We start from the raw sequence: 44518 nt of genomic DNA on the forward strand, positions 1-44518 counted from the left end.
CATAGCGTTGAAATCGCTGGAAGGGGATCGTCAGAATCTTTGCGTAAAGACGGTGACGAATACTCTCGCTGATCTGATGGCTTACGGTGCTTGCGATGATGTCGTTGACGAAGCCCAGAATGATCCTCAGGATGATCGCGCAGATCAGCACGGCGACTAGCATCGACTTCGTGATGGAAGATTCCAATCCGCCAAAGTATGCCGGTAGCCAGGCGACGGACCCGGAAGCAGGGCTTTGTTGGCTGAGGGCAAAAACGAGGCTGACCAGCAAGGTTATCCCCACCATTTCCGATAGCCCGGTCAGGATACCGATGACGATCAGGACGGAGGTTTTCAACCGGAGCGAGGGAACGAGCTCCAGAAGTTCGCGGAAACGCGCTGCGACAATAACGTTGAAGGCGCCCCACGACCTGCGGAGAACGGGTTTCCGTAGCGTCATCATAAATGATCCATCCGGGAATTGATGAGCTCGCCTGTCCGTATCGTTGGAGTGGCTGCGACAAGGTCGTAAAACGACGTGCCGATGATGGGGAGCGCCACGCTTTTCGGAGCCGCCCCTTTCGGCCACGCGTGCGACCTACGACGTATCCGTTTCAACAGTTTCCTGCGCTGCCGCTTCGCTTGGCGCCACAGATGCCTGACAGCCTGGCCGACAAGCCTTGACGGGAATCTCCTGACAAGGAGAGACGCCACTTTCCTGACCTGCCCGTAGTTGCCGCCGGCAAACGCCTTCTTGAAATACCAGCACGCCGTATGGAATTCCGCCCGGGTGGCGGCGGCGGCAAGATCGGGATGGCGCCGCTTCACGTCTGCCATCACCAGAGCGTGGGATTTCAGCATGCGCGAGGCGTTGCTCGACATGTTGCCTGCGGTAAAACGATAACCGGTCAGGAAATCGGGAGCCACTGCAAAGGGTAGTCTTTCAGCCAATGCGAGATAGAGCTTCAGGTCCTCGCATCCCTCGGCTCCCTGATCACGCAGGGCAGAATCATAACCCCCGCATGCCAGGACTTCCGCCCGCGGCATGAGGGGGGTGCTGCCGTTGCCGATGAAATTTTCCCCGACCAATATTTCGAAGACGTCGCCCTCATAGAGCACGGGACCCGAGTGGCTGAAAATCACGTCGTTCCCGTCGATTGCTGCGTACCAGTTGTAGGCGACGCCGTGGCCTGTCGACAATTTCCCGAGCGCGCGGACTTGCATCTCGATTTTTAGAGGGTGCCAGAGGTCATCGGCATCGATCGGTGCGATGTAGCTGCCGCGGGCCTCTTCTATACCGTAGTTGCGGGCAAGGGCGACGCCGCCGTTTTGCTGGCGAAGGACACGAACGCGCGGGTCAGAAAGGCGATATTGTGTCGCCAGTTCGAATGTTTCGTCCCGCGATCCATCGTCCACGACGAGTATCTCGAGGTGTTCATAGGTTTGGGCCGAGACGCTTCGCAGCGTTTGCACGAGGGTCGCCTCCGCATTGTACGCGGGAATGATGACGGTCACCAAAGGAGGGTCAATGATCATGGCATTATCCGATAAAGGCGTTGGGATGGCCCATCAGTTCGGCAAACGCCGTGATGGGTAAATCGCCGCGTACCTCGAGGCGCGGGAGTGACAGCAGCTTGTCCGAAAAGCCCGCTTTTGCCGGCCTGGTGGTGAAGCCAATTTGATATCCCGCCTCGGCCAGAATTCCGGGAACACGGAAATCGGTGCAGCCGAAGGGGAGAGCGATAGATGTCGTGGCCGCGCCGAGCCGGTTCTCCAGCGTCTTGCGAGAATGAACCGCTTCGGCCAGTAGCGTGGCGTTATCCAGCGCACTCGCCGGCGTGTGGGTTTCCAGATGAGACCCAAATCGGATGCCCTTTCGATGGAGATCCTCAATGTCGTTCCAAGACATCAGAGGGGCTGGCTCACCGTAAGCGGCATCCCAATCCGATCGGCCGCCCACTTTGTCCGTCACGACGAAGACGTCGGCGCTGAAGCCGTTCTCTACAAGGATGGGATAGGCTTCGGTAAAAAAATCGAGATAGGCATCATCGAAGGTCAGGACGACCGGCCGCCCCTGTATCGGCTTTCCCACCTGAAGCAGATGGGCCAGCGCATCGGCCGTCAGCCCATAGTAGCCCTGCCGCCGGAGAAACTGCATCTGCTGGCGGAACATCTCCGGCGCGATCCGGAAACGCCGCAGCCGATCGGGACCTTCGCGCGCGATTCTGTGATACATCAACACCGGGATCGAGGTCGTCACTTCGTTCGACCACGCCGCCACTCGTTCGACACCGGCCGGTCCCCAGATGATGCTCTTGGCCACCTCCGTGTCCAATGGGACACCGTGCCGTTCAATCCGCAGTGTGTGTACGGACGTTTCACGCTTGCGGAACCGATGAATGGCGTAAAGCTCGGTCTCGATCGTTTCTTCCAGGGTAAGGTCCGGCAGGTTCGAAAAGACTTTCCTGATGGTGCCGACACCGAACGGATTGTCCCAATCGAAACCGGTCCTTTCGGGCTCGTCTCGCCGGAGATGGGCGTGAGCGGTAATCAGACAGCCGCCTGGCTTCAGTGCTGCGGCAATCTTTCGGCAGACCCGCTCCAAGACCTGTTCGTCATCCATGTAATAGAGGACTTCCGAGCAGACGATCAGGTCCTGTCCGCCAGGAATGTCGTCGCCTGCGAAGTCCAGGACACGAAACTCGGCATTCCCCCACTCTCGGCATCGCTCGGATGCTCTTTCGATCGCACGACGCGAGATGTCCGTTGCCGTCAGCGTCCCGACCTTTTGCGCAAGCTTGGCGGAGAATATCCCCTCCGCACAGGCAAGTTCCAATGCCTTGCCTATCCCTTCCGGGACAAGGCCCAGCGTCTGCTCGTATTTGACCTGTTCGTAGATCGACACGTAGTTCCATGGGTCGGGATGCTCAAAGACCCGTTCCCAATATTCCTCTTTGGAAGCGGCCTCTGACAAAAGGGCTTCCTTTCCCGTTTTTTTTCCGCGGCGCTCGGCTAACACCGCGCCATGCAAGCGCTCATCTTGCCGATCTGCCTTCGAAAGGCGCTGGTCATCCGTTTCCCCGTCGCCTGCCAGAGATTTTATAAGAGCTGCGTCGCGCGTTGACTGGACAAGGCGGCCGAGGCGTCCCCGCCGTCGTCCTCCCCGACGAAGAATCCCAAGGAAGCCTCTATAGTTACGCAAGGTTTCGAATAACCAGTGGCGCGCATAGGCGAAGGTCCTGGGCGTGGGCAGCCGACCGCCTGCATGCATGTCCCGGACGATCAGGCGAACCAATGCGCCGACCGACAGATCTCCCCATAGCGGCCCCACGTGGGCACCGATATGTTTCTGTCCAGACGAAAGCTGCAGTACCAGCGTATCGGCTTCGACGGCCTTGGTAATCTTCGCGAGCTTGTTGACGTCGACGCCCACAGTCTGGACGCGTCCGAGCTTAAAAGAACGCGAGACGGCTTCTGATGAAAGCCGCCAGGCAAGAAGCTGCTCTGTCTTTCGTGCGGTTCCGGCCAGCGAATGGCTTTCGATGAGGGCGAGGAGCCGCGCGACTGCCGGTGCCCACGAGTCCATCAGGTCGATCAGGGCGGCAGTATTCTCAACCGATTGGCCCGTCTGCAACCCATGAAGGATGGCCACCGCCATCATGTCTTCGTGGCCCGAGCCATCGGGAAATTCCGGCAGAAGCTCGGCCAGGTCCTTGGGATCGGTTTCCGCACAAAGATGCATCGACGCGATCCAAATGAAGACGCGAAGCTGGCTAAGGGCGGGCTTCGGCCAAGCGTCGTCCTCGCCCTGCGTCGGCAAGCTCCGCTCAACTTGCAAGGCCCGCGCCCTTTCCGTCACGACAATCGCGTCCCGCATCATCCTAATCGGATCGGACGATAGAGAGCCGGCCTTCATTCGATAGAAGGCCAGGCATTTGTCCACCCGCTGGAATCGAGCCCCGGCGAACGCCATGCGAAGCCAGAGATCCCAGTCCTCGCAGGTTTGTAATGTGACATCCATGCCGCCCAGTTCCGTAAAAAGGCGCTTGGGAAAGACTGCCGTATGAATGGCCAGAGCGCAAATTGACGAAAATTGTTGGATTGCACGATCTCCGGTAAGATCATGCGCCTGCTCGATCTTTTGCATCCGGCCGTCGGCCGTGACGCGGCGATAGCTGCAATGGGCGATTAGTGGCTGAGACTGGTTGCTGGCGATCGGCAGCATGCTTTCGTTGAAGGCGGGATCCAGCCAGTCGTCGGCATCGAGCATGCAGAGGAGAGGCGCAGCGGCAAGCTGAGCGGCTGCATTGCGTGCGGCGGCGGCACCGGCATTCAGTTGACGGTAAAGCGTAATCCGCCCGTCCGCGTTGGCAAGGCTTTCAAGGACCTCCCAAGTCCCGTCGGTCGAGCCGTCATCCACCACGACCGCCTGCCAGTTCGATATCGTCTGATTTTGCAGGCTGCCCAGACAATCCGACAGCGTACCGGCGGCATTATAGGCCGGGATGAGAAAAGAGATCGCAGGTCTCGACGCCGTCACCATGGCTGCATTTTCCAGCGGCCGAGAAGATAAAATGCGCCCTGCAGGCTCCCCAGAACCTCTTCCTTCAGAAAGAAGTTGTCCGAAGTCGCTCCGCGTTCGAGCCGCTTCGCGAACCTTTTGAGATGATACCAGGGGAGCGACATCAGCATGCGGCGCAGATTGCCCAGCTTGCCGGTGTTCTGGTACTGGATCAGCAGCGCAGCGACATGGCCTTTCATATATTGATGGATCTGTTTTGCCAGCCCTTCCATGTCCTTGCGGTGAAAATGCCACGAAACCGCGGTCGGCTCGTAGCGGCAAGTATGGCCATGATGGAGAAGCCGATCCCAGAATTCGGAGTCGTCGGAACACCCAGCCGCCCCCGCGCCGAGTCGGACGTCGAATAATCCGCATTCATCGAACACTTTGCGACGAAACGCCTGGCTTGCTCCTGCGCCGACCATCGACATGGGATTTTTATGCCGCTTATGCCGGCGGTAGAAGTGCCGATCGAAGTCCCTGCGCCGATAGCCTCGGCCGAACCCCCAGTGTCTTTCGAATATCAGCTGCGCGGGCGTGGAAAGCTCTCCGGGAAGGACGAGGCCGGTGACGCACCCGATTTCGGGCTGGTCGAACCCCTTCATCAGGTTCTCGAGCCATCGTTCGTGAAGCACCACATCGTCGTCCGTGAAGGCGACGAATTCCGTCGTTGCCGCGCGCACGGCAGCGTTTCGGGCATAGTCGAGGCCGATCCTATCCTCACGGACATAGGTGGCGCCGGCTTCTTCCACCACGCGACGGGTTGCATCGCCTGAGGAGGCATTGTCGACCACGATGATGGCGACGGGACGGAGCGATTGTTCGGGGATCGAGGCGAGGCACCGGCGCAGTTCCTCCGGCCGGTCCTTGGTGCAGATCAGAATGCTGACATCGCGATTGCGCAGAGGCGTTTGCGCGACTTGGGCGAAATGCTCGAGCGTATCCGGCCGCACGGCACGCTCGGCCAGTGCCGCCGCCGTCTCCGGCTTTTCGATATATGCCTGTCCGACCGGAAGACCATCCGACAGAAAGACCACCAGCCCGTCGGAGAGCGGCGACGACACGGCGTCGATATGGCCGGAGGCCAGATCGAGATAGTGGATCGGTACGGGGAAATTCACATCCTTCAAATCGGACGGTATTGATTCACGCATTACCATTCTCTCAAATCGTACCGTGAGCATACGCCGCGCCGTCCCAGGCGCGACGCCCGCAAGCCGTGATGATTATTCCGCCGCGCCGAGCTTTATTTTTGCCCGGAACCAGTCGAGCGTCATGGCGACGCCCTGCTCGTAGCTGATCTTGCACGACCATTCCGGCATGACGTAGTTCGCATTGGTCAGGTCGGGCCGCCTGTTGGTGGGATCCTGCGGCGGTGACGGCTCGAAGACGATCGGTACGCCGCCGACTAGCTTGGACACATATTGGGCGACTTCGAGAACCGAAATCTCGCGATCGTTGCCGACGTTCAGAGGTCCCTTGTAGTCGGTTTCATCGATCCAGAAATATCGTGCGAAACCATCGACGACGTCGTCGACATAGCCCCAGCTGCGCGATTGCTTGCCGTCGCCGAACACGGTGATCGGCCGGCCCGCCAGCGCCTGGGTGATGAAATTGGAGACGGCGCGGCCGTCATCGGGCCGTGTGCGCGGACCGTAAATGTTGAAGGGACGGACGACCTTGAGGTCGAGCCCCTGGGTGCGCTGCATTTCGAACAGCAGCGATTCCGTGCAGCGCTTGCTCTCGTCGTAGGACGAGCGCGGTCCGGTGCAATCCACCTGGCCCTTGTAGGATTCCGGCTGCGGCGACACCAGAGGGTCGCCATAAACTTCGGAGGTCGAGGTGAAGCCGAAGCGACCGCCCTTCTTCAAGAGCTCCAGCAGCCGGAATGCCCCGAGAAGATTGGCGGAAATCGTCCTCTTCGGTTCCTTCATATACCATGGCGGCGATGCCGGGGACGCCAGATGGTAGATTTCATCGAACTTCTCCGACGTCTGCAGCGTCTCGACGTCCGATTTCACGAAGTGGAAACGGGGATCTCTGATGTGGGCGATATTGTCGAAAAGTCCGGTCCAGAGGTTGTCAACAACGACCAGTTTCTGGACGTCGGTTCTAAGTAAAAGCCGGTCACACAAATGCGATCCGATAAATCCAGCCCCGCCAGAAATCAATACGCTTTTCATTGCATTGTGCCTTGTGACGTTTGAGGTGAATGTTTATTAGCATCACCTTTAAGGCGTGGCAATTCATTAGAAGTGTTCTGGAAATTACTCGCCTATTAATCTTAATTATTGATGCCTTTTACTTAAGGTAGTGCCGCTGGGTTCGGCAGTGGGGCGCTGCGGCAAGTCACCCACCAATCACAACGGTTTGGCTATCACGAGCGCGCCGGCCAGCGCATCGGGCTAAAGTCCGATCCGATCTTCGCAAGCACCCTGCGGAGTTCGAGCGATGCACACCTGCGTCGGCGAGGCCTGTGTTCGGCTCAGTCGGCCGAAAGCGCCGTCAGGATCTGATAGGCCGCGGCGACGCGGTCCTCGTTGGGATAGTTCTTATTGGCCAGGATGACGATGCCGAGCCGGTCCCTGGGAATGAAGGCGACGTAGGCGCCGAAACCGTTGGTCGAGCCGGTCTTGTTGATCCACACATCGTCGCGCGGTTGCATCGGCGGACGCAGTTCCGAAACCGGCATGGTCTTCAGCATCGCCGGCGAATTGCCCTCCAGCAAGTCGTTCAAGCTTAAGGGATAGGCATATTGCTCCCAGATGAGATCCTGGGTCATCGCCCCTGCTTTGAAATATCCGATATGGGTGTCGGCGATGGCCCGCTGCAGTTTTTCGTCGAGCTTGAGCATGCCCATATTGGCGCCGACGAAGCGGATCATGTCGCCTGCGGTGGATTTGACGCCATAGGCTTCGGCCGAAAGCACGGCCGGCGTCATCCGGGCCGGCTCGCCGCTGCGCTTATAACCTTGAGCATAGTCGGCCTGCCGCGCTTTCGGCACATCGATATAGGTGCTTTTCAAACCGAGCGCGGCAAACAGCTTACCTTCCATCAAACCGGTAAAATCCCCGTGCATGGATTTCGCGACGATATAGCCGAGCATGCCGATGCTGGGATTGGCGTAACTTCTCTGCGTCCCCGCCGCATAGGAGGGCCGCCAGGCTTCGAAATAGCCGAGCAGCTGCTTTTCGGTCTTGACCTCGTCGGGAAGCTGCAGCGGAAATCCGCCTGCCGTGTGGGTGGCCAGATGCATCAGGGCGACATCGCCGAACGGCTTTCCCGTCATTCCAGGCAGATATTTGCCGACCTTGTCCGACAGCGAAAGCTGTCCGCGTGCTTGCGCATAGGATGCCAGCGTCACGGTGAAGGTCTTGCTGATCGATCCGAGTTCGAACAGCGTGGTCGGTGCCACCGGCTTGCCGGTGTCCTTGGACTCGACGCCATAGGTGAAGATGTGGTCCCGGCCGTCGGCGGTGATGGCGACGGCTATGCCGGGGATGGCGTATTTCTCCATGATCGGCTTGATCGCGGCATCCGTGACCGCCTTCACTGTCGTTTCGTCGGCGGCAAAACCGCTTGCGGAGGCGCAGGCCGAGAGCAAAACGGCCGATAAAATTCTTATCCCAACGCTGTTCATAACCATCATCCTCCAAATCGACAGGGCAGCCAAACCGGCGCAAAGCGCATGGGGAGGAGGTTTATCGGCGCTGTTTTGCAATCACAAATGATGATATCTCGCAGCAGCCACAAGAAAATCTAATGCATGTCGCCTGGAAGCGTGCGGCGGTTCCGGCAGAACGACATGCAGCAAAACATAGGCCTTTGATGGTTCGGCAATTCCTCCCCTTGAACGGCCTGCGCGCCTTCGAAGCCTCGGCACGGCATCTGAGCTTCACCCGCGCCGCGATCGAGCTCTGCGTCACCCAGGCGGCGGTCAGCCAGCAGGTCAAAGGCCTGGAGACGCGATTGGGCGTGGCGCTGTTCCAGCGTCTTCCCCGCGGCTTGAAAATCACCGCGGAAGGCGAAGCGCTGCTGCCGACGGTGACGGCCTCCTTCGATCAGATGGCGACGACACTGGACAGGATCGAAGCCGGGCAGGTGCGGGAGCTGCTGTTTCTCGGCGTGGTCGGGACATTCGCCGTCGGCTGGCTGTTGCCGCGGCTTGCGGATTTCCAGCGCCGGCATGCCTTTATCGATCTCCGCATTTCCACCAACAACAACCGCGTCGATCCGGCCGCCGAAGGGCTGGATTTCGCCATCCGCTTCGGCAGCGGCTCCTGGCACGGCACCGAGGCGCAACGGCTGTTCGAAGCGCCGCTTTCGCCGCTCTGCATCCCCAAACTGGCGGAGCATCTGCGATCGCCTGAAGATCTTGCCGGGGCCACGCTGCTGCGCAGTTACCGGACGGATGAATGGAGCAGCTGGTTTCAGGCGGCAGGCGTTGCCCCCACCGCGCAGGTCAATGCCGGCATCGTCTTCGATTCCTCCGTCGGCATGATGGAGGCCGCCCTCCAGGGGCTCGGCGTCGCGCTGGCGCCGCCGTCGATGTTCACAAGGCATCTCGCCTCGGGCGCGATCGTGCAGCCCTTCGCCACTGCCATTTCGCTCGGCAGCTATTGGCTGACGCGCCTGCAGTCGCGGCCGGTCACGGCGGCGATGCAGGCATTTTCGGATTGGATCGGTGCGCAGGTCTGATGTCCGGAGCGCTCTCAGAGGTCCCGAGCTGCCCCTCATCCGCCTGCCGGCACCTTCTCCCCGCTTGCGGGGCGAAGGGGATGTGCCGCGACCGCTCGGTTCCCACGTAACCTCGCGCAGGGCACGTCCCCTCTCCCCGTCAGAACGGGGAGAGGGTTAGGGTGAGGGGCAGCCATTGGCGCAGACCGACAGCCAGGATCACTTCTGAATGCAGGTATCCACCGTATCCTTGGTGCATTCGTCCAGCCCGGTAAACACCGGATCCTCGACCTTCTTTCCAGCAATCAGGTCCATCATCACGGTTGGCGCCTTGTAGCCCATTTCGAACGGCCGCTGGCCGACCAGCGCGGTGACCAGGCCCTCCTTGGCGATCGCCACTTCGTCGCCGATCGTGTCGGCGGCGCCGATGACGAATTCGTTCTTGGCGATCTTGTCGGCCATCGGCTTGAACAGGTCGCGATAGGGCTGCGGGGCGCCGAACAGCGGCCAGCCACCCATGATGCCGAAGGCATCGAGGTCGGTATTGGCGGCAAGGATGTCGGTCATCGCCTGCACGCCCTTGGCGCCGTCGTCATTGGTGAAAACCGGGCAGCCGGCCACCTCAGTCCAGCCGCCTTCACCCTTCAGTGCCGCAAGGCCCTTCTGGCCGCTCAGCGTATCGCGCATGCCCTGGGCGCGGCGCAGGATGTTGTCGGCGCCGGGATTGCCTTCGATGGTGCAGATCTTGCCGCCCTTCGGCTTGGCCTTCTTGATATATTCGCCGATCTTGGCGCCCATCAGATAATTGTCGGTGCCGAGATAGGTCTTGCGTAGCGCCGCATCATCTGCCGCGAGATCGGCATCGAGCGTCATCACCGGAACGCTCGGATTGGCGGTCTTCAGCGTCTGGGCGATCAGCTTGGCGTTCGACGGCGAGATGGCGATGGCGGCGGTATCGGCTTTACCCAGCATATCCTGGACGATCTGCGCCTCGCCGGCCTCATCGGAGGTCGATGCCGGACCCGTGTAGAAGCATTCATATTCGGCGGATGCGTTTTCCTTGTTCCACTTCTGGCAACCCTGGTTGATCGCCTCGAAGAACGGGTTGTCGAGGCCTTTGACGACGATGACCAGCTGCTTCTTGGCGGCGAGCGCCTGTCCGGCCGTCAACGCCAGGACTGCAGCTGTAAGCAATAATGCCTTCCTCATAGCTTCCTCCCATTGAAAAAGACGGGCGCTTCTGCACCCGCCGCGTCATCAACCTGGATACCAGACGACCCGAGGCTCCTCCCTCGAACGCTGGTAGTCCCAAGCCGAATTGATCAGCTTTTCCAGATCGTAGACCGGCTTCCAGTCCAAAAGATATCTGGCCTTGCTGTTGTCCATCCAGTTCGAGTGAAACTGGCTTGCGATATCGACCGAGCCGAGCCCGCGCGTGCGGGCGAGAAAATCGGCGACCTCGCCATAATCGACCGGCCGATCCATCGAGATGTTGAAAAGCTCCCCCTTGGCGCGCGGATTGTCGATTGCCGCCAGGATTGCCGCGACGAGATCGTCGACATGGACGAAATTGCGCTTCAGCGGCCGCCCGTCGGCATCGCGCAGCAGCGGCACCGTGCCATTATGCGCGTAACGCTCGGCATCATCAGCCGGCACCAGCGTCTTCCAGTCCGGCCCGCCGAAGACATCGTCGCCAAAGGACAGCGTGAATTTGAAATCGTCCTTCTCCATGATCCAGGGCGCCCTGAGGCAGCAACTGTTGATGCCGTACTGGATGGTGAACTGCTCGAGCATCACCTCTTCGAGCACCTTGGACAGCGCATAGCACCCGGGATAGGCGCGATGCGGCGTCTTTTCGGTCACCGGCCCGTCATGGCGATAGAAGAAATGGCCGATGCCGGCATCGCCGCCGATCAGGATGAACTGCTTTGCCGTCGGGCTGGCGCGAAACGCCTCGAGCAGCCAGAACAGGCCCTTGACGGTGATGTCCATCACATCTTCAGGGATTTCCTTGCAGGTGGCAAGATGCACGACATGGGTGACGCCGTCCATTGCCGCGGCCACGACATCGCTGTCGGCAATCGAGCCCTTGACGACACTGATGCGGTCGGTTTCCTCGAGCACACGATTATGGCAAAGCGCGCGAATGCGCGCTTCGGAAAATCGCGGCTCGTCAAGCAGCCCAGCAATGAAGCGCCGCCCGACCTTGCCCGTAGCCCCGGTGACAAGGATCAGCATACCTCTCTCCCCAGCAACAGCTAATATGCGCGCGTTTCCGGCGTCAATCTGTATTTATCGTACAAAATAGATTTTTGCGGTGAGGGACTGATTTAGCGGACATTTGATTGACGATTCCGGGCGCTTTTGCATTAATGAAGATAATCGCTTTTCCGGGAGGAGATCGGCCGAGCGAGATCGCAGGCGTCCGACTGGCAGCCGGGTATCGGCAGCCGGCGGTGAGGCAGGCCTGCAGGTTCCGAGGAGGGTAGTCGGCTGGTCGCGGTTCTCGAACTCACCAATATCTCGAAACATTTCGGCGCCATCCAGGCGGTCAACGACGTGTCGTTTACGCTCGAAGCCGGCCAGGTCGTCGGCCTGATGGGCGATAACGGCGCCGGCAAAAGCACGCTGGTGAAGATGATCGCCGGCAACTTCCGGCCGAGCGAAGGCACGATGCGGCTCGAGGGCAAGGAGATCGTCATGCACCGGCCGGTCGAGGCGCGCCAGCACGGCATCGAGATCGTCCATCAGGATCTGGCGCTGTGCAACAATCTGACGGCGGCCGCCAATGTCTTCCTCGGCCGCGAGCTCAGGCGCGGCATCGGCCCCCTGAAGGTTCTCGATTACAAGACAATGTACCGGCGCGCCGGCGAGATCTTCAAGGAGCTGAAATCGGAAACCCGCCCGCGCGACCTCGTCAAGCAGATGTCGGGCGGCCAGCGGCAGGCGGTGGCGATCGGGCGCACCATGCTGTCGGAGGCCAAGATCGTACTGATGGACGAGCCGACGGCGGCCATCTCGGTCCGCCAGGTGGCCGAAGTCCTCAACCTGATCCGCGAGCTGCGCGACCGCGGCATCGCGGTCGTGCTGATCAGCCATCGCATGCCCGATGTTTTCACCGTCGCCGACCGGGTGATCGTCATGCGCCGCGGCCGGAAGGTCGCCGACAAGGCGATTGCCGCGAGTTCACCTGAGGAAGTGACGGGTCTGATCACAGGCGCCATCGAACAGGTGTGAGCGCCGCCGCTTAGGGGAGAAATCCCTGCCGTAAGAAATGCCCTTGGGGAAAAATGCCCTATCTGGAGTGAGAGGTCGAAAATGGCAGTGACATTGGACCAGACGATTGCACAGAAGCAGCGCAGCCGGCTTGCGGAGTTCGTCGGCGGCCAGACCTTCTGGGTGCTGATCGCCGTGCTTCTCGCCTGCCTCTTCCTGTCCTTCGCCACCGATTCCTTTGCGACGGCGAAGAACCTCTACAACATCACCCGCAACGTCACCTTCGTCGCCATCATCGCGCTCGGCATGACGCTCGTCATCATCACCGGCGGCATCGACCTGTCTGTGGGATCGGTGCTCTGCCTCTGCAGCATGGTGCTGGCGGTCACCATGAATGCCGGCTACTCCATCGAGGTCGGCATCACGGCCGCGATCGTCACGGCGCTGGTGATCGGCGCCTTCAACGGCGTGCTGATCGCCTATCTCAATTTTCCGCCCTTCGTGGTGACGCTCGGCATGCTGTCCATTGCGCGCAGCCTGGCGATGGTCGCCTCGAACAACACCGTCGTCTTCCAGTTCGGCCCCGACCATGACAAGCTGCTGGCGCTCGGCGGCGGCGCCTGGTTTTTCGGCATCGCCAACCCGGTGCTCTACATGGTCATCCTGGCGCTGTTGACCGGTTTCGTGCTGCGCTGGACGCGCTTCGGCCGCTATGTCTTCGCCATCGGCGGCAATGAACACGCCGCAACACTGACCGGCGTTCCGGTGCGCAGCATCAAGGTCGCCGTCTACATGATCTCGGCGCTCTCGGCCGGCATTGCCGGCATCGTCCAGACCGGCTGGCTCGGCGCCGTCACCACCAATATCGGCGCCGGCATGGAACTCCAGGTCATCGCCGCCGCCGTCATCGGCGGCGCCAACCTCGCCGGCGGTGTCGGCACCGCTTTCGGCGCCCTGGTCGGCGCGGCGCTGATCGAGGTGATCCGCAACAGCCTCGGCCTGCTCGGCATCAATGCCTTCTGGCAGGGCACGTTTATCGGCGGGGCGATCGTGCTGGCGGTGCTGTTCGACCGGATCCGCAATTTGCGGCAGAGCGAGTAGCTATCCGGTCGTAGCGTTCGTTGAGCAAACTCCGGCCATGCCCTCAGGGGCGCGCATCCTCAAAGCCATCCAACTCGGGGCATCCCCTGATGTTGGCGAAGCCGATCTCGCGCCGGTCGCCCGATTGATCCAGACCTCTGAGCACGATGACATTGTCATCCTGCTGTATGATCTCGCTGCGATAGATGCCAGCCCGCAGCGCCCGGTTTCTTGCCTGGCTGATGTTGCATTGGCCGGGCCGGGGCGTGACGTGCCAGTATCGCGTGCCTTGGCCATCCGTCTGCCATCCGCCAGAGGCGGCGGATCCCGGCACGCCGGATAGCAGGATGGCACACAATACTATCAAGCTGCCCACCAGTTTCATGTGACCTCCGTCAGCCGTCGACGTTTCAGGGCTCGTCGCCACTCTGCTTGCCCCGGTTGCAACGGATAACCAGGCCCTTGGCGTCACGACAGTAGATCATGCGCGCTAACACGGTGCTAACGCGGCTCCAGCATCCGGCCCAAGGCCGCGAAACCCAGGTTTCAAGATAACGCTGCCAGCGGCTTTCATCCTCGGCATGCTCGCGGATCGCGCGTTCCGCTTTATCGGCATAGGAACGCAATACGCTTTCGGCGAAATCGGCAAGGGATGTGCCTTGCCTCTTGGCGAGCACGCCGCGCTATGGACGGCAATCGAGACAAAGTTTGATAATCCCCGCCAGAGCCAAAACCGTGAAGAGCAACATAAAAGAGGTTGCCACCACGGAAAAAGGCATGGCGATCAGGAACTTCGATTTCGGCGTCGCCAACAGGCGATCATCACCCCCACCACCGGACCAGGATATTTTAGGGCCGAAATCCTGGCTGAAATCATAACCGTTTTTGCGGTAGAAGATGATCGACCGGATGCACCAATACCAGCTGTAGGCGCAAAAACCGCCTGCCGCGCAGAACATCACCCACAGTTCAACCCACTCGTCAGTAACCATCCCACTCTCCCCAACATCGGAAGGCTAGCAGCGGCGGCGCAGGTGCATCAAGCCGATATTGAAGATCAACCAGAGATAGCTATGTTGCGTCACATAGTAACAATCTTGGACCCATCGAATGTTGCGCAACGTCATTTCAGTCTTCTCGATGCTTGGCCTATCCGTTCTGATCATTCCCAGCGAACGCGCTCTGGCCACCGACAACGTCCAGTTGATCGCGCCCGGCGATCCGGCCATGGCCAAAGCCCATGAGAAATCCAAAAGCGAGTTGGACGGCTTCCTCGAGAAACTGGGCAACCCACCGGCCGGAACCGAAAATTACAGCATCAAGCTCGGTTTCACGGACAAGGCCAAAGGTGTGGCGCTGACCACTGACCAGATGGCGCCGAATGTGGAATTCATGTGGGTCTATCAGATCAATGCATCAAGTGACCATTTCACCGCTCTTCTCAGCGATACGCCTGAGTACATCCACAACATCAAGCCCGATGATCGCGTCGAATTCGAGAAGTCGGATATCTTCGACTGGATGTATACCGAGAATGGGAAAGTGAAGGGAAACTACACCGCATGCCCGCTGCTGCTGGCCGGCCCGAAAGAACAGTTGGACCAATATCGCGAAATCTACGGCATCGTCTGCGACTGACCGCAAGGTCGCTCGCATGCTCCCGATCACCATGATCTCGATAATATCGATGGGGTTGGGGCGCCTGCTTTTGTCTCAGGCGCAGCGCACAGGCTGACGTTCGAGGTCAGCCCTCCGGGGGCGAAACCGCAAACCGGCTGGCATCGAACGGGCCTCTGGCGGCGACCGGGATGGCATCCTCACTCGACGTCGCGACATTCGCTTCACGATGAACCGCGCGGGGCGAGATACGCGGCGCGCTCAACCCGATCGCCTCGCCGGGAGAATGCAGCGCCCATTTCATCAGCGCCGCGTCGGACGTCGATCCGAGGAAATTTGCTTCTTCCCAGGAAGCGGTCATCGGCAGCGAGGCGATCATATCAGCGCCCTGCCTGGAGGCCTCCGGTGCCACAATGCGGGGATGGAAGCGGGCGTGATCAGGCAATGCCGGCGTCTGCCTCTCCGGCAGTGCGGCAATCGGGCCGATCGATGCCGTCTCCAGTTCGTCGTCCACATCCGCGTCGTGCGCAAGGGCGGCCGGCCGCATCGCCGGTATTGGAATCGGCAAGGACGAAAGATCCGGAGCGGCGCCTTTGTCATCCCGCTCGGCCGCGCCGGTCTGCAGCGCGAGCGCATTCAATGCCCGGCTTTTCGGCGTCGGCAGAAGCGCCGTCACGAGCTTGCCGTCCGTGGTGCCGCGGCTCGACCTGGTCGAGACCACCATCTCTTCGTCTTCTCCAGCGGTGCTGGCAATCTGGATCGCGGTGGGGCTGACGCGTTTCTTGTAATTCGCAACCGCCTGATTGTATCCCGGCAGCGGCCGGCCATCAGCCGGAAGATGCATCGTCTGCCCATTCGGGAATATGCGCGCGAGTTCCTGCCGCGACATGCGCGGCCAGGCTCGGACATTGCCAACGTCGAGATGCACGAAGGGCGATCCGGAGGTCGGATAATATCCGACACCGCCGACCTGCATCTGCATGGCAAGTGCCCGCAGCGTCGCAAGCTTCACGCCGGGAACGTAGAAATCCATCGCCTTACCCAGCATGTGCTGGCTCTTCTTGGCGACACCGGTGCTGCGCGAGCGGTTGCGCAGCATGTTGTTGGTGGTGGGCGATCGATAGGCGGAGACGATGTGGATGTAATCCTTGCCGCCGCTGCGCTTGTACACTTCCCAGACCAGGTCGAGCAACCGGGGATCCATCCGGGTCGGCTCGTTCCTTCGCCAGTCGCGCAGGAACCGGTTGATCTGGGCAAGGCCCTTGGCATCGAACTTTCCGTCGCGCTTATAGGTAATCGTCGCCTTCTCGCCCGTATGGGTAAAGAACAGCTTCAGGGCACGATCTTCCGCCGAGGCAAAGGATGCGGAACCGACAAGTGCCGGCAGCGCCAACAGAGCCGGCAGAATGGTCTGCGCTGCGAAGCGCTCCGCACGCGACAGGAGCGTGGCAATTCCGCCTGACAAACCTTGCAGTGAATACTTCAACACGAACAAACCCGTCTCACACCGAACACGCGACGACGGGCGGGAATTCCGGCTCCATCGGGCTCAGTAAAGCCAGCTTATGGTCAATAAATTGCTAACGAGGGGATGTGGAAGCTCGGTGAGTTGAGGATGCGGGCTGTTCGAGGCGCTATCGCGGCCTGTGCCGCGAGTCGGACGTCGCGCCCACCAGTTCAGATTCTTGCAGGTGCAAGCCTATCGATCCAATCTGGAGATCGAAGGTCAGACGGTAACGGGCCCCTTTCCAAGAAGCTTTGGCCGATTGCCATTGGACGCGCGTCGACTGCTGCATCAGCGGGACGCAATCAGTTTCAACAGCTCCTGCTGTTTCTTATATGCATCGGGGATGTTTCCGTTGGCGAGGGAGTTGGTGCAGTCGTCCAAGGCCTTTTTATAATCCCCCAGCTCCATATAGGCATAGCACCTGTTGTTGAATGCTACGGCGACGTCATCTTTCCCAGCCGCCTTGAGATCATACAGGTAGTCGTACTTATTCAGCACGTTGAGGGCTGCGTTATTGTCGTTTTGACCGAAATAGAGCATCGACAGGTCAATTGCGGCCGATACTCGCCAGTTACTCTTCGATTCCGCGACGACGCTTAGCTCCCTGATCGCGTTGTCGTCGTCCTGTAGTTCCCGATAAGCGGCTCCACGCCAATATCGAGCGCTCAGTCCATTTTCCTGATCATCGACAATATCCGCGCATTCATCGACTGCAGCATCATATTTTTTCAGCCAGTAACTGTCGTAGCACACCCAAAGTTGGGCCTCGGCACTACCCCCGAGAGCAACCGCCTCGCGCGCCACGTCGGCGGAGTCGGCGTAGCGCCTCTGTTTGGCGTAGACCTTCGCAAGTTGCGCCTTGATCTCCGCTGTTGCGGCGTCTTGCTCCGAGGTCGAGGGGAATTTGGTGAGTGGAAGGTCGCGCAACGCCTCCTGGTACTTCGTAAGCGCATTGTCGAGATTGCCTTGCCGAAGCCAGGTTTCTGCAACCAGGCTATCGATCATGTAGTGATTCCGGGATTTGCCGTCTTCGATAAGACGGGTATCGCTATCATATGCATTGGCTGCAGCCTGCAGTGTCGGCCCGACATAGATTTCGGACCCTGCTGTGTCGATCATAGAGGAAATGAGCTTCTGTACGGCCTTCGTGGCGATATAGTCGTTCTTCTTTCCTATGGCGGCTAACGCTTCGATGAGCCTGCTCTCGCGCTCGACAGTTGCATTGGCCTTCATGAACTCACGAACACAGTCAGAAAGCCGCTGATAGTCGCTGTTCTCACTATTATCCCGGCATTGCGTCGACGCCGTGCTTAAGAGGTAGCGATAAACGTCGACATCCAAAAGCTTGGTCGCCATGCCGTCGGGATCCGTAGACCGAAAATGGTCGACGAAGCGGAACATGGTGTCGATGTTCCCTCCCCATTTCGGCTGCAGGGTCGAGAGCACGAGATCATAGGGAGGAAAGAACGCTGGAAACTTGGAAACACTATCTTGAAGAGCCAGGCCCATCTCGTCCGAATAGCCGTAGCCACGGAGGATCTCCAGACGGAGCGACTGAAGAAAAGGTTCACTACCATCAAGCTGAAGCGCTCGAATGACATCCGCCTCGCCATTTCGCATCGCATCCATGAAGGCCTGCATCTCGTCTTCGCTAACAGTATTGACGTATCCATGGCCGCGCCGGAGCCAACCCACGTCGTGGTAGAACTTTGCGCGAACCAAATGAGCGGGCATGCTGTCGGGGCTCTTCTCGACCCACGCGTTCAGTTGCCTCCCGAAGCTCGGATCAGTCGGATCAACAAGAGCATCGAGGAACTTGGTGACAGGATCTGTGTTCGGGCTCGGCAAGTGCCCCAACTTGAGTATATTTTCCGTCACTCTTTGCGCAGTTCCAAAATCCGAACTTAGGATTGCGGTTCGAACGATTTTTGCGCTTTCATATGGGCGGCCCCTCTTATTTTGTGGATCGAAGGCGAGCGAAACGCTCCGGCGCAGATTCCAGGAAGCAAAGGCGCTCTCCACTCCAACCATGGATTTGGGCTGAAATCTGATCGCAGCGGTGAGGCCGATCAAGAGTGCGAGCATTGCGGACAGTATGATTGAACGACGGGTCACGGTGGTCAGTCCCTGGCAAAACTGATTGCGAAGATCCCGCGCAGCTTACAAACACAATTCTAAGGAGATTTTTCAGATATTGATGCAATTTTAGGGGCTTTTTGAGCCATGAAGAAAAATGCGCGAGCCAACTCATCGAGACTCCCTGTCATCGTCATCATCGCCCATTCCCTCCGCCATCTGCTGCCGAACAAACGCCTCGGCTTCGTCCTCGTTTCTGCCCAGATGGTCGAACTGAAGTGGCCCTCGTTGTCGTTGTCGTCACTCCAGCGGATCAGGAGCGAGTATATCTTCAGATCTTCATCGTGTTGTAGCACTAGGTCTCTTCTGGCTGATGTGACTGGCGAAGATCTTCCGCCGATCGGTTGAATTCGAGAATCGAGGCAGAGCAACTTGACCGAAAGAGGGGGAGGGCGCTCCCTATGACGAGTCGAGCGACCTCGGTTTGTCTGGCAACCTAGAGCGAGGGCAGCGGCAAATCCGCCGCCGCCCCTGTTGGGGCCGTGTACTGATTTCAGCGAAGTTGGTTATAGCTTGTAGCCACCGCTGGCTTCGATCACCTGGGCGGTAACCCACCGACCTGCGTCGGAGGCCAGAAACGCGACGACGGCGGAGACATCGGAGGTTTCGCCAAAGCGGCTCAGAGCCGTATCCGCCTCGATCGCTTTCACCATCTCCGCGTTCTCACGGACGACCGCATTCATGTCCGTGCGAATCCAGCCGGGCGCGACCGCGTTCACCGTGATCCGGCGCGGTCCGAGTTCCGCTGCGAGCGCATGCGTGAAGTTGTTGATGGCGGCCTTGACCATCGAATAGATGGGGACCACCGCCATAGGGCGAGCGCCCGCGGCAGAGGACACGTTGATAATGCGACCGCCGTCGACAAGCCGCTTCAACGCCGCCTGCACGACAAAGAACGGCGCACGCGCATGGACGGCGACCATGGCATCCCAGCTTTGCGGCGTGGCGTCTGAGAGCCCGCCCCATCCGGAATTGCCAGCGTTGTTGACCAGGATATCGAGAGCGGTGCCGCCGCTTCGTTCTGCGAGTTCGCGATCAAGGTGCTCGAACAGGGACGGGATTGCTTCCGCATCGGCCAGATCTGCATGAAGTGCGAACGCGCTGCCACCGGCTTTCACGATCGTCTTGACCGCCTCCTCGGCACCTGACTTGCTGGCTTTGTACGTGAGGGCGACGGTCGCGCCTTGGCTTGCAAGACATTCGGCGATCGCCCGGCCGATGCCTCGCGATCCTCCGGTCACGAGCGCGGTCTTTCCCTTGAGTGTCTGCATGTGATGTTCCTTCGTTTTCGAAATGAGCTGGGGGCTTCCGTCAGGCGACGCGTTCGCGCGCGATGGGGCCGGGCGCCGCTTCGATGACCGTCATGGCCAACCGGATGAGATCGGCATCGCCGTTGAATTCGTTGTCTGCGATCTTATGCAGGAGTACGGCGACCTGTTCGATCTGGCGGGCGGCTTTGAGAGGCCCTGCATTGACGGGCCTGAACCCTGCGTCGGTGATTAGGGTACGGGTTACCTGTCCGGCCGCAGAATCGTCGCATGCATAGAAGACGGCCGGTCCGACAGGCGCCTTCGACCATGCGGCCGCTTCGAGGACCGGGGCGGCGAGAAGGTTAAAGCCCTTAACGATCCGTGCCTTCGGCAAACGCTGCTGCAGGTTCTCGGAAGTCGAACTGTCGCGCATGAATTCAACGTCATGGAAGTGCACGAAGTCCGAGGTGACGCCGAGCGGGTTCATCGTTTCGATGACGACCTTGCCATCGAGGGCGTCGCCAACTTCTGCGACGATTGCCTCGACTCGCGGCCAGTAGACCGAGAACAGGATGACCTCGCCGAATTCGGCGGCCTCCCGGATGGTGCCAAGGCGCGCCCTGCTGCCCAACTCGGCCAAAAGCGGGGCGAGTTTCCGATCCTCGCCGTCCTTCGCAATCATGAGGTCGTGGCCTGCGGCTGCCCAAGCACGCGCAAGGCGTCCGCCGACGTTGCCTGCATTCAATATTCCGATTTTCATCTGAGTTCCTTTGACTTCAAGCGTTGACGCTGGGGTGCGTGCGTCGGCTTGAGACATAAGGATGCCCATCGAAGCGGATTAGACGCCGGGAGCACCTCAATCTGTTGCTTCGACAAGCAACAATCGGGGCGGGCGCACTCGAGCAGGCGGCGTTCAGTCGTGGCCGAACGCTTCCCGGCACAGGTCGACGAAGCTTCTTACTTTCGGATCCATGTATCGCGTTGACGCGAAGACCGCATGGACGGGCATGGGCGCGCCTGCCCAGTTGGGGAGCAGGCGAACCAGCGTGCCTTGGTCAGCGTCGTGATCTGCCATGAAGCGAGGGAGGTGCGCGATGCCGAGCCCGGATAGAGCCAAGTTCCTGGCCGCGACGATGTTGTCGAGCGCGCACCGGGGCGCGCGGAATATGTGTTCGGTCGTCTCGCCGTTGACGAGGGTCCAGCTCGGACGGCCCTTCGACGATTTCATGATGAGGTCGTGCTCGTTCAGATCACCGACGTCCCACACCGGGGCGGACCGCTGAAGATATTCCGGGCTTGCGTATAGGCCGTAGGTGATCTCCCCAAGCTTGCGCGCGGAAAGATCCGAGTCCGGCAGGGTGCCAAGACGGATGGCGACGTCAATGCCCTCGTGAATGATGTCGACGAACCGGATCGAGTAGACCGTCTCAACAGTGACCTTCGACCATTGCTTCAGGTAGGCGGCGATCCAGCGGTCGACGCGAGTGGTTCCGAATTCGGGAGTTGCCGTGATCTTCAGGCGGCCCTGCGGTTCCTGATGCTGGTTGGCCACGGCGGCCTCGGCCGCTTCGGCAGCCGCAAGGATCGATGACGCGCGCTCGAAATAGTCCCTGCCGACCTCGGTTACGCTGAGGCGCCTCGTCGAACGGTTGAGCAACCGCGCGCCGAGTTTCTCCTCCATTCGTTGGACGATCCGGCTCACCCGCGCCTTGTCTGTCTCAAGCCGTTGCGCCGCAGCGGTGAAGGATTCGTTCGCCACGACAGTGACGAAGACTTTCATCTCCGAGAAGCCGATTGTCGCCGTCATGCGGGGATCTCCGAAAGACATCACCTCGGGAATGTGAAGGGCGCCCGAAAACAGGCGCCCTAATCCTTACTTCTTGATCGTATCTCCGCTCGCGAGTTCAAGGAACAACGCGACATGTACCGGCGGCATGGATTCGAGCGTCCCGCCGATCGGCGAGGGACGTTCGGCAGTTTCGATGAGCTTCCGCGCCTCAGATGGCGACAGTGGTTCGCCTGGCTGTTTGTAGGCCTTCTTCGCCTCCTCTTCCGTCAGGCCCTCAGGAATTTCCGGCGTGTAGGGCGTGAAGTAGATCGACGTATTGGGTTCGATCCGCCAGCTATCGGCGAGGGACCCCGCATCGACGACGTCGTAGCCGATGTTTTCAATGAAGCGAGTGACGGCATCCTTCGCGGATACATCGTCTCCTGCGATGGGGAGAGTGGTCCGGCGGGAATCGCCCTTTGGCCGAGCGTTGCCTTCCATGTGGATCCATCCGAGATTGTGGATGCCCTTGACCACCTTGGCGTTCCGAAGATGCCGCTGTACGAGTTCGCTGGACGTCAGCTCGCCGTTATCCAGATCGGCTCTGCGAAACTCTCCCAGGCCGGGATAGTAGTTGGTCTGGTCGAGCACGATCTTTCCCGCGAGCTTCTCCGTCGGCAGGGCCTCGAATGTCGCCAACGGGATCGCGATCGAGACAATATCCGCGCTCTCGATTGCTTCCTCCACAGTGCTGGCGCGGGCGAGTGGGCCCAACTCCTGTACGAGTCCGACGAGTGTTTCCGGCCCGCGGGAATTGCTGATCACGACGTGGTATCCAGCGGCGACAGCCAAACGAGCGACTGCCTTGCCTACTAGGCCGGAGCCGATGATTCCAATTATCTGCGTCATTTGCGATTTCTCTCTCTGAACGACGGGAAGCCCGCCAACATGTCGTGGTACCTGCGGGAACGCCTTGCTTGGGTTCCGTTCCGCGGCACGACTGGAGATGCGGATTTGTTCAAAGAGATAACAGTGCGAGAGGGAGCAACTGACTGTTGTCCCTGATGGCGACAATCAAACGCGATCTCAATTTGTGAGGGATATGTCGGCTCTAAACCGCTCGCGGCAGAGATCGATGAAGCCCCGCACCTTGGGATCCATATATCGAGTGGAGGCGAAGACGGCATGGACGGGAACTGTGCTGCGTGCCCAGCTCGGCAGGACCACCGTCAATGCGCCCTTTGCCACATGCGGACCCGCAAGATACCGCGGAAGCTGGACGATCCCCAAACCCGACAGTGCGAGGTTTCGCGCCGTGATCGTATTGTTGACCACGCAGCGTGGCGTCCGGGTGATCTTTTCGATTTGATCGCCATTCACCAGGCTCCAGGAAGGGCGGCCACGAGGAACGTGCATTATCAGATCGTGATCGGCGAGGTCTTCCACGTCGCGGAGGTCCGGCCGATTTCGCAGATACTCCGACGAAGCATACAGGCCATAGGACAGCTCGCCCAACTTCCGCGCTGAAAGGCCTGAATCCTGCAGAGTTCCAATGCGGATGGCGACGTCGAAGCTCTCGTGCACGAGATCGATGATCCGGTTCGTGTATTCCGTTTCCACCGACACCTTCGACCAGCGCCGGAGGAAATCGGCGATCCAGGCGTCGACCTGGGTAGTCCCGAATTCCACACCAGCGGTCACTTTCAACCGTCCTTGCGGTTCCTGCGCCTTCTGGGCCACAGCAGCCTCGGCGGCTTCCGCGGCAGCCAGTATCGAAGAAGCCCTTTCGAAATAATCGCGGCCGACATCGGTCACGCTGACATGCCGCGTCGATCGGTTCAGGAGGCGAGCTCCGAGCTTTTCTTCCATGCGCCGAACAGTCCTGCTGACCCGTGCCTTGTCGGTGTCGAGGCGTTCCGCTGCGGCCGTAAAAGATCCCTCGGTCACGACGGCGATGAAGGCCCGCATCTCTGCGAAATCGATCGTTGTCGTCATATGCAACGCTCTGCGTAATTGTTGTCCGTTGTTTCACTGCCATGCCGGAGATGTGATGGCAACAAGGCGCTGCACAGGCCGTTGGCTCGAAGGCATTTCTGGTCTTTGCCGGCCAGGCCGTCGGCATCAAACAGGTCGAAGACCATATCCGGCTCGCAAGCTTCATGAATTACGATCTGGGATACTTCGATGACGAGACATGCAGGCTCGAACTGCTGCCAAACCCTTTCGGCGCGAAAGTGTTACCTATGTCTTAGGAATAAACCGTAACCCATGTGTCCAGAACGGACCCTGGAAGATATGGCGCACCCGACAGGATTCGAACCTGTGACCTTTGGAATCGGAATCCAACACTCTATCCAGCTGAGCTACGGGTGCATGCCGAAGGCGGTTTGAATCGCCTGTCCGATGGGTGGTTCTTAGCCTAGCTTGCGGCCGGCTTCAATCGCGAATTTCTCAGAAATACCAATGCTTGCGGTTTGCAGGGTGTTTTTATTCGTCAGCTCCCGCGCTGCGCACAAAAAACTCCGCCGGCCTTGCGGGCGGCGGAGCGGGTTGTCTGGGGGCAGGGCGCCTGGCGGCGGTCAGATCTGCATGGCGCCGGGGCCGGGGATGGCCTTGGGCGGCACCTTGCCGAGGATGATCATTCCAAGCACCTCGTCCTTGGTCACGTCCTCGGTGCGGGCGTGGCCCACCAGCTGGCCGTTCTTCATCACCGAGACGCGGTCGGCGAGGTCGAAGACGTCGTGGATGTCGTGGCTGATGAGGAAGATGCCGATGCCTTCCTTCTTCAGCTGCTTGATCAGCTCGCCCACCTGCGCCGTCTCCTGGGGGCCGAGGGCGGCCGTCGGCTCGTCCATGATCAGGATGCGGGCGTTGAAGAGGATGGCGCGGGCAATCGCCACCGATTGCCGCTGGCCGCCCGAAAGCGCCTTGACCGGCTCCTTGAAGCGCTTGAAGTTGGGGTTGAGGCGCCCCATCACTTCGCGCGCCGAAGCTTCCATCGCCACGTCGTCCAGCGTGCCCCAGCGGGTCTTCAGCTCGCGGCCGAGATAGAGGTTGGCGGCGGCGTCGACATTGTCGGCGACAGCCAGCGTCTGGTAGATCGTCTCGATGCCGTATTTCTTGGCGTCGCGCGGGTTGCGGATGTCGGCCGGCTCGCCGTTGATCAGGATATCGCCCGAGTCGCGCTTGTAGGCGCCGGAGAGGATCTTGATCAGCGTCGATTTGCCGGCGCCGTTGTGGCCGAGCAGGGCGACCACTTCGCCGGGGTAGAGATCGACCGAGGCATTGTCCACGGCGTGGATGCCGCCGAAGGAGATCGAGATGTTTTTCAGTTCCACAAGGGGAGTGCGTTGATCAGCCATGTCTAGGGCTCCTCTCACTTGGCACGGGCGCGATAGACGGTGTCGAGCCAGACCGCCACGACGAGGACAGTGCCGACGACGACGCTCTGCAGCGGTGTGTCGACATGCGCGAGAACCATGCCGGATTGCAGCGATTGCATGACCAGCGCGCCGAGCATGGCGCCGGCGATCGTGCCGGTGCCGCCCGCCAGCGACGTTCCGCCGATCACGGCTGCGGCGATGGTGTAAAGCTCGTCGAGCGTGCCCTGCGAGTTGGTGGCGGCATTGAGGCGGGCGGTGGAAATCGCCGCCGCAATGGCCGCGAGCACGCCCATCAGCGCGAAGATGCGCACTGTCACCCAGCGGGTCTTGATGCCGGCGAGCTCTGCCGCCTCGGGGTTGCCGCCGATCGCGAAGACATAGCGGCCGAAGCGCAGCCGGGTGGCGATGAAGGTCATGATGATGCCGACGACAATCGCGATCAGCACCGGCACGGCGATGCCGTAAGGAATATCCAGGCCGGTTTCGGGCCAGGGGATATTGTTGGTCTCGGCATATTTCTTGGCGATATTGATCGGCCAGTAATAGCTGTTGGCGATCGACACCGCGCCGAGGATCAGCACGCAGCTGAGGATGGCGAGGAAATATTCCGCCCAGATCGGCCGGCGCGGAAAGCCGAAGCGGCGGCGCTGCCGGCGCGAGCCGATGATGCTGGCGACGACGAACAGGCAGGCGGCGATGCCGACGATCCAGCTCCAGGTGGCGCCGATCGAGCCCTCCGCGCCGCCGCCCATGATGCGGAAGGTCTGGTCCATCGGGGCAACCGTCTGGCCGCTGGTCACAAGCCAGGTCGCACCGCGCCAGACCAGCAGGCCGCCGAGGGTGACGATGAAGGAGGGAACGTTCAGGAAGGCGATGATCATGCCCTGGAAGGCGCCGATCAGGAAGCCTGCCGCAATGCCGACCAGCAGCGTGATCGCCCAGGTGAAGGGGCTGTCGAAGCCGATATACTCAGGCAGGATCTTCGCCTGGGTCACGCCCATGATCATGCCGCAGAGGCCGAGCACGGAACCGACGGAAAGATCGATGTTGCGGGTGACGATGATCAGCACCATGCCCGTCGTCATGATCGCGATGTCGGTCGTCTGGACCGAGAGGTTCCAGAGATTGCGCGGGGTCAGGAACAGGCCGCCGGTGATGATGTGGAAACCGATCCAGATGATGATGAGCGCGCCGATCATGCCGAGCAGACGCGTGTCGATCTCGGTCGCGCGGAAGAAGCGGGTCACCGGATTGGCTTCCGCCGTTCGCGGCCCGCTAGATGCTGTTGATTTTACCATTTCGGCCATGGGTTTGCCGTTCCCCCATTATGTTTGGACGGGTGCGCCGGCGTGCCCGAAACTGTTGGCGGCGTCATCGTCTGTTCTTCAACTGACCATCGCGATGCTTCCGGAAACCGTGGCGTGGCGTCGCGACACCCTTCCGGCAGGGAATGCAGGTCCGCGATGGTGCGGCGAGGCGGAGGAACTGCATCCTTGGAGTTCGCATCCGCATCCGGCGCCGCAGCGGTCTCTCCGCTGCGGCGCCGGCAGTTCAGTCCGAAGCGTGCTTACTTGCAGGCAGCGACAGTGTCGGCCTTGACGCCCTGGCAGGCTTCAGCCTTGGAAATCCAGCCGGCGTCGATGACGACGTTGAGGTTTTCCTTGGTGATTGCCTGCGGCTTCAGGAAGACAGACTGCATTTCCACGCCCTTCGGGCCGCCCTTGAAAGCCTGGGCGCCGTCGATCTTGCTCATGTCCTTGCCGCCGGCGAGGTCGAGAGCGATTTCGGCAGCGCGGGTGCCGAGTTCGCGGCTGTCCTTCCAGACGGAAACCGTCTGCGTGCCGAGCGCGATGCGGTTCAGCGCCGCCTTGTCGCCGTCCTGGCCGGAAACCGGAACGGAGCCGGCAAGACCCTGGGCGTCGAGGGCTGCGATCGCGCCGCCGGCGGTGCCGTCGTTCGAAGCAACGACTGCGTCAACCTTGTTGTTGTTGGCGGTCAGGAACTGCTCCATGTTGCGCTGAGCATTCTCAGGCAGCCAGCCGTCCGTATAGGCTTCGCCGACATTCTTGATCTTGCCGGCGTCGATCGCGGCCTTCAGCACTTCTTCCTGGCCGGAGAACAGGAAGTCGGCATTCGGGTCTGAGGACGAGCCCTTGATGAAGACGTAGTTGCCTTCGGGCTTCGCCTTGAAGACGCCCTCGGCCTGCAGGCGGCCGACTTCCTTGTTGTCGAAGGTGATGTAGAAAGCAGCCGGATTTTCGATCAGGCGGTCGTAGCCGACAACCGGAATGCCTTCGGCAGCGGCCTTTTCGATTGCCGGGCCGATGGCGTCGGAATCCTGGGCGAGAATGATCAGTGCGTTGGCGCCCTGCGAGATCAGCGATTCGACGTCGGTCAGCTGCTTTGCGGCCGAAGACTGGGCGTCAGCGGAAATATACTTGGCGCCCTTGGCTTCGAGAGCCTTCTTGATCGCGGCTTCGTCGGTCTTCCAGCGCTCTTCCTGGAAATTCGACCAGGAAACGCCGACGACGAGATCGGCAGCCATGGCCGCGGTATGCACGGAAACGAGAATGGCCGCCCCGGCCATCAGCTTCAAGATAGACTTCATAAAATCCTCCCGAGTGAGTTGCGACCGGCCCAGCCCATGCTTCCTCCGGCCACCGCGAAAAGCTGTCCAGAAAAATTTGGATTATTTTCTCGACAGTCGAGAAATTTGATGTCAGAGATTTTTTCGGCTGTCAACACTGGGCCGTCAGCTTATTTCCCTTGCGGAACAGCGGTGGGCGATGCAGTGGAAAGTTGGGTGGGGCCAGAGCATGATGCCGAAAAGTGTGAGCGGTTTTCGGATGACATCATGCTCTAAACTATTGAATTAGATCAGGAGGAGAGGGCGGCATTCATGCTGACCAAGTCGAGCACGGAGCTGGTCCGGCAGCGAAACAGCGTGCTCGTGCTGTCCGTGCTGCGCCGCCACGGCGCGCTCGCGCATACCGAAATATCCGATTTCACCGGGCTTTCCTCGGCCACCATCTCGGCAATCACAGCCGATCTGGAACGCGCCCATATCATCGAAAAATCCGAGCAGCAGGCGGCCAGCGGCCGCGGCCGGCCGCGCGTGCTCCTGCGCCAGCGCCGCGATTGCGGCTATCTCATCGTCGTCATCATCTCCTCGGATGCGGTGCAATATTCGCTTGTGGATTATGCCGGCAAGCTGATCGATCGTTTCAGCGAGGAGCGCTCGCATGATCCCGCAGGCGCCGCCCGCTTCGTGGAAGGGGTGCGCGCCGGGCTCTCCCGCATTCTCGAGCGCTCTAGGATTTCCCAGGAAAAAGTGCTGCTGATCTCGATCAGCAGCAAGGGGCTGGTCAACTCGACCGAGCCTGTCCTCGTCTGGTCGCCGATCTTCGGCAGCGACCAGATCGATTTCGAATCAGCGCTCAGGCCGGATTGGCAGGCCAAGGTCATCCTCGACAACGAAACGCTGCTGGTCGCCGCCGCCCTCGGCGCCCGCGAAGAGATCGTCAAGGGCGCCGATTTCCGCTCGCTCGCCGCGCTCTCGCTCGGCCACAGCATCGGCCTCGGCATCGTCAGGCGTGGCGGCCAGACCGGCCAGGAAATCTCGGCGCCGAATTTCGGCCACATGCTGCACATGGCGGGTGGCGGTCTCTGCCGCTGCGGCACCCGCGGCTGCATCGAGGCCTATGCCGGCTTCTACGCCATCCTGCGCAGCGCCTTCGAAGTGCCGCTCGATACGATCCCGGCAAAATTCGTCCCCGTCACCGAACTCGACAAAATCGCCGCCAAAGCCCGCCAGGGCCACCGCACCTCCACCATCGCCTTCCGCCAGGCAGGCCTGGCGCTCGGCAACGGCCTGTCGCGCATGCTCAGCCTCACCGAAAGCATGCCCATCGCCATCACCGGCCCCGGCACCCGCTATTACGACCTGCTGCGCCAGGGCATCGAAGAAGGGCTGGGCCAGTCGCATATCGTCCGCATGGAAGGCATGCCGGAAATCCGCGTCGTCGCCGACGAACCGATCCTCGTCTTCGAAGGTCACCTCAACCGGGCGCTGTCGGTGATCGACCAGGATATTGTGGTCTCGGGGGTTCAGGGCGCGGAGTAGCGCAAAACCCCTGCGAAACCCCTCCCCACAAGGGGGCGGGGCTTAACCCGCGGCTGCCGACGGCGACCAACAGGAGAGGCCTTGCCGGCTGCTACAGTTCCATGAATTGTCACGCTGGAGGTTATCGCAAACGGCGCAGCAGGTTAGCCCCTCCCACCTGTGGGGAGGGATTGGGGAGGGGTCTTGCAAACGTTCCAAACCGCCGCACAGCTGCCCGGTTTGCGCCGACTGCCCCTCACCCTAACCCTCTCCCCGTAAACGGGGCGAGGGGGCGTGCCTTGCGCGACGTTGGCGAGGGACCGAGAGCTCGCGGCATACCTCCTTCGCCCCGTTTACGGGGAGAAGGTGCCGGCAGGCGGATGAGGGGCTGGTCTCGCCGGCTCCGCAGCGCGCCACCAAAACGCAAAACGGCCGGGCAAACACCCGGCCATCCACACCTCTCTCTCAAATCGAAAGCCGGCCGTCAGCCAACCTTGATCAGCTTGCCTTCCTTCACCGACTGCACCGCCGCATCGGCGAGCGCCAGCGCCGCCAGGCCATCGGCGCCCGAGGGCGAGATCTTCGTGCCTTTTTCGATCGCGGCGATGAAGGCGGCGATTTCGTTGGCGTAGGCTTCGGTGTAGCGGGTCATGAAGAAATCATGCAGCGGCGGGCGGGTATAGCCGTCGCCGTTTGCGACTTCGATCGAGACCGGGCGCTGGTTTTCGGCCGCGGCCATGCCCTTGGCGCCGTGCACTTCGATGCGCTGGTCGTAGCCATAGGTGGCGCGGCGGGAGTTGGAGATGACGGCCTGCTTGCCGGATTTCGTCTGCAGGATCACCGAGACGCTGTCATAGTCGCCGGCTTCGCCGATTGCCTTGTCGACGAGCACGGCAGCGGTTGCCAGCACCGAGACCGGCTCTTCGCCGAGCAGGAAGCGGGCCATGTCGAAATCATGGATCGTCATATCGCGGAAGATGCCGCCCGAGCGCTTGATGTAATCCACTGGCGGGGCGCCGGGGTCGCGCGAGGTGATCGTCACCATTTCGACATCGCCGATCTTGCCGTCGTCGATGACCTTGCGCACCGCCATGAAATGCGGGTCGAAGCGGCGGTTGAAGCCGACCATCAGCTTGGCGCCGGTTTCTTCCACCACCTTGATGCAGGCCTTGACGCGGGCGACGTCGAGATCGATCGGCTTTTCGCAGAAGATCGCCTTGCCGGCGCGGGCGAAACGCTCGATCAGGTCGGCATGGGTGTCCGTCGGTGTGCAGATGACGACCGCGTCGATATCCTTGGATGCCTCGATCGCCTCGATGGTGCGGACCTCGCAGCCATAGGCCGAGGCGATGGCCTCGGCCGCCTGCGGGAAGGCGTCGGCGACCGCGACCAGCGTCGCATTGGCGTCGCCGCTGACGGCTTTCGCATGAACCTTGCCGATGCGGCCGGCGCCGAGAAGACCAAATCTCACTGTCATAGCAACCTCCTTGAATTCGGAACAAATAAACCGAATTGCCATAAATCTGGAATTTTCATTCCATCTTCTCTGCGTCGCGTCAAGCCCGCGGCTCTTTCACATTTGCAAGATTCAAACTAAAGACAAGCGCAACAAATGCCATGGCCGGTGTGACACATGCCATGGGCATGGTGACATATGCGACCGCGGGGCCCAGATGCAACTGATTGATCCGAACCATCCGGCATACCGGCGCCTTTGGGTGCGTGTCGCCATCGTTGCCGTCTGCTTCGGCTGGGCGGCGTTCGAGATTGTCGGCGGCGATCCCTTCTGGGCGGTGCTCTCGGCCGCGGCGGGCGCCTATTCCTTCTATATGCTGTTCTGGACCTTCAATCCGCAGCCGCCGGAGGCGGCGGCAGTCGTCACGGCCGATGATGCTGATGGGGGCGAGCCTCAAGGAGACGAAGAGAAGAAAGCCGAAGAGAAGAAGGCCGAATAATCGAAGCGCGCCGCGATCTTTCCGATGCGCGGCACGCTTGACGTCTTTCGTTTGATACCATCGCAAATCCGACGCGCGGCGTCGCGTGCAGCCGGCCCGATCCCGGGCCGCATTCCCGTCCTGTCAGAGTGACAGTTCCTTGGCTTGCGCGTCGATCTTTTCGCAGGCATTCCCGAATGGATCGCGCATCGGCACCAGCGGCGAAACGCCGAGCATAAGAAGCGCTTTCAGATGTGACCAGCCACCTCCCAGCAACGGCGCAAAGCATGTCATCGCGAGGCGTTCCTCGCCATAGAGACGCAGGTACTCTGCAAAATTGCTGAAGTTCTCGTGATTGCTGTTCTTCAGATGGAAGGTTTCGGCCGCAGCACCTTCGGCAAGGATAACTTCGTGCGTATCGAGCATGATGGCATAATAGTCGATCGATACGTCGGCGGCGGGAGTGACCGATGCGATCGTCGTGCCGTTCACGAGGTCCTTCACCTGGATCAGGATGCCGTTCAGGTACAGCGCATGGCCAGGCGACAGATAGAGATCGCAATGGGGGGTGTGCCCGTCCAGTGCGTGGCGGGAAACCCGGATCGGCACGACATCCTTGGGCCAGCGTGCGCCGCTCTTCTTGAAACTTTGGCGACCGACCCACTTTACCGGACGGCTGCTGCCGTCAGGAAGGGCGACGCGATCGCCGATGCGAAGATCCTCGACAGGCTTCTCACCGCAATCCGTGAGGATCGCCGTTCCCCGCAGGAAACATTGTGGGCCGCTGCCGCTGCCGCCACCACCACCGGCACTGGGGCCACCACTTCCGCCGGAGCCACCGCCCCCGCCGGAGCCACCGGAGCCGCCGCGTCCCCAAAGCCGCCCCATCGCTTTGGCCGGAGAGGTGGAAATGGCTGCGGCCAAGGTCGCCACGCCGGCGAGACGAGCACCGGCGGCTGCGGCTATACCTAGAAAATGTCTGCGCGCAGTGTTGCGTGGCAGCTTCGGATCTTCCGTAGATGGCATGTCGGCGGTCTCCTGAAAACATTTGCACCGCCCTATGTTACAACAGGTTGTATTGCATTCTATTTCCCTAAATAGCGCTACGGCCTACCGAAAAGGGCGTAGGCATGGTCCACTGGGACCCCAAAATACACTATATCAGGCACCAAAAAGCGGGAGATTTATCTGCTACCCGAAGGCGAAATAATCAATCTTGGTGCCTTGGGCACCGGTTGAAATCGCAGAAAAACAGCCCACATAGAATTCGCGAATCGCGCCGGAAACGGCCCTTTCAGGGCCTCGGAACGTTTGCCTGCGTTCGCGCTTCAGCTGTGCGGCAGGCGGCGCATCGCCTCGTCGATCAGCAGATTGGCGATCATCATGCGCCGGTTGGCATTGTCGCGGAAAGGCTCTGCGACGCCGTCGGGATGATTGGCCTTGGCAAAGGCGCGCCGCTTCTCGTTCAGCATCTGTTGGCTATCGGCGGCAACGATCGCCAGTTCCCTGGCGATCTCTTCCGGAGCGATGCGGGCGAGATGGTCCGGCATGACCGGTTCCGGCTCCGGCGGGGGAGCCGCTTTTTGAATGGGTTCCTGCCCGAAATTGTCGAAATAGCCCTGGCCGATCCGCTGCGAGGCGACCGAGACACCCTCCATGACGTCGAACGCAAAACCGGTGCCGAGACCGGCCACACGGTGGGCGGCGGGCGCTTCGGCCTCTTCAGCCGTCTCGTCCTCGGCCTTCAGCCGCTCGAGCACTGATTGAAATACCGACTGTCCGAACAGCATCCGGTTTCCTTTAAAGCATGTCGCGCAAAAGTGTGCCGCGGTTTTGCGGCAACGACATGCGCAAAAATAAAGAGCTAAAGCGCGGCGAGCGAATCTGAAAGATCGCGACGCGCTTTAGAGCATTCCGTTTGGATTGACCGACGTGCTCTAATTTTTTCACGCAATTTCCGGACGCAAAAACCGCTGCGCACCTTTGCCGGAATTGCTCCGGCGCGCATTAAGACCGGGTAAGATGGCGCCGGGCTTGCGGGCCTCGTCAGCCCGCCTGCTTCAGGCTTTCCTCGAGGATCATGTCGTAGAGCAGTCTTGCGCTCGGCGGCAGCGCCCGTTCCCTGGCAGCGATCAGGCTGTAGGGCTTGACGTTGATGTCGAAATCGATCGGCAGCACGCGTACATCGGCGGCCTTGGCGCCCTGGCCGGCAAGGAAATGGGCGACGTCGACGGCGACAGGGGCGATCGCATCGGTCTCGCAGACGATGGCGCAGGTCAGCAGCAGCGAGGAGGTGTTGACGATATTTTCCGGCAGCGCCACGCCGCGCGCCAGGAAAATGTCTTCGATCGTGCGGCGCAGCAGCGTGCCCGGCGGCTGGAACACCCAGTCGTAACCCCTGACGTCGGCAAGGCTGCTCACCTTCTGCTTCAAGAGCGGATGGCTCTTGCGCACGATCAGGCAGGCCCGCTCGATGCCGATCTCCGTCACCTCGAACAGGCGCGGATTGAGGTCGTCGGGAATGCGGCCGATGATGAAGTCGTGGCGGGCGGCGAGCAGTTCGCGGGCGAGCACATTGCTGGTCTCCACCTGGATGTTGATCTCGATGCCGGGATAGGCCTTGCGCACCTTGTTGATCGCCGGCACGACGAGGCTCATGGCCGGCGCCGTCACCGCGCCGATGAAGACCGAGCCGCCCTTGCCGCTCTTCAATTCGCCGATCTCGCGGCTCGCCTCGCGCAGCTCCAGCAGGATTTTGCGCGCCCGTCTGGCAAGGGCCGCGCCGAAGGTCGTCAGCACCACGCCGCGGGCCACACGCTCATAGAGCTGTGTCTTGGTGATCGATTCCATTTCGGACAGCATGCGCGATGCGGCGGGCTGCGAGATGTTGAGGACTTCCGCAGCTGCGGAAATCTGTCCACTATCTTCGATTGCGACGATCATCCGCAGGTGATTCAGCTTAAGTCCTGCACGTAAAAGGCCGTCATTGCCGAAATTATCACTGTGGATATCGACATGGTCCATCGAAATGGGCTCTGAAACAATCGTCATGGTTGCAGCCTCCTCGCTGCGCTCCATCAAAAGTAATACTTTTTAACGATATACCAAAATTGTTATGCACGTTACCACTTATTCTATTTGACAGTTATAGGAATCCATACCAGTTTGCCGCCGTGTGCTGGTTGGCACTCAACACGTGTGAGATCGTGGAGGAGACCTACTTCGTTTCTCACCATCTGAAGTAACTATCCAATACGGAACCTGCCACAGTTTCGGGGCGGGCGATTTTTCGTCCGCTGCTTATTAACAAGGGAGAGAGAAATGAAGTCCATTATCTCATTGATGGCTGCGGCTGCCTTCGGCGTCGCTTCGTTCGTTGTGCCGGCAATCGCCGCCGACAAGGGCACCGTCGGCATTGCCATGCCGACCAAGGCTTCGGCTCGCTGGATCGACGACGGCAACAACATCGTCAAGCAGCTCGAAGCTGCCGGTTACGCCACGGACCTGCAGTATGGCGACGACGATATTCCGAACCAGCTTTCGCAGATCGAAAACATGGTCACCAAGGGTGCCAAGGTTCTGGTCATCGCTTCGATCGACGGCACGACGCTTTCCGACGTTCTGCAGAAGGCGCATGACGCCGGCATCAAGGTCATCGCTTATGACCGTCTGATCCGCGATTCGGGCAATGTCGATTACTACGCGACGTTCGACAACTTCCAGGTCGGCGTTCTGCAGGCTGGCTCCATCGTTGACGGCCTCGGCCTCAAGGATGGCAAGGGCCCGTTCAACATCGAACTGTTCGGCGGTTCGCCGGACGACAACAACGCCTTCTTCTTCTATGATGGCGCAATGTCGGTCCTGCAGCCCTACATCGACTCGGGCAAGCTCGTCGTGAAGTCCGGCCAGACCGGCATGGACAAGGTCGGCACCCTGCGTTGGGATCCGGCAACGGCCCAGGCCCGCATGGACAACCTGCTCTCGGCTAACTACACCGACGCCAAGGTCGACGCCGTTCTGTCGCCTTACGACGGTCTGTCGATCGGTATCATCTCCTCGCTGAAGGGCGTTGGTTACGGTACGGCTGCTCAGCCGCTGCCGATCGTCACCGGCCAGGACGCTGAAATCCCGTCGGTCAAGTCGATCATCGCTGGCGAACAGCACTCGACGATCTTCAAGGACACCCGCGAACTCGCCAAGGTCACTGTTGCCATGGTCGATGCCGTCATGTCCGGCAAGGAGCCTGAGGTCAACGACACCAAGACCTACGACAACGGCGTCAAGGTCGTTCCGTCCTACCTGCTGAAGCCGGTTGCCGTCGACAAGACCAACTACAAGCAGATCCTCGTCGACAGCGGTTACTACTCTGAAGACAAGCTGAAGTAAGACGTTAAGCAGGAGGCCGGAACCCGCGCTTGCGGGTTCCGGTCTTCGATTTTATGATCGCCAAGCCGCTTGGCGGCTCAAGGCGCTGGAACTTTGACTATGGACAACACCATCCTCGAAATGCGGAGCATCACCAAGACGTTCCCGGGCGTCAAGGCGCTGGAGAACGTGAACCTTAAGGTTCGCAAGGGTGAAATTCACGCATTGGTCGGCGAAAACGGGGCCGGCAAATCGACCCTGATGAAAGTCCTATCGGGCGTCTACCCCACCGGAAGTTATGACGGCGACATCGTCTATGAAGGCGAGACGCGCAACTTCAAGGTCCTGAAGGATTCCGAAGAAATCGGCATCGTCATCATCCACCAGGAGCTGGCGCTAGTGCCGCTGCTGTCGATCGGCGAGAACATCTTCCTCGGCAACGAGAATGCCAAGAGCGGCGTCATCAGCTGGGACGAGACGTTCAACCGCACCAAGCAGCTGCTCAAGAAGGTCGGCCTGTCGGAATCTCCGAACACTTTGGTAACCGACATCGGCGTCGGCAAGCAGCAGCTCGTCGAGATCGCCAAGGCGCTGTCGAAGAGCGTCAAGCTGCTCATCCTCGACGAGCCCACCGCCTCGCTCAATGAAAGCGATTCCGACGCGCTGCTGACGCTGCTGATGGAATTCCGCAAGCAGGGCATCACCTCGATCATCATTTCCCACAAGCTGAACGAGATCCGCAAGGTCGCCGACCAGATCACCGTGCTGCGCGACGGCATGACGGTCAAGACGCTCGACTGTCACGCGGACGAGATCAGCGAAGACATCATCATCCGCAACATGGTCGGCCGTGATCTCGAAGACCGCTATCCGCCGCGTTCGGTGCCGATCGGCGAAACCATTCTCGAAGTGAAGAACTGGAACGCCTATCACCAGCAGCACCGCGACCGTCAGGTCCTGCACGATATCAACGTCACCGTCCGCAAGGGCGAAGTCGTCGGTATCGCCGGTCTGATGGGGGCAGGGCGCACCGAATTTGCCATGAGCCTGTTCGGCAAATCCTATGGGCACAAGATTTCGGGCGACGTGCTGATGCATGGCAAGCCGGTCGATGTCAGCACCGTGCGCCGGGCGATCGACGCCGGTCTCGCCTATGTCACCGAAGACCGAAAGCAGCTCGGCCTCGTGCTCAACGACACGATCCTGCACAATACGACGCTGGTCAATCTGAAGGCAGTGTCGAATGCGTCTGTTATCGACAGTGTCAGGGAATCCCGGGTTGCGTCCGACTATCGCTCGAAGCTGCGCATCCGTTCTTCCAGCATCTTCCAGGAAACGGTCAACCTTTCCGGCGGCAACCAGCAGAAGGTGGTGCTGTCGAAGTGGCTGTTCTCCAATCCCGATGTTTTGATCCTCGACGAGCCGACGCGCGGCATCGATGTGGGTGCAAAATACGAAATCTATACTATCATCAATCAGCTCGCGGCTGACGGCAAAGCCGTTCTGATGATCTCGTCGGAAATGCCGGAACTTCTTGGCACCTGCGACCGCATCTACGTCATGAATGAAGGACGTATCGTTGCGGAACTGCCGAAGGGAGAAGCGAGCCAGGAAACCATCATGCGCGCCATCATGCGCTCAGGAGAGAAGAAACAATGACGCCGATCAACCAACCCATCGCTGAGCAAGGGCGCGTCGTCTCGATCGGAGACTACGTTCGCGGCAACATCCGGGAATACGGCATGTTCATCGCGCTGATCGCGATCATGGTGTTCTTCCAGATTTCGACCGGCGGCGTTCTCTTCAGGCCGCTCAACCTGACCAACATCATTCTGCAGAACTCGTTCATCGTCATCATGGCGCTGGGCATGCTGCTGATCATCGTCGCCGGCCATATCGATCTTTCGGTCGGTTCCGTCGTCGGTTTCATCGGCGCCATCGCCGGGGTGATGACGGTGCAATGGCACGTCAACTATGTCGTGGCGGCTGTCGTCTGTCTGGCCATGGGCGCGCTTGTCGGCGGTATCCAGGGCTATTTCGTCGCCTACCACAAGATCCCGGCCTTCATCGTCACGCTGGCCGGCATGCTGGTCTTCCGCGGCCTGACGCTGTTCGTGATGACGGCTTCGGGAACCGGCACCAGCATCGGTCCATTCCCGCCGGAGTTCCAGCTGATCAGCATCGGCTTCCTGCCGAACCTGTTCGATATGGGCGGCATCAACTCGACCTCGATCATCCTGACCGTCGTCGGCGCCGTCACCCTGTTCTACATGGCATGGCGCAAGCGGCTCTCGAACGAGAAGCATGGCAATGACGTCGAGCCCATGGGCTTCTTCCTCGTTCAGAACATCATTGTCGCGCTCGCCATTCTGGGGCTCGGCTACCAGCTGTCGATCTATCGCGGCTTCCCGAACGTGCTGGTCATCATGCTGGCCCTGGTCGCCGCCTACGCCTTCATTACCCGTCGCACGACGATCGGCCGCCGCATCTATGCCATGGGCGGCAATGAGAAGGCGACCAAGCTTTCCGGTATCAACACCGAGCGGCTGACCTTCCTGACTTTCGCCAATATGGGGCTGCTTGCCGGTCTTGCCGGCCTGATCGTGGCGCTGCGCCTCAATTCGGCGACGGCCAAGGGCGGCTTCGGTCTCGAGCTCGACGTCATCGCCGCCTGCTTCATCGGCGGCGCGTCGGCCCAGGGCGGCGTCGGCAAGGTGACGGGCGCAGTCATCGGCGCGCTGATCATGGGCATCATGAACAACGGCATGTCGATCCACGGCCTCGGCACCGACTCGCAGCAGATGGTCAAGGGTGCGGTGCTTCTCGCCGCCGTGTTCTTCGACGTCTACAACAAGAACAAGGGCTGAGCGCTCAAGCGCAGCCCCGCATTCGCAGTCATATGAATGATCAATTCCGGCTCCTGATGGAGCCGGACAGGCGGAGCTTTTTCTTAAAGCTTCCCGGAACGAGAAGGATCGAAGTCGTGCTTATTTCCCAGATCAAGGATGCCAACGGAGAGATCGTCGTCGCCGTGCGCGAGCCCGGCGGCGCAGCCAGATCGGTCAAGAATGCCGGCAGCGTCTATGCGCTGGCGATGGAAGCCGCCGATGGCGGCAAGTCGCTCGCCGCGGTCATCGAGGCCCATGGTTACGGCGATGCCGTCGATCTCGAAAAGGCCTATGCGGACGGCCGCTTCCTGCCGCCGATCACCCATCCGGACGCCGCCCACCTGCATCTGACCGGCACCGGCCTGACGCATCTCGGCTCGGCCGCCACCCGCGATTCCATGCACAAGAAGACCAGCGAGGCGGCCGAGGAAACGCTGACCGACTCGATGAAGATGTTCAAGATGGGTCTCGAGAACGGCAAGCCGAAATCCGGCGAAAAGGGCGTGCAGCCCGAATGGTTCTACAAGGGCAACGGCCACGGGACGGCTGCCCCCGGCGCGCCGCTCGTCTCGCCCTCCTTCGCGCTCGACGGCGGCGAAGAGCCTGAAATGGCTGGCATTTACGTCATCGCCACCGACGGTTCGCCGTTCCGCATCGGCTTTGCGCTGTCGAACGAGTTTTCGGACCACGTCACCGAACGGATCAACTATCTCTATCTGGCCCACTCGAAACTGCGCCCCGCCGCCTATGGTCCGGAAATCCGCATCGGCGCCGCCCCCGACGATATCCGCGGCACCTCGCGCATCAAGCGCGGCGACAAGGTGATCTTCGAAAAGCCCTTCCTGTCGGGTGAAGCCAACATGTCGCACACCTTCGCCAATCTCGAATATCACCATTTCAAATACGGCCTCTTCCGTGCGCCTGGTGATGTCCATGTCCATATGTTCGGCACGGCGACGCTGTCTTTTGCCGACGGCATCAAGGCGGAAGAGGGCGATGTCTTCGAGATCGAAGTCGCCGAATTCGGCCTGCCGCTCAGGAATCCGCTGAAGGTGGCCGCCGAAGAAGAGATCGCCGTCAAGCAGCTCTGATTTTTGAGATCCGGCCGCTTGGTGGCCGGATCGTGATGTAAACGGTAAAGGAGGCTTGTTCAGCCCATGACCATTTATCAAAACCTGATCGCCGGCGAATGGGTCGGCACGAACGCGACGAAAAACATCAACCCGTCCGATACCAACGAAGTCGTCGGCCTCTATGCCGACGGCAGCGCCGAAGACACGAAGAATGCCATCGCCGCCGCCAAGGCCGCCTTTCCGGCCTGGTCGCGCTCAGGTATCTGGGAACGCCACGTCATCCTGAAGAAAACAGGCGACGAGATCATGGCGCGCAAGGACGAGCTCGGCGCGCTGCTTGCCCGCGAGGAAGGCAAGACGCTTCCCGAGGCCACCGGCGAAGTCATTCGTGCTTCGCAGATCTTCGAATTCTTCGCAGGCGAAGCGCTGCGGCTGGCCGGCGAGGTCATCCCCTCGGTGCGCCCGAACATCGGCGTCGAAATCACCCGCGAGGGGCTCGGCGTCATCGGCATCATCACGCCGTGGAACTTCCCGATCGCCATTCCCGCCTGGAAGATCGCTCCGGCCCTCTGCTACGGCAACACCGTCGTCTTCAAGCCGGCCGAACTGGTGCCCGCCTGTTCCTGGGCGATCGTCGACATCCTCAACCGCGCCGGCCTGCCGAAGGGCGTGCTGAACCTGGTCATGGGCAAGGGCTCGGTCGTCGGCCAGGCGATGCTCGAAAGCCCCGATGTTCACGGCATCACCTTCACCGGTTCCACCGGCACCGGCCGCCGCGTCGCCGCCGCTTCCATCGAGCATAACCGCAAGTTCCAGCTGGAGATGGGCGGCAAGAACCCGATGGTCGTGCTCGACGATGCCGATCTGTCGGTCGCCGTCGAAGCCGCCGCCAATTCCGGCTTCTTCTCCACCGGCCAGCGCTGCACGGCATCCTCGCGGCTGATCGTCACCGAAGGCATCCACGACAAATTCGTCGCGGCCCTGACCGACAAGCTGAAGACGCTGGTCGTCGACAACGCGTTGAAGGCCGGCACCCATATCGGCCCTGTTGTCGACGAGCGGCAGCTGAAGACCGATACGGACTATATCGAGATCGGCAAGTCGGAAGGCGCCAAGCTCGCCTTCGGCGGCGAAGTCATTTCCCGCGACACGCCCGGCTTCTACCTGCAGCCGACGCTGTTCACCGAAGCGACCAACCAGATGCGCATCTCGCGCGAAGAGATCTTCGGACCGGTGGTCTCGGTGATCCGTGCGAAGGACTACGACGAGGCGCTTGCCATCGCCAACGACACGCCGTTCGGGCTTTCGGCTGGTATCGCCACGACGAGCCTGAAACACGCGACGCACTTCAAGCGCAATTCCGAGGCCGGCATGGTCATGGTCAATCTGCCGACGGCAGGCGTCGATTTTCATGTGCCGTTCGGCGGCCGCAAGGGTTCGTCCTACGGCCCGCGCGAGCAGGGCAAGTACGCGAGCGAATTCTACACCACCGTCAAGACCGCCTACACGCTGGCTTAAAACAAAGCGCGATGACCCGGGCCGTACGAGGCGGTTCGGGGATATCCCTGAAGGACAGAGACTATGAAAAAGAAAGCGGAATGGCCGCGCAGGCTGAGGTCGCAGGAATGGTACGGGGGCACGAGCCGCGATGTGATCTATCACCGCGGCTGGCTTAAGAACCAGGGATATCCGCACGACCTGTTCGACGGAAGGCCGGTGATCGGCATCCTCAACACCTGGTCGGATATGACCCCGTGCAACGGGCATCTCAGAGAACTCGCCGAGAAGGTCAAGGCTGGTGTATGGGAGGCCGGCGGCTTCCCGCTCGAGGTGCCGGTATTCTCCGCATCCGAAAACACCTTCCGCCCGACCGCGATGATGTATCGCAACCTCGCCGCGCTCGCCGTGGAAGAGGCGATCCGCGGCCAGCCGATGGATGGATGCGTGCTGCTGGTCGGCTGCGACAAGACCACGCCGTCGCTTCTGATGGGTGCTGCCTCCGTCGATCTGCCATCGATCGTCGTCACCGGCGGGCCGATGCTGAACGGCTATTTCCGCGGCGAACGTGTCGGCTCCGGCACGCATCTGTGGAAGTTCTCCGAAATGGTGAAGGCCGGCGAGATGACGCAGGCCGAGTTCCTCGAGGCCGAAGCGTCGATGAGCCGTTCGTCGGGCACCTGCAACACCATGGGCACGGCCTCGACCATGGCCTCGATGGCCGAGGCGCTCGGCATGGCGCTGTCCGGCAATGCTGCGATCCCGGGCGTCGATTCCCGCCGCAAGGTGATGGCGCAGCTGACCGGCCGCCGCATCGTGCAGATGGTCAAGGACGACCTGAAGCCGTCCGAGATCATGACGAAGCAGGCCTTCGAGAACGCCATCCGCACCAATGCGGCGATCGGCGGATCGACCAATGCCGTCATCCATCTGCTTGCGATCGCCGGCCGCGTCGGCATCGATCTGTCGCTCGACGACTGGGACCGCTGCGGCCGCGACGTCCCGACCATCGTCAACCTGATGCCGTCGGGCAAGTATCTGATGGAAGAGTTCTTCTATGCCGGCGGCCTGCCGGTGGTGCTGAAGCGCCTCGGCGAGGCCGGCCTCCTGCACAAGGATGCGCTGACGGTCTCCGGTGAAACCGTCTGGAACGAGGTCAAGGACGTCGTCAACTGGAACGAGGACGTCATCCTGCCCGCCGAAAAGGCGCTGACGTCTTCGGGCGGCATCGTCGTGCTGCGCGGCAATCTGGCGCCGAAGGGCGCGGTGCTGAAGCCTTCGGCTGCCTCGCCGCATCTCCTGGTGCACCGGGGCAGGGCTGTGGTGTTCGAGGATATCGACGACTACAAGGCCAAGATCAACGACGACAATCTCGACATCGACGAGACCTGCATCATGGTCATGAAGAACTGCGGGCCGAAGGGTTATCCCGGGATGGCCGAGGTCGGCAATATGGGGCTGCCGCCGAAGGTGCTGAAGAAGGGCATCCTCGATATGGTGCGCATTTCCGACGCCCGCATGTCCGGAACGGCCTACGGCACCGTCGTGCTGCATACCTCGCCGGAAGCGGCGGTCGGCGGCCCGCTCGCGGTTGTGAAAAACGGCGACATGATCGAGCTCGATGTGCCGAACCGTCGTCTGCACCTCGACATTTCCGACGAGGAACTGGCGCGCCGGCTTGCCGAATGGCAGCCGAACCACGATCTGCCGACATCAGGCTATGCCTTCCTGCATCAGCAGCACGTCGAAGGGGCCGATACCGGCGCCGACCTCGACTTCCTCAAAGGATGTCGCGGAAACGCAGTCGGCAAGGACAGCCACTAAAAAAGAATTTTTTAGGCCGGATCGGCCTAAAATCTGAATCGTTCTGTATAAAAGAGTTAGAGCATGATGCGCCCGAGAACCGCATCGTGCTCTAAAGCGCGTCGCGTCAAACTTGATTCATGCGCCGCGCTTTAGCTCTTTGTTTTCATGCATGTCGTTGCCGCAAAACCGCGGCACACTTTTGCCCGACATGCTTTAGCTGGTTATCCGAGGCGCGCTGACGATCTTCAGGAACAGGGCCTCCATGGCCTCTTCAATGCCGTCGGTTGGACTGACTGCGAAGTAGAAGCCGGGGGTGGCGCACTCTTCCATTTTCGTGGCGATCTTGCTCTCGAAAGGCTTAACCCAGTCATTGTAAAAGCTGTTGTCGGGTAGGGGCAAATACGTCGTGTAGAGGACGGCGACTTTGATGCCGCGATCTTTGAGCTTCTTGCAATAAGCCGTGTCGATGGGTTCGATGCATCGTCCGCCGTTTGCGCCTTTCGGGCTGGTGCATCCAGCCGGCTTATAGCTATCGCCAACACCGTCAGCGACAAAAAACACGATCTTCTGACGATCGGCATTGCTGGTGCCCATGCCGATGTTGCCCTTGATTTCGCCTTCAATCCCTTTCAGCGCTTCGTCAAAGCTGGTCTGCTGGTCACTGTAGTAGTTCTGATAGGGAATGCTCATAAGACTGATCATGTTGGTGGCGACTGCCACGGCGCTTAGATCGTAGTCCAGATCGGAGACCTTGAAGAGCTTCGCGTTTTTGGCGTCCTGGGCAGTCTTGCCGAACGTGTATGCGGCGACCCGGAATTGGCTCGGCATGGACTGTGTGTCCTTCGCCTTGGCCATCAGGGCTTTGATCGCAGCGGCCACCACGTCGATGCGGATGGTCACGCCATTCTCGCGTGCGACATTGTAGTAGCTCTTTTTATCCTCGACGCCTTTTTCAGAAACAATGTGGCATGCGAACGCGCAGTTTTTATCTTTGCCGCCATCGTGGCCGTTCACCGTCGCTTTTTTCATGGCGGTTATATCGGCCGTGGTGGCCGCAACACCCATCGACGGGGTGTTATCCAACAGCATGAAGAAATCCATGTAGGACGGGGTCTCATACTGCGCTGTTGCCGTCCCGGAAACGGGGATTTGATGAAATCCCAACACCTGCATGAATGTTGTCGGCATTGTCGCGTTAAACGATACGGTCGAGCTGAGGGTACCGCCCTTTTTTTGAACGCTGATGTCGACGGCAACGGGAACGTCGCCCTGTTTTTTGGACATTTGCGAAAAGAAGATCTTCTGGGCTTCGGACTGTCCGAGCGTCAGCGACCCGTCGCCTGAGAGCGTGGCTGCCTGCTTTGCCGCATCCGAGGTTTTGGTTATGGATCCAACGGCTGCCGCATCCGCAGCGGCGTACAATTCGGTCCGAAGCGACAGGGCGCTGCCAAAATCAATGGCTGTACCCGCCGCGCCCAGCAGGGGGATGACGAGTAGCGCCGTCATAATTCCAAAATTGCCGGACCGGTCAAAAATAAAACGATGCAACATATAAGGGCCGCCCTTCCCGGTAGCCGTGTGAGCGTAGGCGCCACAACCGAATATCTACGAGGTGATCACTAGATGTGGAGCCTCAACAGGTTGTCCTCGATCAGGCCGAGCCTGCTGATAGGCGGTTT

Annotated in this window: 38 protein-coding genes, 1 tRNA gene and 2 pseudogenes (1 of these 41 only partly in view); 14 read left to right on the forward strand and 27 right to left on the reverse strand. The window is 60.5% G+C overall.

What is annotated here, in order from left to right:
- From AF337_RS21795 to ampC, 6 genes are all read right to left on the reverse strand, one after another.
- Window positions 1-442, reverse strand: partial view of an ABC transporter ATP-binding protein gene (locus tag AF337_RS21795; RefSeq protein ID WP_049733768.1) — the 5' end (the start) only. The gene continues 1322 nt to the left of window position 1, outside the view; the window shows 442 of its 1764 coding nt (coding positions 1-442); it begins with the start codon at window positions 440-442; its stop codon lies off the left edge, out of view.
- Window positions 439-1515, reverse strand: coding sequence for a glycosyltransferase family 2 protein (locus AF337_RS21800; RefSeq protein ID WP_049733769.1), 1077 nt, complete (start codon window positions 1513-1515; stop codon window positions 439-441). The genes AF337_RS21795 and AF337_RS21800 overlap by 4 nt, the downstream gene beginning before the upstream one ends.
- Window positions 1516-1519: 4 nt before the next feature.
- The gene (locus AF337_RS21805; RefSeq protein ID WP_049733770.1) at window positions 1520-4522 is read right to left on the reverse strand and encodes a glycosyltransferase; all 3003 of its coding nucleotides are present in this window, start codon (window positions 4520-4522) and stop codon (window positions 1520-1522) included.
- A complete protein-coding gene (locus AF337_RS21810; RefSeq protein WP_049733771.1) occupies window positions 4516-5694 on the reverse strand; it encodes a glycosyltransferase family 2 protein in 1179 nt (392 codons plus the stop codon). The genes AF337_RS21805 and AF337_RS21810 overlap by 7 nt, the downstream gene beginning before the upstream one ends.
- A 72-nt stretch (window positions 5695-5766) precedes the next feature.
- Window positions 5767-6723: an NAD-dependent epimerase/dehydratase family protein gene (locus AF337_RS21815; protein WP_049733772.1), complete on the reverse strand. Its 957-nt coding sequence runs from the start codon at window positions 6721-6723 to the stop codon at window positions 5767-5769.
- A 302-nt stretch (window positions 6724-7025) separates the two neighbouring features.
- Window positions 7026-8144 carry a class C beta-lactamase gene (ampC, locus tag AF337_RS21820; protein ID WP_280138862.1) on the reverse strand — a complete coding sequence of 373 codons (1119 nt, stop codon included), beginning with the start codon at window positions 8142-8144 and terminating at the stop codon, window positions 7026-7028.
- On the opposite strand from ampC, the gene AF337_RS45560 reads away from it, so the two are divergent.
- Together AF337_RS45560 and AF337_RS21825 are read left to right on the forward strand one after the other, a co-directional pair.
- Window positions 8080-8271, forward strand: a complete 192-nt coding sequence (locus tag AF337_RS45560; protein ID WP_244471292.1) for a hypothetical protein — start codon at window positions 8080-8082, stop codon at window positions 8269-8271. The genes ampC and AF337_RS45560 overlap by 65 nt on opposite strands.
- Window positions 8272-8368: 97 nt before the next feature.
- Window positions 8369-9238 (forward strand): LysR family transcriptional regulator, encoded by an 870-nt coding sequence (locus tag AF337_RS21825; protein WP_049733774.1) that lies wholly within the window; start codon window positions 8369-8371, stop codon window positions 9236-9238.
- A 198-nt stretch (window positions 9239-9436) separates the two neighbouring features.
- Here AF337_RS21825 and AF337_RS21830 read toward each other — a convergent pair whose 3' ends face one another.
- Window positions 9437-10426: a substrate-binding domain-containing protein gene (locus AF337_RS21830; RefSeq protein ID WP_049733775.1), complete on the reverse strand. Its 990-nt coding sequence runs from the start codon at window positions 10424-10426 to the stop codon at window positions 9437-9439.
- 48 nt (window positions 10427-10474) lie between these two features.
- A complete protein-coding gene (locus tag AF337_RS21835) occupies window positions 10475-11455 on the reverse strand; it encodes an NAD-dependent epimerase/dehydratase family protein (RefSeq protein ID WP_049733776.1) in 981 nt (326 codons plus the stop codon).
- Between the two features lie 103 nt (window positions 11456-11558).
- On the opposite strand from AF337_RS21835, the pseudogene AF337_RS21840 reads away from it, so the two are divergent.
- Window positions 11559-12454, forward strand: a pseudogene (locus AF337_RS21840) (ATP-binding cassette domain-containing protein).
- A gap of 81 nt (window positions 12455-12535) precedes the next feature.
- Window positions 12536-13534, forward strand: a complete 999-nt coding sequence (locus AF337_RS21845; protein ID WP_049733778.1) for an ABC transporter permease — start codon at window positions 12536-12538, stop codon at window positions 13532-13534.
- A gap of 43 nt (window positions 13535-13577) precedes the next feature.
- On the opposite strand, the gene AF337_RS21850 is transcribed toward AF337_RS21845, so the two are convergent.
- Genes AF337_RS21850 through AF337_RS21860 form a run of 3 tightly spaced genes read right to left on the reverse strand, consistent with a single transcriptional unit; the run spans window position 13578 to window position 14505 of the window.
- Window positions 13578-13898: a hypothetical protein gene (locus tag AF337_RS21850; protein ID WP_049733779.1), complete on the reverse strand. Its 321-nt coding sequence runs from the start codon at window positions 13896-13898 to the stop codon at window positions 13578-13580.
- 25 nt (window positions 13899-13923) lie between these two features.
- The gene (locus AF337_RS21855; RefSeq protein ID WP_049733780.1) at window positions 13924-14190 is read right to left on the reverse strand and encodes a hypothetical protein; all 267 of its coding nucleotides are present in this window, start codon (window positions 14188-14190) and stop codon (window positions 13924-13926) included.
- A gap of 6 nt (window positions 14191-14196) precedes the next feature.
- Window positions 14197-14505 (reverse strand): hypothetical protein, encoded by a 309-nt coding sequence (locus tag AF337_RS21860; protein WP_049733781.1) that lies wholly within the window; start codon window positions 14503-14505, stop codon window positions 14197-14199.
- Window positions 14506-14623: 118 nt separating this feature from the next.
- Here AF337_RS21860 and AF337_RS21865 point away from each other — a divergent pair, with 118 nt between their 5' ends.
- A complete protein-coding gene (locus tag AF337_RS21865) occupies window positions 14624-15151 on the forward strand; it encodes a YegJ family protein (RefSeq protein ID WP_049733782.1) in 528 nt (175 codons plus the stop codon).
- 106 nt (window positions 15152-15257) lie between these two features.
- On the opposite strand, the gene AF337_RS21870 is transcribed toward AF337_RS21865, so the two are convergent.
- The 7 genes from AF337_RS21870 to AF337_RS21905 all read right to left on the reverse strand — a co-directional run bounded on the left by AF337_RS21870 (window position 15258) and on the right by AF337_RS21905 (window position 23759).
- Window positions 15258-16625 carry a peptidoglycan L,D-endopeptidase MepK gene (locus AF337_RS21870; protein WP_049733783.1) on the reverse strand — a complete coding sequence of 456 codons (1368 nt, stop codon included), beginning with the start codon at window positions 16623-16625 and terminating at the stop codon, window positions 15258-15260.
- Between the two features lie 300 nt (window positions 16626-16925).
- Window positions 16926-18752 (reverse strand): tetratricopeptide repeat protein, encoded by a 1827-nt coding sequence (locus AF337_RS21875; protein WP_244471294.1) that lies wholly within the window; start codon window positions 18750-18752, stop codon window positions 16926-16928.
- Between the two features lie 527 nt (window positions 18753-19279).
- Window positions 19280-20044 (reverse strand): SDR family NAD(P)-dependent oxidoreductase, encoded by a 765-nt coding sequence (locus AF337_RS21885; protein ID WP_049733785.1) that lies wholly within the window; start codon window positions 20042-20044, stop codon window positions 19280-19282.
- 40 nt (window positions 20045-20084) lie between these two features.
- Window positions 20085-20840, reverse strand: coding sequence for an NADPH-dependent F420 reductase (locus tag AF337_RS21890; protein WP_225881125.1), 756 nt, complete (start codon window positions 20838-20840; stop codon window positions 20085-20087).
- 96 nt (window positions 20841-20936) lie between these two features.
- A complete protein-coding gene (locus tag AF337_RS21895; protein ID WP_049733787.1) occupies window positions 20937-21830 on the reverse strand; it encodes a LysR family transcriptional regulator in 894 nt (297 codons plus the stop codon).
- 66 nt (window positions 21831-21896) lie between these two features.
- A complete protein-coding gene (locus AF337_RS21900; protein WP_049733788.1) occupies window positions 21897-22700 on the reverse strand; it encodes an NADPH-dependent F420 reductase in 804 nt (267 codons plus the stop codon).
- Window positions 22701-22877: 177 nt separating this feature from the next.
- On the reverse strand, window positions 22878-23759 hold the full coding sequence (locus AF337_RS21905; RefSeq protein ID WP_244471295.1) for a LysR family transcriptional regulator: 882 nt from the start codon (window positions 23757-23759) through the stop codon (window positions 22878-22880).
- Between the two features lie 125 nt (window positions 23760-23884).
- On the opposite strand from AF337_RS21905, the pseudogene AF337_RS46530 reads away from it, so the two are divergent.
- Window positions 23885-24043: pseudogene (locus AF337_RS46530) on the forward strand (IS481 family transposase); the annotation flags it as partial.
- A gap of 44 nt (window positions 24044-24087) precedes the next feature.
- Here the strand turns inward: AF337_RS46530 and AF337_RS21910 are convergent.
- The 4 genes from AF337_RS21910 to xylF all read right to left on the reverse strand — a co-directional run bounded on the left by AF337_RS21910 (window position 24088) and on the right by xylF (window position 27782).
- A tRNA-Arg gene (locus AF337_RS21910) sits at window positions 24088-24164 on the reverse strand.
- A 206-nt stretch (window positions 24165-24370) separates the two neighbouring features.
- The gene (locus AF337_RS21915) at window positions 24371-25153 is read right to left on the reverse strand and encodes an ATP-binding cassette domain-containing protein (RefSeq protein WP_007630865.1); all 783 of its coding nucleotides are present in this window, start codon (window positions 25151-25153) and stop codon (window positions 24371-24373) included.
- A 14-nt stretch (window positions 25154-25167) separates the two neighbouring features.
- Window positions 25168-26481 carry a sugar ABC transporter permease gene (locus AF337_RS21920; RefSeq protein WP_049733790.1) on the reverse strand — a complete coding sequence of 438 codons (1314 nt, stop codon included), beginning with the start codon at window positions 26479-26481 and terminating at the stop codon, window positions 25168-25170.
- Between the two features lie 260 nt (window positions 26482-26741).
- Window positions 26742-27782, reverse strand: coding sequence for a D-xylose ABC transporter substrate-binding protein (gene xylF, locus AF337_RS21925; protein WP_049733791.1), 1041 nt, complete (start codon window positions 27780-27782; stop codon window positions 26742-26744).
- A 291-nt stretch (window positions 27783-28073) separates the two neighbouring features.
- On the opposite strand from xylF, the gene AF337_RS21930 reads away from it, so the two are divergent.
- A complete protein-coding gene (locus tag AF337_RS21930; RefSeq protein WP_049733792.1) occupies window positions 28074-29297 on the forward strand; it encodes an ROK family transcriptional regulator in 1224 nt (407 codons plus the stop codon).
- A 463-nt stretch (window positions 29298-29760) separates the two neighbouring features.
- On the opposite strand, the gene iolG is transcribed toward AF337_RS21930, so the two are convergent.
- On the reverse strand, window positions 29761-30753 hold the full coding sequence (iolG, locus tag AF337_RS21935; protein WP_049733793.1) for an inositol 2-dehydrogenase: 993 nt from the start codon (window positions 30751-30753) through the stop codon (window positions 29761-29763).
- A gap of 196 nt (window positions 30754-30949) precedes the next feature.
- On the opposite strand from iolG, the gene AF337_RS21940 reads away from it, so the two are divergent.
- Complete coding sequence (locus AF337_RS21940; RefSeq protein WP_049733794.1) at window positions 30950-31231, forward strand: hypothetical protein; 282 nt, start codon at window positions 30950-30952, stop codon at window positions 31229-31231.
- Window positions 31232-31354: 123 nt separating this feature from the next.
- On the opposite strand, the gene AF337_RS21945 is transcribed toward AF337_RS21940, so the two are convergent.
- The 3 genes from AF337_RS21945 to AF337_RS21955 form a co-directional block, all read right to left on the reverse strand.
- Complete coding sequence (locus tag AF337_RS21945; protein ID WP_049733795.1) at window positions 31355-32236, reverse strand: Hint domain-containing protein; 882 nt, start codon at window positions 32234-32236, stop codon at window positions 31355-31357.
- A gap of 302 nt (window positions 32237-32538) precedes the next feature.
- The gene (locus AF337_RS21950) at window positions 32539-33000 is read right to left on the reverse strand and encodes a hypothetical protein (RefSeq protein ID WP_049733796.1); all 462 of its coding nucleotides are present in this window, start codon (window positions 32998-33000) and stop codon (window positions 32539-32541) included.
- A gap of 256 nt (window positions 33001-33256) precedes the next feature.
- Window positions 33257-34261: a LysR family transcriptional regulator gene (locus tag AF337_RS21955; protein ID WP_049733797.1), complete on the reverse strand. Its 1005-nt coding sequence runs from the start codon at window positions 34259-34261 to the stop codon at window positions 33257-33259.
- 270 nt (window positions 34262-34531) lie between these two features.
- Here AF337_RS21955 and chvE point away from each other — a divergent pair, with 270 nt between their 5' ends.
- From chvE to araD, 6 genes are all read left to right on the forward strand, one after another.
- Window positions 34532-35596 carry a multiple monosaccharide ABC transporter substrate-binding protein gene (gene chvE / locus AF337_RS21960; protein ID WP_049733798.1) on the forward strand — a complete coding sequence of 355 codons (1065 nt, stop codon included), beginning with the start codon at window positions 34532-34534 and terminating at the stop codon, window positions 35594-35596.
- A 99-nt stretch (window positions 35597-35695) separates the two neighbouring features.
- Window positions 35696-37234, forward strand: coding sequence for a multiple monosaccharide ABC transporter ATP-binding protein (gene mmsA / locus AF337_RS21965; protein ID WP_049733799.1), 1539 nt, complete (start codon window positions 35696-35698; stop codon window positions 37232-37234).
- On the forward strand, window positions 37231-38442 hold the full coding sequence (gene mmsB / locus AF337_RS21970; protein ID WP_049733800.1) for a multiple monosaccharide ABC transporter permease: 1212 nt from the start codon (window positions 37231-37233) through the stop codon (window positions 38440-38442). The genes mmsA and mmsB overlap by 4 nt, the downstream gene beginning before the upstream one ends.
- Window positions 38443-38558: 116 nt before the next feature.
- Entirely contained in the window at window positions 38559-39554 is a 996-nt protein-coding gene (gene araD1 / locus AF337_RS21975; RefSeq protein ID WP_049733810.1) for an AraD1 family protein, read from the forward strand.
- Between the two features lie 66 nt (window positions 39555-39620).
- Window positions 39621-41054, forward strand: coding sequence for an aldehyde dehydrogenase family protein (locus AF337_RS21980; RefSeq protein ID WP_049733801.1), 1434 nt, complete (start codon window positions 39621-39623; stop codon window positions 41052-41054).
- Between the two features lie 63 nt (window positions 41055-41117).
- Window positions 41118-42857, forward strand: a complete 1740-nt coding sequence (araD, locus tag AF337_RS21985; RefSeq protein ID WP_049733802.1) for an L-arabinonate dehydratase — start codon at window positions 41118-41120, stop codon at window positions 42855-42857.
- A 195-nt stretch (window positions 42858-43052) separates the two neighbouring features.
- On the opposite strand, the gene AF337_RS21990 is transcribed toward araD, so the two are convergent.
- Window positions 43053-44390: a TadE/TadG family type IV pilus assembly protein gene (locus AF337_RS21990; RefSeq protein ID WP_049733803.1), complete on the reverse strand. Its 1338-nt coding sequence runs from the start codon at window positions 44388-44390 to the stop codon at window positions 43053-43055.
- Window positions 44391-44518: the final 128 nt, after the last annotated feature.

It is taken from the genome of Rhizobium ecuadorense, assembly GCF_001187535.1.
Classification (GTDB): domain Bacteria; phylum Pseudomonadota; class Alphaproteobacteria; order Rhizobiales; family Rhizobiaceae; genus Rhizobium; species Rhizobium ecuadorense.

Excerpts from the sequence above, each read along its gene's own strand:
- AF337_RS21800 (WP_049733769.1), bottom strand. The coding sequence starts at position 1,515 with ATGATCATTGACCCTCCTTTGGTGACCGTCATCATTCCCGCGTACAAT.
- AF337_RS21805 (WP_049733770.1), bottom strand. The coding sequence starts at position 4,522 with ATGGTGACGGCGTCGAGACCTGCGATCTCTTTTCTCATCCCGGCCTAT.
- AF337_RS21810 (WP_049733771.1), bottom strand. The coding sequence starts at position 5,694 with ATGCGTGAATCAATACCGTCCGATTTGAAGGATGTGAATTTCCCCGTA.
- AF337_RS21815 (WP_049733772.1), bottom strand. The coding sequence starts at position 6,723 with ATGAAAAGCGTATTGATTTCTGGCGGGGCTGGATTTATCGGATCGCAT.
- AF337_RS21825 (WP_049733774.1), top strand. The coding sequence starts at position 8,369 with ATGGTTCGGCAATTCCTCCCCTTGAACGGCCTGCGCGCCTTCGAAGCC.
- AF337_RS21830 (WP_049733775.1), bottom strand. The coding sequence starts at position 10,426 with ATGAGGAAGGCATTATTGCTTACAGCTGCAGTCCTGGCGTTGACGGCC.
- AF337_RS21835 (WP_049733776.1), bottom strand. The coding sequence starts at position 11,455 with ATGCTGATCCTTGTCACCGGGGCTACGGGCAAGGTCGGGCGGCGCTTC.
- AF337_RS21845 (WP_049733778.1), top strand. The coding sequence starts at position 12,536 with ATGGCAGTGACATTGGACCAGACGATTGCACAGAAGCAGCGCAGCCGG.
- AF337_RS21850 (WP_049733779.1), bottom strand. The coding sequence starts at position 13,898 with ATGAAACTGGTGGGCAGCTTGATAGTATTGTGTGCCATCCTGCTATCC.
- AF337_RS21860 (WP_049733781.1), bottom strand. The coding sequence starts at position 14,505 with ATGGTTACTGACGAGTGGGTTGAACTGTGGGTGATGTTCTGCGCGGCA.
- AF337_RS21865 (WP_049733782.1), top strand. The coding sequence starts at position 14,624 with ATGTTGCGCAACGTCATTTCAGTCTTCTCGATGCTTGGCCTATCCGTT.
- AF337_RS21885 (WP_049733785.1), bottom strand. The coding sequence starts at position 20,044 with ATGCAGACACTCAAGGGAAAGACCGCGCTCGTGACCGGAGGATCGCGA.
- AF337_RS21890 (WP_225881125.1), bottom strand. The coding sequence starts at position 20,840 with ATGTCTCAAGCCGACGCACGCACCCCAGCGTCAACGCTTGAAGTCAAA.
- AF337_RS21895 (WP_049733787.1), bottom strand. The coding sequence starts at position 21,830 with ATGACGGCGACAATCGGCTTCTCGGAGATGAAAGTCTTCGTCACTGTC.
- AF337_RS21900 (WP_049733788.1), bottom strand. The coding sequence starts at position 22,700 with ATGACGCAGATAATTGGAATCATCGGCTCCGGCCTAGTAGGCAAGGCA.
- AF337_RS21905 (WP_244471295.1), bottom strand. The coding sequence starts at position 23,759 with ATGCGGGCCTTCATCGCCGTCGTGACCGAGGGATCTTTTACGGCCGCA.
- AF337_RS21915 (WP_007630865.1), bottom strand. The coding sequence starts at position 25,153 with ATGGCTGATCAACGCACTCCCCTTGTGGAACTGAAAAACATCTCGATC.
- AF337_RS21920 (WP_049733790.1), bottom strand. The coding sequence starts at position 26,481 with ATGGCCGAAATGGTAAAATCAACAGCATCTAGCGGGCCGCGAACGGCG.
- xylF (WP_049733791.1), bottom strand. The coding sequence starts at position 27,782 with ATGAAGTCTATCTTGAAGCTGATGGCCGGGGCGGCCATTCTCGTTTCC.
- AF337_RS21930 (WP_049733792.1), top strand. The coding sequence starts at position 28,074 with ATGCTGACCAAGTCGAGCACGGAGCTGGTCCGGCAGCGAAACAGCGTG.
- iolG (WP_049733793.1), bottom strand. The coding sequence starts at position 30,753 with ATGACAGTGAGATTTGGTCTTCTCGGCGCCGGCCGCATCGGCAAGGTT.
- AF337_RS21940 (WP_049733794.1), top strand. The coding sequence starts at position 30,950 with ATGCAACTGATTGATCCGAACCATCCGGCATACCGGCGCCTTTGGGTG.
- AF337_RS21945 (WP_049733795.1), bottom strand. The coding sequence starts at position 32,236 with ATGCCATCTACGGAAGATCCGAAGCTGCCACGCAACACTGCGCGCAGA.
- AF337_RS21950 (WP_049733796.1), bottom strand. The coding sequence starts at position 33,000 with ATGCTGTTCGGACAGTCGGTATTTCAATCAGTGCTCGAGCGGCTGAAG.
- AF337_RS21955 (WP_049733797.1), bottom strand. The coding sequence starts at position 34,261 with ATGACGATTGTTTCAGAGCCCATTTCGATGGACCATGTCGATATCCAC.
- chvE (WP_049733798.1), top strand. The coding sequence starts at position 34,532 with ATGAAGTCCATTATCTCATTGATGGCTGCGGCTGCCTTCGGCGTCGCT.
- mmsA (WP_049733799.1), top strand. The coding sequence starts at position 35,696 with ATGGACAACACCATCCTCGAAATGCGGAGCATCACCAAGACGTTCCCG.
- mmsB (WP_049733800.1), top strand. The coding sequence starts at position 37,231 with ATGACGCCGATCAACCAACCCATCGCTGAGCAAGGGCGCGTCGTCTCG.
- AF337_RS21980 (WP_049733801.1), top strand. The coding sequence starts at position 39,621 with ATGACCATTTATCAAAACCTGATCGCCGGCGAATGGGTCGGCACGAAC.
- araD (WP_049733802.1), top strand. The coding sequence starts at position 41,118 with ATGAAAAAGAAAGCGGAATGGCCGCGCAGGCTGAGGTCGCAGGAATGG.
- AF337_RS21990 (WP_049733803.1), bottom strand. The coding sequence starts at position 44,390 with ATGTTGCATCGTTTTATTTTTGACCGGTCCGGCAATTTTGGAATTATG.